The sequence below is a fragment of the Maribellus maritimus genome, assembly GCF_022267315.1.
GTDB lineage: Bacteria > Bacteroidota > Bacteroidia > Bacteroidales > Prolixibacteraceae > Draconibacterium > Draconibacterium maritimum.
On the sequence record NZ_JAIKLE010000044.1, the window covers coordinates 1 to 45,991 of the forward strand.

A 45,991-nucleotide genomic window follows, 5' to 3' on the forward strand; every position below is an offset into this window, starting at 1 on the left:
GTCCCAAAAGTCTGATTATGTATTTGAAGAGTTGAGTATTTGAAAAATTTCTCAGATACCTACCCGAATACAAAATCCTTTTTGGACAGCCTCTTCCGGTATATCATTTAAAGGTTTCAATCAAAACTACTTTCCTTTTCCCCAGGTTAAAACAATTACCAGTCCAATAATAGCCAAAAGAATAGTGTACACAATAACATCAACAAAAACAACCGTTAAATCATACTGAGTTGTCATCGAATACATCATTAAATCCATGGTAAGTCCCATTAAAAAACCAAAAATTGCCCCGGTTTTTATACCATCAGCAATACTCGTTGCCCCTGACCATTTCAAAACCAGTGTTACGAGCAGTCCTAAAACCAGGTTGGATAAAATCATTGCCCACCAAATCATCTGATCGTCAGGTCGGTTCAAACTGGCATCTGAATGAGCAGCCATAAAATCGGCTAATAACATTCCGTAGACAACCCATCCAAGAAAGAAAAAAGCAATCCCGCCAAAAATAGTTCCTCGTAAAATTTTCATATTAATTCCGTTTTAAATTTGTTAAGTAAAAATTACGTCGATTATTTATAAGGTTAACGCATTATCGTAATAAAACTCCTCTATTTAAATTTTTTAAGTTTATGTGAAGCTAATTTTTGAATATTCAATTCTACTTTTTAAAAAATAGTATTTTTAACGATTTGTATAAATTCTCTAAAATGAAGTTCAAAAATTTACTTGTAGCATTTTTTTTAATTCCCTTGGTTTTCACCGGTTTTGCACAAAGCAGCACCGAAACAGAACAAATTCTAAATACTTTTCATTCCATTTCGAGTAACGATATTTTACAATTTGCCGAAGAATTAAGTTCCGATAAATACAAGGGTCGTTTATCGGGTTCTCCTGAATATTTGGAAGCGGCGCAGTGGTGTGCCGGTAAATTTAAAGAATGGGGTGTTCTGCCGGCAAACAACGGAAGTTATTTTCAGTATTTTCCGAATGAATATTCAGAAGTATTCACAAAAGGAAAAGTGACTTATTCTCCTAAAAAAGGTGAAGAAATTCAACTTCAATTTTCGGATGATTATCTCCCTGGATCCAATTCTGCATCGGGAACCGTAAGTGGAAATCTGGTGTATGTAGGCTATGGGATTACCGCACCCGAATTAAATTATGACGATTATAAAAATGTGGATGTAAAAGACAAAATTATCCTGCTCGAATCAGGAATTCCATATGCCAAAAACGACACAACACTAGCCAGTTGGACACCATACGCTTATCACCGGTACAAATTCAGAAATGCAGTTAAACACGGGGCTGCAGGTATGTTGTACATCAGCAAACTGGCCAATCCGAATACCGTAAATCTTGAAAATTTTGTTTATGCACACATCGATCAAAACATTGCAGAACAAATTTTTTCAGATGCAGGGAAAAACTATTCAGAAATAAAAACGGAACTTTCCAAAATGAAAACTCCATCATTTGCTTTGCCTGCAAATCAAACCGTTTCCATTACGGCAAAAACCCAATATTTTCCCGATGCAAAAGCATGTAACGTAATTGGAAAAATAGAAGGTAGTGACCCGGTTCTTAAAAACGAAGCAATTATTATTGGCGGTCACCTCGACGGGCAGGGATATTTGGGTGAAATATTTCCAAGTGCACTTGACAATGCTTCAGGTGTTGCCGATATTTTGGGAGCTGCAAAAGCTTTTGCTGAATCGGAAATAAAACCCAAACGAACAGTACTATTTATTTTACTTGGCGGAGAAGAGTGTGGTTTATACGGAAGTAAATTTTATGCTGAAAATCCGCTTTTCCCAATAGATAAAACGCTTCTGATGATCAATCTTGATATGGTTGGTAATGGTACCGGCTTTCATATTGCCAACGGAAAAAGTTATCCCGAACTATTCGCACATTTTGAAAAAGTAAACACTAAATATTTACATCGGAAAATGGGGGCTTCGGAGTGGAAAAAAAACTACGGACGTCCGCGTTCCGATGCTTCAAACTTTGAAAATGCAGGAATAACCACTTTTTCGCTTTATACTTCGGAAAGTGTTTTCCCGGTACATTATCATCAACCTCTTGACAAAACCGATGTGCTCACTCCTGAGATAATGGAAGATGCCGCAAAATTGCTTTACCTTGGAATACGGGGAATTGCGAATGATGAAAATATTAAAATGAACTAAATCCGAAATAAACAGTTTCAATAAAAAAGTAAAATGCAACTCGAAGGCAACATACGCAAAATGCGAACCCAGCTCGCCTCTCCGGTAAATTATTTTTTCCCGGTTGGTGAAAAAGAAGTTGAAATGAACCAACTGATTGGCCAGAAAATCTTATTGAATTTTACAGGTCAAATTAACTGTATTTCTTGTGGAAAAATAACCAAAACCTCTTTTAACCAAGGATTTTGCTACAACTGTTTGCAAACTGCCCCGGAGGCCAGTGAATCAATTATCCGACCCGAACTTTCAAAATCGCACCTTGGAATTGCACGCGATATGGAATGGGCAAAAAAACATGATCTCATTGACCATTTTGTTTATCTGGCCGTTGCAAACGACATTAAAGTTGGGGTTACTCGAGAGCACCAGATACCAACGCGCTGGATTGATCAGGGAGCAAGTTTCGCTATAAAACTAGCCAAAACACCCAACCGCCATATTGCCGGCATTTTAGAAATTTTCCTAAAAAAACACATTTCCGATAAAACCAACTGGCGGGCAATGCTAAAAAACGAAGTAGCAGAGCATATCGATCTTCTTCTGGAAAAAGAAAAAATAATTCAACTTCTTCCTGCTGAACTTCAAAAATATGTTGAACCAGATAATAAAATCACATCGATTGAATATCCCGTTAACGAATATCCAAAAAAACTAAAAAGCGTTTCGTTTGATAAAGCTCCGAAAATAGAAGGAATGGTTAAAGGTATTAAAGGGCAATACTTAATTTTTGATAATGATACGGTTTTAAACATTCGGAAGCATAATGGTTATTTTTTACAGGTAAATTATTAATCTTTTAGAAAAAACGATTTTCCTATCAAAATGAAAACTAAACCCACTCATTTTCAAAATATTCTAAAATATACCAAATATTAAATAGCTGTAAAACATTTCAATTTTAGCGATTTACGTGACTTTTCTCGCATCACAAAAAAATAAAATTTCTTTAATTTGCTACAGAATTGGTTTAATAACCAAATTCAACTAAAACCGATTTAATAAATACTACAATGGAAAACTTAGACTGGAAAAATCTGGGATTTGGATATCGCGACACCGACTATAATGTACGTTGCTATTTTAAAAACGGAGCATGGGGAGAACTTGAAGTTAGTACTTCTAACCGGATTGATATTCATATGTCGGCAACGGCGTTGCATTACGGGCAGGAAGCTTTTGAAGGACTCAAAGCTTTTAAAGGCAAAGACGGAAAAATCCGGATTTTCAGGATGAATGAAAACGCGAAACGTATGCAAAATTCAAGCGATGGAATCCTGATGGCAAAACTTCCGGTTGAAAAGTTTATGGAAGCAGTTCGCATTGCTGTGAAAAAAAATGAACGTTTTGTTCCGCCATACGAAAGCGGGGCAGCACTTTATATTCGCCCGCTGTTAATTGGTACCGGTCCTCAGATTGGAGTAAAACCTGCAGAAGAATATTTGTTTATGGTATTTGTGATGCCAGTCGGACCTTATTTCCCTGAAGGATTTAAACCCACAGATTTGGTAATTTACCGTGAATACGACCGTGCAGCACCACAGGGAACAGGAAAATACAAAGTTGGTGGAAACTATGCGGCCAGTATGTATGAAGGAAAAAAAGCCAAGGAAAACGGATTTTCGGCAGTATTGTATCTCGACAGCCGCGAAAAAAAATACCTTGACGAATGCGGGCCGGCCAATTTCTTCGGAATTAAAAACAATACCTATGTTACGCCACTATCCGATTCTATTTTACCATCGATAACCAACAAAAGCCTTATGGTTTTAGCGGAAGAAATGGGATTAAACGTAGAACGCCGGAAAGTTCCTTATGAAGAACTGGCTGAGTTTGAAGAAGTGGGTGCATGTGGAACAGCAGCCGTAATTTCGCCTATAAAAGGCGTTTACGACTCGGATAAAGATAAATGGTTTAAATATGGTGAAGAACCAGGAGAATGGAGCACAAAACTGTACAATAAACTCCGGGCCATTCAATATGGTGACCAGCCAGATACTCACGGATGGGTGGAAATTGTGGAATAAAGACCTCTGCCACCCCGGTCAAAGAGAGGAATTATAAGTCGATTCAAAAAAAGAAATATTATATTCAAAGCTTCGGAAATTCCGAGGCTTTTTTATAGTTGCTTTACCAAATATCCTTTGTCTTTCATTTGCTGGAGAACTCCGTCTGGGCCATACAAATGTAGTGCTCCAACAACAACAAATTCCGTATCAGGTGTTTTCAAATAATCTTCAAGTTGTGGAATCCAGTTGTCATTTCTATCCAAAAGCAAAAACTGATAGATTTCGGGAAACGTTTGTTTAAACTCTTTATTCAATTCCTGCATCACTTTTTTATCCCCGGTTTTCCAAGAAGCAATAATCTCATCAAACATCGCATTGTTTTGCTCTATATCTTTCAAAGAATACAAAACAAAATCATCTTCATTAACCTGTGTTAATTGTTTCATAAAACTCAACTGTTCTTCAAATGTTTCGAGATACAAAAATGATTTCCCCTTTTTATTCGCCTCATCACTTAACTGAACATCTACCCCATCTTTTGTGACTCCGTTTTTTAACAATACCATTTGTGTTAAATTCAGAATCACAGTAAAGGGCTTTAATTTTTGAATACCTTCCAACCGAATACCATAATTGGCACAGGCAGAATCGAGCTTGTTGTAAACATTTTCACTAAGAACGGATTTTAATGTTTTATCATCCTGAAATGTCATGATTTCCATTAAATACGGAGCATTTGCCGGATTATTTACTTCGGAAATATCGGTTTCCAGAACAAGAATTTCGGAATTATCCAACGTTTTCAAAAATTCATCCGGAAGAGGAAAGTCCTGTTCGCGAAGCTTGTGAATACTGCCTCCAACAAAGATTTTTGCTCCATTTTTGTCTTCGATAACATAAACCGAAGATTGAGAAAACACCGGAAAAAAAATTACCAGGATAAGAATAGCAGAAATAATTGTACGTTTCATTGCGCTATTTGATTTTGGGTTAAAAAACTTAAAGATACATTTTTAAGCGTAAAATCTTTCTGAATACAGCATTAAGCGATTGCCATTCCATTGGAGTTGTTTAGAGCAAAAAACAATATTCTTACTGTAACAATATAAAAAGTTCTTCGTCTTATTTTTGTAAACAGTGTTGAAAACAAATGACAATAAGCGAATACAATTCCTCTGTTGATCTTTATTCCGATCGGTTATACCGGTTTGTTTTAAAGAGCATTAAGGATGTTCAGCGAGCTGAGGATATTGTACAGGACAGTTACGAAAAGTTGTGGAAAAATGTGGAAAATGTAAACGCCGAAAAAGTGCGTTCATATTTATTTACCACCGCTTACCACACCATGATTGACATTATTCGTAAAGATAAACGTTCATCATTTTCAGAAGACCTGAAACTTACTGAAGAAAGCCATGAAAACAATTATTCTGATTTGAGTGAGGTACTAAAAGAAGCTGTAGAAAAATTACCGGAAATTCAGCGTATGGTGTTACTTCTTCGCGACTATGAAGGGTACTCTTACCAGGAAATCGGTGAAATGGCAAACTTAAGCGAATCGCAGGTGAAAGTATATATTTACCGTGCGAGGGTATTTTTGAAAAAATATATTGGAAACATTGAAGTTGTTGTGTGATGAAGATCAATAAAAATAATTACGAATCGTATTTTGTAGACTATCTTGAAGGTAATCTCAACGAGAAGTTGGTAGATGATTTTATTGAATTTCTTCAGCAAAATCCTGAATTAAAAGAAGAACTCTCTCTCTTTGATTCTGTTTCTGTTGTTCCTGAAAAAATTGAATTTGCACAAAAGAAGAAATTATATAAAGAAAAATACGACGCTGAAAACGCTTTTAACCAGGCAGCCATTGAACGTTTAGAAGGTGAAATTTCGGAAAAAGAAAAGAAAAACTTTGAAAAATATCTCTCAAAACGCCCTGAAAAAAAGAAGGAAGAAGTACTGTTTCGTTACACAAAACTCCAGCCCGACGAGTCGCTTGTATTTAATAAAAAACAAAAATTGTATCATTATTCTGCCGGGAAAACTGTTTTGTTGTGGTCAGCCAGAATAGCAGCAGTATTAGCTTTGGCATTTATGGTTTATCTTCTGACCGATCAGAAAGCAAATAATCTCATTCCTGACAGCCAGGTTGCCTCATTAGAAAAAAATAACACGAAAAAAGATGCTGATCCGGTTACAAAAGAAACCAAAAACATAGAAACTCCTGTTGAACAGGACAAAACAAAAGAAAAAGAACAAAAGGTAAAAAAAGAAATAAAGACCACTGATCCCGTAGTAAAAAAACCTGCACCAAAAGCAAAAGAAACAAAAAGCCTGCGTGAAACGACCAAAGGTAGAATGGGAGGCGAAGACCTTGCTTTGCATAGAATTCCACTCGAGGTACCATCAGAAATGAGTCGCATTACAGCCTCAGTAAAAACAACAATTTCGGATGTTCCTCTTGCTACGATGAAATTAAATAGTATAGAAACACCCGCTTACGAAGAAAGACTTTTGGCAGATGTTGTAAAAGAAAAAACCGGAATTGATAAACTTTCTCTAAATAAAATTAAAAAAGCAGGCTTAAACCTTGTGTCAAACATTACAAAAGACAATTTGAGTTACGAAACCAACAAAAACGGCAAGATCACAGAAATAAATTACGACTCCCGTTTGCTGGCATTTTCTATTCCTACACACGACGAAGACGCCGGAGAATAGCCCTCCGGTTAAAATAGAAAAGATAAACTTTAAAATATTCTACGTTCAACCCTGCTCAGGAGATTTGTTTCACATCTATTTTTATTCTTATTATCGGAAAACAATTTGTAATATTTTTTCCAGACCTATATTTATTTACAAACAGTTTTCCTTCTTCTGTAACTTTTCAGAGCACCTGACCGTCACAGCTACAGAAACAAAAATTTAAAACAAATGAAACAATTAATTACCGTAATTTTGTGCAGCGTAATAGTCATGAACGCTTTTGCACAAAGAGATACAACAGAAGTTAAAATGTTGAAAAAAAATGTTGTTACTGTTGTTGAGAACGAAGATGGAACCAAGGTAAAGGTTGGTAACGACAGAGGAGTTGAAGTTATAACTGATGACTGGGGTGATACAACACACATCCGCATTGGTCGACGCACTTTTGATGTTGTCGACAACTGGAACGGAACTCACATAAATGTAAGTAAAGAACCACGTGAAAAACATTGGTCAGGAAGTTTTAACCCGCACTGGGCGGGTATTGAAGTTGGAATGAATATGTTTTATGATACTGATTATTCACTTTACGGAGGCGATGAATTTTTTGACCTCATTCCCGGAAAATCACTTACCTGGAACTTTAATTTTGCAGAATGGGCATTCAAAAACGAAAGAAATAATTTTGGACTTGTTACCGGGCTTGGCTTTAGTTTTTCGGATTATACATTTGATCGTGCCATTACCATCGAAAAAGAAAATGGAGATGGTATGATTGTTCCTGTTCCGATCGATCCCGACGGCTTAAAAAAATCAAAACTTACAATGTCCTACTTAACAGCTCCTTTAATATTTGAAATAAAAACACCACTTCGTATGGGAGGTTCCCGTTTATACGTTGCCGGAGGTGTAATAGGTGGAATTAACATCGGTTCTCACACAAAATATAAATACCGCAAAGACAAAGAAAAACTAAGAAGTAATTTTAACATCAACACCTTCAAATACGAACTCACGGGAAGAATTGGTTTTGGCGACCTCTGTATATTCGCCAATTATAGCATGACTCCGTTGTTTAGCGACGGAAAAGGTCCAGAACTTTATCCCCTCATGATTGGCATTTCTTTCCCTAATATTTAAAATTTATCAACTAAAAAAAAACACTTTGTTTAAACCTTAAAGCTTTTTTAGAAAAGGCTTTAAGGTTTAAATATATTCCATGAAAACAATCTAAAGTTTGGCTTATAACCAGCCTTCTATTGCTATTTTTTTGTTATGAAAACCAAAACAATCCTTTTAATCCTCTTATACACAAATTTTTACCATACTTATTTAGCTGCTCAAAAATGCACTATAAATGGAAAAATTATAGATAAAATGTCATATGAATCCATCGCATATGCCAATATTGGTCTTTTTTCAGAAAACGATTCAGCACCTTTAACAGGAACGATTTCCAACGAAGAGGGTATATTTTCAATTCAAGACATTAAAACCGGAAAATACCGAATTAAAATAAGTTTTATTGGTTACCAGTCGGTTATTATCGACAATGTTTTATTACAGCCCGGAACCCGTGAACTGGGCAAAATTGCACTTGAAGTTCTTTCAGAAAACCTTGATGAACTAACAATAGTAAGTACAAAACCACCTATGACTTATAAAGTGGACAGAAAAGTAATTGATGCCGGAAGTTTTCCGGGTGCTGATGCAGCAATTGATTTGCTGGAAAATGTTCCGTCCGTCCAGTTGGATCTGGAAGGAAACCTGACCTATCGTGGAGAGGGAACTTTTAAAGTCTATATTAACGGTCATCCTGCTGCCAACGGAACAGAAAAACTTCGCCAGTTACCAGCTTCCCGTATTGACAAAATTGAAGTGATTACCAATCCATCAGCAAAATACGATGCAGAAGGAACCGCCGGAATTATCCAGATTATTCTGAAAAAAAACCGTCTGGAAGGTTACGCCATCAATACCAGTTTGAAAGCTGACACGCGAAGTGCATATCAATGGATGTTTTCGATCGATAACAAAAACGAAAAAAACGGCTGGTATCTCAATACATACTGGTCCGGGGATGTATGGGAAAAATACAATGAAAATTCCCGGCAAACAATTATTGATGATGAAATCACCTATAACACAACTTCTGAAATTAAATCGAAACACGGGCAAACGAACTCAAACATCGAGATGGGCTTTAATTACGATTTAACGAATAAAGATTATATTGATTTTTCCGGCTATGTTAATCCAACAAAAACGAAGCAAAAAAACAGGAAAAAAGGCTGGGTTACCGAACAGATTACAAATAAAAATGGTGAAACCACTGATTCAACTTATTACCTGAACAGCCTTTACAATTGTAATTACCAGTATGTTGGAGGAACACTTACCTACGAACATACATTTAAAAAAGACAGGTCGCATTTATTTTCGGCATATATCGATTATTCAGGATACGTTACTGACTTGTTCGACCGCCAGTACGACCAGCAGATATACGATACCTTTACTAAAAGAGAAGGTTTTATTGGCTCCGAACACCAAGAAACAACGATTGAAGGAAAACTGAACTACAAAATACCGTTGAATAAAAAAATAACGATGGAAACCGGAGCAGAAATAAGCACAGACCATATTCCGGAAATTACTTCGAAAAGTGGTACTTTCGATGCAAATAAAAACATTACCAAATACGACGATGCGCCTATCAACCAAATCGTCGATTTTATTCAGGATGTTTATTCTCCGTATATTTTGTTAAAACGAGAAGGTGAAAAAATGGCCATCCAGGCCGGAATACGTGTAGAATTTACCAACCGGCGCTCTGATTATAGTTTTGAAAATGAAGCTGGCATTCGTGTAACCACACCCACAAGAAACCGGTTTACTGATTTTTTTCCATCAGTACATACTACCTACAATTTTTCAGAAACCCAGCAAATTTTCACAAGCTATTCACGTCGGATTCAACGCCCAAATTATTGGAAACTGGTACCCTTGGAACAATATGAAACTCCGTATTCTTATTACACCGGAAATGACGATGTACTCCCTTCATATACCAACGCCTGGGAAACAGGCTTCAAAAAATCATGGGACAAAAATTTTATTTCAACAGAAATATTTACACGAAAGACCATGAATGTTACTCAAAACTATTCTCATACCAGCGCCGGAAATATGTTGGTAATTTCTCCTGAAAATGTTGGGCAATCATGGAGTACCGGCATTGAGTTAATGGGAGGTGCGTATATTTTCCCATGGTGGAACGCTAATCTGAGTGCCAGTCTTTACTCTTACAAATTGAATATAAATTTTGAAAAAATTCAGAAAACACAAAAGCAGTTCAAAACAGACACGCGATGGAACAACACATTTCTTTTGCCAAAATTATTTACTTTAAAATGGGATTTAAAATACAACAGCCCCTACCAGAGTGCCCAGACCAAACGCGACGCTTTTTTTGTCTCAAACCTGGCACTAAAAAAGGAATTTTGCGAAGGAAAGTGGATTATAACTGTTGTTTACAATGACATATTTTCAAGTGAAAAATACACTACAACTAAAACAGGAGAAGGATTTTTCATAAAAACACAATACAAAGAAGAACCTTATTTCTCGTTCAAACTGGCCTATATCTTTGACAACCAAAAATAAAACATAAAAATACCGGGAATTATAATCCGGTATTTTTCACTTAAAATTATTCGATAATCCTGATTTCGGTTTCCATTTCCATGGCTTTTTTATAAACAGCAGTTACTCCACAATATTTTTCTTCCGATAATTTAACCGCCTTTTCCAGTTTTTCAACAGGTAAATCTTTCCCTTTAAACTGATAAACTACCTTCATTTTTGTATAGTGTTTTGGATGCTCATCGGTTACATCCGCTTCAACAATCACGTTGAAAGCTTCAGGTTCAACTTTCATTTTTTTCAAAATCATAATTACGTCGATACCCGTACAACCGGCCAGGGCAGATAACATCAGCCTTTTGGGTCTGTAGCCTAAATCGCTGCCTCCGCTTTCTTTATCCGCATCAACAACGATTTTGTGCCCATCCATATCTGCTTCAAAGGCCACTTTATCAGTCCACGACATATCTACAACATGTTTCATAATATCTTGTTTTTAAATAGTTTTCACTTAATTTGCATCGCAAATATACAACATCTAACTATCTACATAAATAGTTTTACTAAAATTGCCTGATATTGTATATTTAACGCGTTTTTAAAATTTTGTTTATTTGAATTTAACATTAAACGGAAATGAGAAGTGCAATTAAAAGGCCAACGGAAGAAGAAACAAATTTGAGCGGTTTTCAACTATTTAAAAAACTGACAGAAGAGGAATTTAACCGCTTGAATTATGAAAAAACCTGCTCTCTTTATAAGAAGGGTACGGTTATTTATCGGGAGGGTAGCAGGCTGACCGGATTTTTTTGTGTAACACGTGGAATTATTAAAATATTTAAAACCGGAATCGACGGAAAAGAACAGATAATCAGATTTGCCAAGAGAGGTGAAATAATCGCTTACCGTTCATTACTAAGCCAGGAGTTGGCGTGTACCACCGCAAAAGTTATTGATGAGGCCGTTCTTTGTCATGTTCCGTATCAAACCCTTTTATACCTTATTCAAAGCAACTGGCAATTTTCACATCACATGCTGCAAATTGTTTGTGGCGAATTGCGCGAAGCCAATGATTATATCACCGATATTGCACAAAAAACTGTTCGCGAAAGACTGGCAGAAGTTTTGCTCATTCTAAAAGAGAATTTTGATTTGGACAATCAGAATACACTTCAAATCTCCCTCACACGCGAGGAGTTGGCAAATATGGTCGGAACCGCCACTGAATCCGTAATACGTTTACTATCAGAATTTAAACAGGATAAATTAATTGAATTACAGGGTAGAAAAATAAAATTCTTAGATATACACAGTTTAAGAAGAGTTGCAAATATTTAATATAAACCGGCAAAATGCCGGTTTTTTTGTACCATACTTTTTAGTCCTGTCTAACGTTTACTACAACGTATTGAATTCAATAACAATTAACCATTTAAGATTATGAAATTATTCGGTATCCAAATGAACAGAAGAACATTTGTTCGTTGGAAAATATACATTGACCGCGCGAGAATGTACATCGGTTACATCAGTTTTGTTATGATTGCTTTTATGTTTTTAAATGATTTTGAAAACGAAAGTGTGAGGCATTTTCTCGATGAAAACAAGTTTGTTACCTATCCGGTTATAATGATTTTATTTATGTTTTTCTCGCTCGTTTTGGGCCGTTTGGATACAAAGCTTGGACTGAGGAAAGAAGAAATGAGAAATGCATCTACCGAAAACCCGGTTATGATGGAAATCCTGAATAAGTTAGAAAGTATAGAAACACGACAGAATGTTTCTTCTTCTCAATAATATCTTAAATTTCTATATTGCAAAAAATAAAATTAAAAAATGCAGGAAAGACACACGAATAAAAATAAATATTTTGAAGAACAGGGAATTACCACAGGCAAATATGTAATTCCCTATTTAACTGATTTTATAAAAATCGAAGCAAAAACAGAAGTTCTGGAAATTGGTTGTGCAGAGGCAGGCAATCTCAAACCTTTTTTGGATATTGGTTGTAAGACAACGGGAATAGACATTTCATGCAGGAGAATTGAAACGGCTGAAAAATTTTATGCAGATCACAAAAACCGAAATAACCTCGAGTTAATTTGTGAAGACATTTATAAATACGATTCTTCAGGCAAAAAATACGACTTGATTTTCATGCGCGATGTGATTGAACACATTCCAAATCAAGAAAAATTTATGGGCTTTGTAAAACGTTTTTTAAAACCTGGAGGTAAATTTTTTCTTGCTTTTCCTCCGTGGCAAAATCCTTTTGGCGGACACCAGCAAATTTGCGGAAATAAATTGCTATCCAAACTACCTTATTTTCATTTATTACCCTACGGCATTTATAAATTTATATTAAAAATTTTTGGTGAAAATGAAAAAAGAATAGATGAACTTATCGATATAAAAAATACCGGTATTTCAATTGAAAGATTCGAAAAAATAATCAAACAGGAAAAATATAGCATTGACAAACGAACTTACTATTTTATAAATCCAAATTATGAAACAAAATTTGGCCTGAAACCACGGACACAATCTAAATTAATTTCTTCAATTCCGTGGTTGCGAAATTTTTTTACTACAGCTATGTATTATGTTATTTCACAATCCACTCCTCAGGATTGAGTTTTTGATTTTCACGCCAAATCTGAAACTTAAGAATTGATTTATTTCCGTCTTCCAAATCGGTAAAAACCGTTCCGATGATCTGTTTGGTTGCCACTATATCTCCTTTTTTAACCACTACTTCTCTCAAGTTGGAGTAAACGGTGAGGTAATTACCATGACGAATAATAACAGCTGTATTTCCTCCGGTGATACCAAAAACACGAGTGACTTCTCCGTTAAATATCGCTCGCACTTTTGAACCTGTTTCTGTGGCGATATTGATCCCGTTGTTCCGAATTTGCACATTTTTTAAAACCGGATGAGAATGAATTCCAAAATGTTCAGTAATAACACCTCTTTCAACCGGCCAGGGAAGAAGTCGTTTATTCTGTTCAAAATTGTCACCAACCAGTTTTTGTTCGGGAGTTAAAGCAAATGCCGGCGCTCCGGCGTCAGTATTCTTGCGGGTTTCTTCTTCAATTATCCTCTGAATTTCGTCCTCTAGTTGTTGTTCCACCCGGCGCTGCTGGTTCAACTTTTGCCGCAAACTACGTTGCTGTTTTTGTAACTTCTGAAGCTCTTGATTTTGTTGTTGTTTTTCTGTTGTCAGTTTTTGAGTCTCTTCCCGTGTTTCACCAATCAATTGCTGCCTGGTTACTTTTTGTTCTTCCAGCTTTTTACTGCTCTCTGTTAACACTTCCTGAACGGAATTTATCGTCTCAGCCTGCGTTTTTCTTTGATTGGTGTACTGTTTCAAATACAAATACCTGCGGTAAGCCTGGTTAAAATCTTCGGCCGATAAAAGAAACATAACATTGTCGTTGGCATTTTTATTCCGGTATGCCGAACGAATCATTTCCGCATATTCTTCCTTTAACTTTTGTATATCTTCTTCCAGCATTTTTACTACCAGCGTATTATTATCAATAAATTCCTGATAAACGTTAATCTCCTCTCTTGTATTGTTGATTACAATGTTTCTCTGGTGAATTTGATTATTTAAAAGCCTAAGCTGGCTCAGCGATGTTTTTTCGCTTTTTTCCGCTTCATTTAGCAATTTTGTAGTGTATTCTATTTCGGCAGCGGCTTCCTCTTTTTTCTTCTTAAGATCAGACAATGACTGGGCATAACAAACCGTATGTACAAAAAATAAAACGATACTTGTTACAACCAGAGTTTTCATTACCTTAAAATTTGGTTCTTCTAATGTAAAAGAAACTTATTTAATTTACCCTGATCTCTTCATATTTCTCGGGAATTCTCAAACTAAAAGATTTTACTTTTTCGGCAGAAAAACCACTCATTCTTACTTTCAGGTTCACATCATTTTCGGGCGAATTGAAATTCATATCAATCAGGCCCGGATAATCCTTTTTCTCAAATTCTTCAAAATCGTCGAATGTAAGTAATAACTGCCGTTCGTTTGTTTTATCTTCGATAATTAGCTTTGTTAAAGCGAAATTTACCGGTTCAAAAAACATTTTTTGAAGAATCAAAGCATCCTCATCCAATCGTTTTAACCTGCGATCTGCTTTAGCCGTTTTTCCCTTCTCTTCTATCTTTACCAACTTTCTCTCTTTCTCTGACTGAAGCACGTAATGTCCGTTTTCGATAAACGAATCAAATGTTTTAAAGTCACGGTCTTTCGGATCATTTCTGTAAGAAAACGCATTGTTCGAAATAATAGACTGAATGGTGGCAAAATCAAGGTCAATATTCAATACTTTACTTAAATAGGAATAGTCATCGGTAAAAAAATTTTTATCGATATAATTTACATATTTTACACTGTCGGGAGTAAGCAAAACTCTTCCTACCGGAATATTTAGTTTACTTATTGAAACCAAAATTTTATTGTCGCGGTGTGCTTTAAGGTTTACTTTAAAACTGGCTTTTGAAAAATTATCGGAAAACTGACAGTTAATTCTTTTAATTGAAAAATAACTATAATCAAAAGCATTCTTTTCTACTTGTTTTAGCAGTTTTCCGGTGCTCATAGGTTTTGCCTCGACCATTTCAATATTTCGTGCAGTACGGCAAGAAGAAAATCCTAAAAGCCCGAGTAGAATCATAAAAAACGGAAACTTTATTCCGCCTATCAAACCTACCTTCATTTATTCCTCAATGTATTTTTGTTCCTTTATTTTACGTTCCAAAACCTCGGAAGTACTTCCGCTGTTTTTTGCTTTTTCCCAGAACTGTTTGGCTTCATCCAGTTTTTGAAGCATAAATAGAATATCGCCAAAATGTTCCAGCAATGTGGGGTTATCCTGACCTCCATTATTTATTGCAGATTGCATATAAAATTTTGCGAGAGAATATTCACCTTTTTTAAACAGCACCCAGGCGTGTGTATCCAAATACGTCGGATTATCCGGAAAGCGTTCAACCACTTTCCCACTCATCCTTTCTGCCTTATCCAGGTTCCTTCCTGCAACCGACAGATAGTAAGCATAATTATTAAGTGCAATATAGTTATCAGGGTCAAGTTCAACAGCTTTATCGAAAAATCCAAAAGCCTCCTCCTGGTTTCCCAATTTATAAATTGCTTCTCCTTTTAACATTAAAAACTGACCTTGCAATTGTGGGTTATCAACAACATAATCCAGTCCTTCTTCCACGATAGTTTTGGTTTCCTCAAATTTTTCGAGTTGAATACAGGAAATAGCGTGCAAAAAGTAGGTTTGTGGTTGGTTTGGAAATAATTCAAATGCTTTTTCACTGTGTTTGTACAGTCCTTCCCAATCCTGCAAATCGTTATCAATAAACAAAATACGTTCCCATACCATGTAGTCACTTTGTTCAATTTCCAAAGCTTTCAGCATTTGTTCACGGGCTTTTTCCAGCTCATTCTTTTTCAAAAAATAATCGGCATAAATGGTGCGAACCAAAAACTCATCGGGGTATTGTTCCAATAACAATTGAATAAGCTCCTGTTCTTTTTTATCGGTTATTTTTGATTCTTCACGATTGGAAGTAAGCATCATATACATTTGAAGTTTGGTCTGAATATCCACTTCCTCACTCTTAAATCCTTCTTTAGTCTCTTCAAATGATTTTTCTTCATTCCCGTTTTCCAGGTAAAAATTCGCCAGTGAAAAATGCACAAAACCATTTTCAGGCTCCATATCCTGAATTTTCTTGTAGTACTTTAATGCATTTTCAGAATCTCCCTGGCTTTGATACAAATCGGCGAGTAAACCGTAATACTTTGTTTCTGCCGGATTGTATTCAATAAGTTTTTCTATTTCTTCAAAGGCCTCGTCGACCTTTCCCATGGAAAGATAAATTTGTTGCTTTTCAACAGAAATTTGTTCATTAATTCCTGTCTTTTCTTCCATTGTATCGTAAGCTTTAACAGCCTCTTCAAACTCCTCTGCATTGGCAAGCAAAGCCGCTCTCATATACAAATATTCGAGGTTCTCGGGATCGGTTTTTACCAGTTCGGTGTATATTGCTGCTGCCTCAGAAAATTTTCGTTGTTTCTGATAAATTTGAGCCAACAGCAATTTATACCATTTATTACCTGAATCGATACTGATTGCTTTTTCAAGCAACAAAGAAGCACTTGTAAAATCGTTATTTGCCGCATGAATATTTGCCAGCTCATACATTGCTGATGAAGAGTTTGGATCAATATCAAGACAACTGGACAACAATTGGATTGCCTTTTGCGCATTTCCAAACATCTTTTGTTTTAAAGCCTCAACAAATAAATATTCAAACTCTTTCTGTTTCCGTTCGTCTAATTCCTGTTCTTCTGTAAGAGTAACTTCCGTTTCCTGAACCACTGGTTCTTTCTGTGCAACAGTTTTAACCCCTGAGCAGGAAAACAGCAATGAAGTTAACCCTACAACACTACCCCAAAATATTATTCTTTTCATTGTTTTAATTTTTACCGGTGTGGCCAAAACCACCTGCACCTCTGACTGTTTCTTCCAACACCTCTACCAAATTCCATTCCACAGTTTCATGAGCAGCCACAACCATCTGGCATATCCTTTCTCCATTTTCAATAACAAAATCTTCTTGCGAAAGGTTAATCAGAATAACACCAATTTCCCCTCTGTAATCTGCATCAATGGTTCCGGGTGTGTTTAAAACCGTAATTCCCTTTTTTAATGCCAGTCCGCTTCTTGGTCTTATTTGTGCTTCGTATCCTTTGGGAATTTCAACAAACAAACCTGTTGGAATTAATTTTCTTTCAAGCGGTTTTAGCACCACTGGCTCCTGAAGGTAAGCTCTTAAGTCCATTCCTGCCGACAGCTCAGTACTATAAGCCGGCAAATCATTATTCGATTTATTAACGATTTTAATCTGCATCTGAAACCTGAATTTTAAAAGACCGCTAAGATACTAATTTACCAGAGAATGCCGTGTGAATTAACATTATTTATCAAATACATCTAAATTTTAATTGATTGGATCACAATTAAATAATCATCATATTTGACAAAATGTCATCTGAAATAAAAAGTCCTTTTCGTGTAAAAGTAAAATTTCCATTTTCTTTTTTTATCAATTCTAATCGCAAATAATTTTCTATTTCATTTTGAAAAGAATTTAATACTTGTAAACCAAATATATTCTTAATCTCCTGCTCCGAGACGCCCCACTTTGTTCTCATCCGGGTTAAAATATATTCGTTAAACTTTTCATTTTCAGAAAGAACTTCTTCTTCAAAAAAGGGCAAGTTATTCTCCTGGGCTTTTAAATATCCTTCAAGATGCGCCATATTCCATCGTCGCGATTTTCCGTTGAAAGAGTGAGCCGACGGACCTAGCCCGAGGTATTTTTTGCCTGTCCAGTACGAAGTATTGTGTTTTGAATAGAGTTGATCTTTGGCAAAATTTGAAATTTCGTAATGTTCAAATCCATATCTTTCCGCAGTTTCTATTAAAATCTCAAATTGTTCCACACTTTCCTTTTCGTCCAGCTCTTTTAACGTTCCTTTTTTTAGCCAGGTATAAAAAGGAGTTCCCTGATGATAGGTTAAATGATATGCAGAAAGATGTTGAAAAGGAAGCGAAAAAACCTGTTCTAATGTACTTTTCCACTCTTTTATTGTAAGTTCCGGCAAACCATAAATTAAATCAACACTTAGATTTTGAAAACCTGCTTTTTGGGCATCAGTTACCGAAGCAATTGCCTGTTGAACATCGTGACGACGATTCATTCGTTCTAAGTGCTCATTCTGCAGTGCCTGTAAACCAATACTTAAACGGTTAACTCCTGCCTTATACAATGTTTCTAAATATTTGACAGTTAAATCATCAGGATTGGCTTCAAATGTAACTTCAGCTTCTTTTTCAATTTCAAACTCTTTTCTGAAAAATTGTAAAATTTCTGCCAGTTCGTTCGCGTTTAAAACCGAAGGTGTACCTCCTCCAAAATAAATGGTTTTTATCTTTTCACTGCCAACATAATCTTTTCTTTTCCTGGCTTCCTGCTGAATAGCCTTGATAAATCTTGGTGTTTGCCCGGTATTTACAGTTTTATAAAAATCGCAGTAATAACATTTTTGGCGACAAAATGGGATATGAATATAAATACCTGCCATACTTTTTGTTTATTTGCCTGTAAATATAAACTTCCAATAAGTGAAAATTACATTTTTTATAAAACCTTTTATCTGGCTTGCATTAATATGCTACGGTTTATTTTTGCCTGCAAAAGACCTTCCTGTAAAACCACTGTTACAAATTCCCCACTTTGACAAGATGGTTCATTTTGGTCTTTTTTTTATTTTTAGTCTGTTGTTATTCAGACCATTTAAAAAGCTTGGAACCAGATATTTACTTTGGGCTCCTCTTACTGCTATTTTATTAAGCGGTTTTCTGGAATCAATTCAACGAACGATTTCAGCAACCAGAAGCAGTAATATATATGATTTTATAGCAAATATGTCGGGGATTTTATTCTCGATCGTAGCTTTTCAATTTTTTATTTCCGGGAAAAAGTGGGAAAAATTTTTTTAAAGCCTCACCAAGTCTTCAAATTTGTCGATATCCTTGCTAATAGTTTCCAAAGTAGTTTTTTGATAAAAACTGGAAATTTCTCCTCTTAACTTTTCGTATTGTGCATGAACCGGACACAATGGTTTTGAAGGATCATGGGTTTTACAAGGTTCCAGACTAATTAAACAGTTGGTAAAAAATTCTTCTCCATCAACTTTTATAACAATATCCCAAAGCGTAATTTCATCTGTTTTCTTTGCAATAGCAAATCCTCCGTTTGGCCCTTTAGTTGAAACAAGTAGCTTTTGTTTTACCAGGTTCTGTAAAATCTTTCCTAAAAACGGAGAAGAAAGTCCAAGATCCTCTGAAATCTTTTTAATCCCTATTCGTTTATCATCTTCGGAAAATTTCCCCAAATATATCAATGCCCGGAGTGCATATTTACAAGTATTCGACAACATAACAATATCAGTTTTTAAATTTTGTTTAACTTCTTTAATTTACTAAACGACTGTTTTGCAAACGAGGGTTTTGCTTTTTCTTTTCCTAAAATTTTCGGGTTTAAATGTAATAAACTGTTTTTAACATTCCCATTAACAGTATCAAGGTTTTTACGTTTTTTGAAGGCAAATTCATACATTTTCATCCCAAAATCCCATTTTGAACCACTCTGGCTCATTTCTACACTTGTTTTCCGGTTGTTAAGCAGCAATTCGTGCAAAGGTATCTTTACCGGGCATACTTCGGAACATGCTCCACAAACGGTACATGCAAAACTCAGGTGATCGTAATTTTTGAAACCATTAAAGAAGGGGGAAATAATTGACCCGATTGGTCCGCTGTAAGTAGTATTATAGGTGTAGCCTCCTACATTTCGGTATATGGGGCAGGCATTTAAACATGCTCCGCAACGGATACATTTTAACGCCTGCGACTGTTCGCTGGTTTGAGCTATTTCGGTTCGGTTATTATCCAACAAAACCACAAACATCTTTTCAGGGCCGTTATTTTCGTTAGATTTTTTAGGACCTGTTAAGAGTGAATTATAAACAGTAACCTGCTGACCTGTTCCCAAAGCTGAAAGCAAGGGAAAAAACAACGGAAGATCTTTTACTGAGGGTAAAACTTTTTCAATTCCCGAAATTACAATATGTACTTTCGGAAAGGAAACTGACATCAAACCATTTCCCTCATTTTCAGTCAACGCAATACCACCAACATCAGCAACAAGAAAATTTGCACCGGTTACACCAATTTCGGCCGATGTAAACTGTTTTCTCAACTTATCCCTAACAAAAAGCGTAAGTTCTTCAGGAGTTGAATGCAGCGGTGTATCAAATTTCTCGTTAAAAAGCCGGGCAACATCTTCTTTTGATTTATGCATGGCCGGAGTTAAAATATGGTAGGGCTTTTCATCCGCCACCTGAACAATAAATTCCCCTAAATCTGTTTCAACAGGCTCAACTCCTATTTTCTCCACATTTTCGTTCAACTCTATTTCTTCCGAAATCATGGATTTACTTTTAACCAGTAAGTTTGCACCATTTTCCTTTAAAATCTGGTTTATCTCACCAATAGCTTCCTTACTGTCCCGAGCCCATAAAACTTCTATCCCATTATTTTCAGCATTCCTTTCAAATTCTTCAAGATATGTTGCCAAATTTTTTACTACATCCGACTTTATATAAGACGCCCTTTGTTTTGCCAGTTCCATATTTTTATAGCGTAGTTTTCCTTTGGCAACGGCAGCATTATATCTCGAAATATTAAAATTTATCGTCTTCCGATGTTTTTTGTCGAAAGAAATGGAGGATTCTTTCAGAAATATTTTTTTGTTTTCCGACATATTACTTTACAGGAATTTTTTTTATTCTTCTGGCATGACGCCCGCCTTCAAATTCGGCAGATAAATATGCTTCTACTATATTAATCGTTTCTTTTTCATTAACAAATCTACCGGGAATAGCACAAATATTCGCATCGTTGTGTTGTTTTGAAAGCACTGCAATTTCAACATTCCAGCACAAAGCCGAGCGAACATTCTGATATTTATTTGCTGTAATACTAATACCCTGCCCACTTCCACAAAAAGTTATACCTGTTTCATATTCGCCATTATCTATAGCTTTTCCTATTTTATGGGCAAAATCAGGATAATCACAGCTTCCGTCAGAAAAACATCCAAAATCTTTGTAGGATATTCCCTTTTCCTGCAAATATCTTATTGTTACCTGTTTTTTATCAAAACCGGCATGATCGCTTGCCAGGGCAATTGCTTTGCCTCCTAAATCTTTCATGCTGACAAATTTAATAGTTTTTGGTATTTATTTCTTTTTACTGAATTTAAATAAGGATCTAATTCTCCTTTTTTCCAGAATATAGAATGAATAAATAAAAAATATTACAAACAGTGTGTGAATCGGAAACTTTATTTTCCCGGGAAGATTGTGTGTAAAAAATGAAAGGAAAAAGATAACACCCGCAATTAAAAAGTAAAATCCTATCCGCTTTAAATTATATGGAATTGGATAATACTTCTGCCCTAAAAAATACGAAATCACCATCATTGTAAAAAAACATACAAGAACAGTAAATGCGGAGCCTTTGTAACCGTATGCGGGAATTAAAATTACATTTAAAACAATGGTTGTTACCGCACCAAAAATAGCCATATAAGCCCCAAAACGTGTTAAATCAGTAAGCTTATACCACATGGAAAGGGCAAAATAAATTCCAAAAAATAAGTTGGCCAACAGTATAAGCGGAACAACCGAAAAACCTTCTTCATAAGTAACAGGAATAATTAACTTTATGACATCTATATAAAGTGTCATTCCCAAAAAAATAAGCAAACCAAACACTACAAAATACTTCATAATGTCGGCATGAATATTTTTATCGTCTTTGCTTTCGGCCTGCGAAAAGAAAAAAGGCTCAAAAGCATACCTGAACGCCTGGATAAACATGTTCATTAAAACAGCAATTTTAACGGCTGCACCGTAAATTCCAAGCTGCTCCATCGGATTTTTACTTTCAGGCAACAAAAAGGGAATCAAAATTTTATCAATATTCTGATTTACCATACCTGCCAAACCAACAATTAAAATGGGAAAAGAATAACTCAGCATTTTCAACAAAAGTTTCCTGCTAAAATGAAAGTTAATCTTAATAATTTCGGGAAACAATAATAAAAGTGTAACCAAAGATGAAAGTAAATTCGATATAAAAACATAGCCCACTCCTATTTCGGGCGAATAAAAAATATTTAAAAATGAATCAGAATTATTTTCCAACACTTTTGGACATAACAAAAGAAAAAATAAATTAAAGGCAATGCTAAAACCAATGTTTACCAGTTTAATAGATGCAAATTTTAAAGGTCGGTTATTCAATCTGAGTCGGGCAAAAGGAATTGCGGTAAAAGCATCTATAGAAAGAATTACAGCAAACCATAAAATATATTCCGAATGATTCGGATATTGAATTAAAGCTGCAATTGTATCTTTAAATCCTACTACTAAAAGTAAAAACAATAATGAGGTAAAAAATAACGAAATAAGTGAGGTGGAATATACCTTTTCCGGTTCACTGTTTTTTGAGGCAAAACGAAAATACCCGGTTTCCATTCCGTAGGTAAGCAACACCATAAAAAATGCCACATAAGAATACAGATTGGTTACAACGCCATACTCTTCAGGTGTAAAAAGCGAAACATAAAGCGGCATCAGCCACCAGTTCAGAAACCGGCCAACAATGCTACTCATTCCGTAAATTACGGTGTCACCTGCAAGTTTTTTAAATGGATTCAAATCCTTCAAATTTTCAAACAAAGATAGTATTCATATCTATTGAAAGAAGGAAATTACTCGAACGTTTCCTTTTATATTTTATCTTTGAAAAGATTAAAATAAAAGATACAGCACATGAAAAAATCGGTTTTTCCCTTGGTACTTGTATTTAGTTTATTTGTAACCTTTTTTTCCTGCTCAAATAAACCAAAACGTTCGCGCAAGCCGGTTAGCACTATTGTTGTTCAGCCGTCAAAAAAAAATTATGTTTTTGGCGAAAAAGTATCCGTTGAAGTAAAAACAAAAGTAAAAAACGGAGAAATAGAAAATATTCAGTTATTTTATGATAATCAGTTAATTAAAGAAAGTTCAGAACTTGAATTTACTGTTCCGGGTGTTGAACTAAACGCTATGGGAAACAATAATTTCAGGGTAGTCGCCACAAAAACCGATGGTGTTAATAATTCCAGGGTAAAAAGCATTCCGGTTATTTCAGACGTTGTTCCGAAAAAATACAGTTACCAGATTATAAACAACTATCCCCATTTAAAATCTTCGTTTACTGAAGGATTGGAATTTTACAAGGGATTTTTGTATGAAGGTACAGGAAATAACGGAGAATCACATTTAATGAAAATTAATCTGGCAAACGGAAATGTGGTTCAAACTCATTCGCTTGATGAAATATATTTTGGTGAAGGAATTACAATTCTTAATGACAAAATTTATCAGCTTACCTACAAAGCGCAAAAAGGTTTTGTATATAATCTTTCCGATTTTGCACTTATCGACAGTTTTCAGTACAGTTCGCGCGAAGGATGGGGTTTAACCAACGACGGAACCAATCTTATTATGGGTAACGGCACTCATACTTTAACCTGGCTTAACCCTGAAAATTTTTCGGTGGTAAAAACTCTACAGGTTTCTGACGATAAAGGACTGGTAAATTTTATTAATGAACTGGAATACATCGACGGTAAAATTCTGGCCAATATTTATACAACCAACCGTATAATTGAAATTGACGCTGAAACAGGCAAAGTTATTCGGGAAATAAATTTAGATGGAATTATAAATATGTATACAAATCCCTCGGATACAATAGATTATATGAACGGTATTGCTTACGACAAAACAAATGACAGGTTATTTGTAACCGGAAAATACTGGCCCCGTCTTTTCGAAATAAAATTAATAGAATCAGAATAAAGTTGGTGAATCGCCGTATTTTATTCTTCCCAAATGTTTATATGCCAGTTCTGTTGCTTCCCGCCCACGGGGAGTTCTTTTTATAAATCCCTCTTTTATAAGAAAGGGTTCGTATACTTCCTCAATGGTTCCGGCATCTTCGCCCACAGCAGTTGCAATGGTAGTAATACCAACGGGTCCACCTTTAAATTTATCAATAATACTATACAAAATACGGTTATCCATTTCATCCAAACCATACTCATCGATATTTAAGGCCGATAATGCGTGTTTGGTTATCGACATATCAATTTCACCGGTTCCTTTTACCTGTGCAAAATCACGAACTCTTCGTAACAGTGAATTAACAATACGGGGAGTCCCGCGGCTTCGTGAGGCAATTTCTTTGGCAGCATCTTCTGAAATAGTAACATTTAAAATTCGGGCCGAACGTTTTACAATTTCTGTTAAAATCACAGAATCATAATATTCAAGATGTGAGTTTATCCCAAAACGGGCTCGCAACGGCGATGTCAACAAACCCGACCGTGTTGTGGCTCCAATAAGTGTAAAAGGATTCAATTCCAGCTGAATGGAACGTGCACTTGGTCCTTTATCAATCATTATATCAATCCTGAAATCTTCCATCGCAGAATATAAATACTCTTCCACAATAGGAGAAAGGCGATGAATCTCGTCTATAAAAAGCACATCTTTATCTTCGAGGTTGGTAAGTAATCCGGCCAAATCTCCGGGTTTATCCAACACTGGTCCCGATGTAATTTTAATACCTACGCCAAGTTCGTTGGCAATAATATTTGATAATGTTGTCTTTCCCAGTCCCGGCGGCCCATGTAAAAGCACATGATCCAAAGATTCATCACGCATTTTAGCCGCTTCCACAAATATTTTGAGGTTTTCAACAATTTTATTTTGTCCACTAAAATCATAAAACTGAAGCGGCCGCAATTTTTTATCCAGCTCTTTCTCACTTTCTGAAAAGTTCCCTCCCCTAATGTCAATATTTTCCTCCATTAATTTTACTGTCGCGGAAAAAATTTGTCAATAACTCCGATTAATTCATCTGACGTAAAAGGTTTCGACAAGTATTCATTCATTCCGGCATTATAACATTTGTCCCGGTCATTATCCAAAGCATTTGCCGTTAATGCTATAATTGGAATTTGTGGATTTATGCGCTCCTCTTTTTCATATTTTCTAATTGCTTTTGTTATTTCAAATCCGTCCATTTCAGGTAACATGATGTCCATTAAAATAAGATCGAATTTTTTTTCTTTTATCAGTTTTATTGCTTCACGTCCATACATTACCGCAGTTACATGATAATTATATTTTCGTAAATTAAATGTGACTACTTTTTGATTTAACAGGTTGTCTTCAACAAGAAGGATTTCCATTTCTCTGTATTTATATTAGAATAAAACAAATATAAAGATATATGTAATTAATAATATCCTGTTCACACTTGTTAATTTCTATTTTCTATTTTTTATTCTCGGAACTGTAAACTGGTTTTAATATGTTTTTAACAACCTGTTATAGGGTTAAATTGTTATACCACAAGAATATGGTTTTATTTTTTAACAAGTGTTAATTACTGTTGTTTCTGTTTTTTACCTGAAATGAACAGTTAATATTTTGTGAAAAGATTGATGCTAAAAAATAGTTAAATAAAAAGGTCGTTTTGATTAATAGATTGTATAGATAAATTTTGAAACAATACAAATATAATTTTAAAAGTTTATTTTTGTTTTTCAAATTTTTAACGTGTAGTTATTAACATTGCGGATTTTTGTAAATATTTGTGGCCAAATATTTTATATTTTATGACAGAAAATTTTAACATACTTGTTAATAAACTAAATGCTTTTAAACTGCGGTATTACTCTTACCAAATTTTAAAGGGGTTGTTTCTTGTATTGTTTATACTACTTATACTCTATGTTGTTTTTTCGATAATTGAATATAACGTTTATTTACCGGTCGAATACAGGAAAATCCTTTTTTATGGATATACGATTTTTGGTGGATTGTTGATAGTTCAGTTTGTTGGAATCCCGCTTCTGAAATTATTACACATATTAAAACCAATCGATACAAAATCTGCTTCAGTTCTTATTCAAAATAGTTTTGCTGATATTAAAGATAAGCTTCTGAATGTTATTGAGTTGGCTTCTATTTCTGACAAGCAATATTCAAATGAAATTGTTTTGGCAAGTATTGATCAGAAAATCAATGAATTAAAAATTTTTGATTTTAACGATGCTGTTCAATTTAAAAAACTACGGTTTATATTATTGTATTTTGGTGTGAGTATAATTGTTACGGCCGGAATATTTTTGGCAAACCGAAGTATATTTACAGAGTCTACGAAAAGAATAATACATTATAACACCCAGTATGTAAAACCGGCTCCCTATACTTTTCATTTATCGAATACAAGTTTACAGGCAAAAAAAGGCGATGCGTTTACGATTGCTGTCAATTGTAAAGGAGATGAATTACCTCAGCTGGTATATATCAATATAGATGGAAACAATTATCTGATGAAAAATACTGCTGCCGGTTATTTCGAATTTGAAATGGCATCGGTAATAAATCCGGTAACATTTTATTTTACGGATTTAAAATACAGTTCTGAAAAATACAATTTACAGCTTCTTCCAAAACCAGGTATTACCAGTTTTAATGTTCAAATTACTCCTCCTTCTTATACATTATTACAAAATCAGTCTTTTGATAATATTGGCGATATACAGATTCCTTCCGGTACAAATGTAGAGTGGAATTTTTCCGGTATTGATGTTGATTCGTTGTATATGGTTTTTAATGATTCGTTGAAAGTTGCAGGTAGTCGACAAAACAATTCGTTTGTTATTGAATCTAAATTTTATAAATCGACAAATTATAGTGTATTAATTAAAAATAGAATAACAGAAGCAGAGCTTGCCTTAACTTATTCAATTGATGTAATTCCGGATCTTTTTCCGGAAATAGATGTTGCACAAGTAAAAGATTCCTTTCAGGTAACCCGGTTTTTCTTTAAGGGAATAATTGGAGATGATTATGGTTTTTCTGATTTAAAGTTTCACTATAATATCGAAAATACAGATTCAGCTTTTTCTATCCCTTTTGTCCGGTCGTTAAGTGATCAGGAATTTTATTACAGTTTCGATTTTAGTACTTTAGGTGAAAAGTCGGGTATAGTGTCCTATTATTTTTCAGTAACAGATAATGATGTTTTAAACAATTATAAAACAACTACTTCCAGTAGTTTTATATTTCAATATCCAAATCAGGAAGAGATTGCTAAAACTGAAAAAGAACAATTTCTGAAATTGGAGGATATGCTGAAACAAAGTATAGAAATGGCCGGAGAAATTCAGGATGATTTGGAAAACCTGCGTTTAAAAAATATGGAAGCAAACACTTCGGATTGGGAAAAATCTCAAATGGTGAATGATATTATTTCAAAGCAAAACCGGTTGGAGCAGATGTACGATCAGATAAAGGAGAATAATGAAAATTTAAATAATTATTTGAATTCTTTTAATAAACAAAGCGACGAAATAATAGAAAAACAAAAACAAATAGAGGAATTGCTTGAAGAAGTTTTTACTGATGAACTCAAAGAATTAATGAAGGAGTTTAATAAATTGGCTGAAGAGTTTGATAGTAAGAAGCTAAATCAACTTTGGCAGCAGATGGATCTTAGTTTTGAAGATCTTCAAAAACAGATGGATAGAAACCTTGAAATGTTGCGGAAGATGAAGATAGAAGAAAAATTGCAGAAGGTAATTGATGATGTAAACCAAATGGCTGGAGAAGAGCGTCAAGTTGGTAAAGACATTTTAGAAGAAAAGAATTATGAAAGAGCGCTTGAAGAAGTAACAGAACACCAGCAGGAATTTAACCGAATAGAAAACGAGGTAAAAGATGCACTTGATTTAAATAATGAATTAACAGAGCCACTAAATTTTGATGATTTTAGCGAAGAGTTTGAAGATATTAAGCAGAGTTTTGATGAAAATAAGAATGAACTTAATAAAAGAAATAGGAAAAAATCAGGCGAAAGTTTAAAAAATACTTCTGAGAAGCTTCAGAATATGGCTTTTGGGATGCAGCAAATGCTTGCTCAGAATACCATGCAACAGAACATGGAGAATATTGAAAATTTAAAACAAATACTTAGTAACTTAATCGTTTTATCGTTTTCGCAGGAAGAGGTTTTTGATGGTTTGTCAGGAATTGATGCAAATGATCCTCGTTTGGTGGAACTAAACCATGAACAAAAAAGAATATTTGATCAAAGTAAAATCGTACGGGATTCATTGTATGCACTTGCGATGAGAACGCCGCAGATCAACAGTATGGTGAATAATGAATTACTTTCAATGGAATTAAATCTTGAAAAATCAACCAGCCAGATGGAAGAAGGTTTGTTTCCAAATGCAAAAGTAAATCAGTTGTTTGTTATTACCTCTGTAAATAACCTTGCGTTAATGCTTAATGAGGCTTTGGAAAACTTGGAGGAACAAATGGCCAATGCAATGCCTGGAGATCAACAGAATGAAAATCCTGCACAAGGTAAACCCGGAATGAATATGTTGAAGAATGCTTCCGAAAACTTAAAGCAACAGTTGGAACGTATGATAGAGCAAATGAAAAACGGAAATAAGGGAGAAATGAGTCAGCAGTTAGGCGAATCTTTGATGCAACATGAAATGATGCAACAGATGTTACGGGAACTCATGAATAATGGAAAAGTAGGAAGCGGCGCTAAGGATCAGCTTCAACAAATAGACCAACTTTTAGAGCAAAACAAAAAGGAGTTGATGAATAAAAATATAAATGCTCAAACTATTGCGAGGCAAAATCTTATAACAACACGTTTACTGGAGGCTGAAAGGGCTGAATTGGAAAGAGAATATGAGGATAAACGGGAGTCGGAAACAGCTGATGATTTTTATAGTAACCCAGCTAAGTTTTTTGAGTATAAAGAAAAAGAAAACTATTCAATAGAGTATTTGTATAAGAATTCGCATAAACTAAATAATTTCTATAATAATAAATACAAACAGTATTTAAATAATATAGACAAATAAGTGCTGACTGAAACAAACAAAATATTAGTAATAAAATCAGATAAAGACGAACTTTTTAAAGTAGAAAGGTTTATAGAACAAGTATTCGAAGAATATGAGCTCAATAAAGCGCTTTATAACCGCGTTTTATTGTGCGTGTCTGAGGCTGTAATAAATTCTATTGAGCATGGTAATAAAAACGATTCAAGAAAACCGGTAACAATTAGAATAGATTGCGACTTTAATCATATTTCAGTTAAAGTAAAGGATGAAGGGCAGGGGTTCAATTTGGATGAAGTTAAAAATCCTATTTTAACAAAGAATTTAAAAAAGGAGTCAGGTAGGGGGATTCATATTATTCGGTCACTTTCCGATTCTTTACGCTACAACAGTAAAGGAAATAGTGTTCATTTAAAAATGAAATGTAGGTGAGTAGCATACAATTTTTTTTCGAGGATGTTGATCCGGTAGAGCTAAAAAGAAGTCAATTAAAAGAATATGTTAATTCGCTTATATTGGGTGAATTAAAGAGTTTAGGAGATATTTCTGTTATTTTTTGTTCTGATAGCTATTTATTGGAGATTAATAAAAAATATTTAAATCACGACTATTATACAGATATTGTAACATTTGATTATGTAGAAGATTCTGTAATTTCGGGGGATTTATTTATCAGTTTGGATCGTGTGAAGGAAAATGCCGAAACTTTTCACAATAAATTTGTTGTAGAATTGTACAGAGTTGTTTTTCACGGTGTTTTGCATTTAGTTGGTTACAATGATAAAACAAAGGCTGAACAGTTTGAAATGAGGCAAAAGGAAAATTTTTATTTAAGTGAAGTTGATTTTAGTGGGATTGAGTTATGATACCAGAATATGATGTAATTGTTGTAGGAGGAGGACATGCTGGTTGTGAGGCAGCAGCAGCAGCAGCAAATTTGGGTTCAAAAACATTGTTAATAACAATGGACATGACAAAGTATGGTCAGATGTCCTGTAATCCTGCAATGGGAGGAATAGCAAAAGGGCAAATTGTTCGTGAAATAGATGCTTTGGGCGGTTATTCAGGAATTATTGCTGACAAATCAACCATACAGTTCAGGATGTTAAATCAATCAAAAGGTCCGGCAATGTGGAGTCCACGCTCTCAAAACGATAGGTTTAGGTTTGCTGAGTTGTGGCGTGAAACTCTTGAGTCAGTTGAAAATCTCGATTTATGGCAGGACGCAGTTGTTGGACTATTAATTAGTAATAATAAAGTTGTTGAAGGAGTTGTAACTAAAATAGGTATTAAGTTTAACGCAAAGACTGTTATACTTACCAATGGCACTTTTCTTAACGGTTTAATGCATATTGGCTCGGCTCAGATGAAAGGCGGAAGAATAGGTGAAGCAGCTTCTTATAATATTTCTGAACAACTTTTTGATGTAGGTTTTAAAACCGGGAGGTTAAAAACGGGTACACCTGTACGTATAGACGGAAGGACAATTGACTTTACAAATTTGATTGAACAGAAGGGAGATGTAAGTCATTATAAATTTTCTTATTTACCTGGTACAGAGTCGACTTTGAATCAAAGGTCTTGTTGGATTACTTACACAAACCCGGTGGTACATAGTGAGTTGGAGTTAGGCTTTGAGTTTTCACCAATGTTTGATGGTACAATACAAGGAGCAGGTCCAAGATATTGTCCAAGCATAGAATCAAAATTGGTAACCTTTTCTGAAAAAGAAAAACATCAGCTTTTTTTAGAACCTGAAGGAGAACGAACAATAGAATATTATTTAAATGGTTTTTCGTCGTCCTTACCTTGGGAAGTTCAATATAGAGCTTTACGTAAAATTTCGGGATTAGAAAAAGCAAAAATCTTTCGTCCGGGTTATGCTATCGAATATGATTATTTTGAACCTACACAATTGCATCACACGCTTGAAACCAAATTGGTGGATAATTTGTTTTTTGCTGGTCAGATAAATGGAACAACCGGTTATGAGGAAGCAGGTGCTCAGGGAATCATTGCCGGTATAAATGCTCATTTAAAATCGCATCAAAAGGGAGAAGAATTTGTTCTCAAGCGAAATGAAGCATATATTGGTGTTCTTATCGATGATTTAGTTACAAAAGGGGTGGATGAGCCCTACAGGATGTTTACCAGCCGGGCAGAGTTCAGAATTTTGCTTCGTCAGGATAATGCTGACATTCGGTTAACCGAAAAATCATATAAATTAGGATTAGCTTCTCTGGATCGGAAGAATTTGTTGGATCGAAAATTGAGCATAATTTCACAAATTATAGACTACACTAAACAATTTAGTGTTAAGCCGGTGTTTGTAAATCAGTTACTTAAGAAAAAAGGTACTACAGAATTAAAACAAGGAGTAAAATTAATTGACATAATTTTGCGTCCTCAGATTTCAATATTTGATTTGATTGAATACATTGGTCCGTTTAAAGAGTTTCTCAAAAGGGTTCCGGAGGATAGAAGACATGAAATTATAGAAGCAGCAGAAATTGCAATTAAGTATGAAGGTTACATCAACCGGGAAAAGTTGCTTGCTGAAAAATTAGATAAATTTGAAAATATAAATATTGAGGATAAATTTAATTATAGTAAATTGAAATCTATCTCAACTGAAGGTAGACAAAAATTAGAAAGAATTAATCCAAAAACTATTGGTCAGGCAAAACGTATTTCGGGAGTTTCTCCTGCTGATATAAACGTTTTACTTATTATGCTTGGTCGTTAATGTTCCACGTGAAACAAAAATCAAAATGAACCTTAAAAAAGAAATTCGAGAGATTCCAGATTTTCCAAAAGAGGGAATTAGTTTTAAAGATATTACTACACTTTTAAAAAATAAGGATGCGTTTAATACGGTTGTTGATTCGATAGTAGATGAATTTAAAGATAAGAGTATAACCAAGGTTGTAGGTTTGGAATCAAGAGGTTTTATTTTTGGTGGCGCTGTCGCTAGTAAATTGAATGCTGGTTTTGTTCCTATTCGAAAGAAAGGTAAACTTCCTGCAAAAGTTATATCTGAAACTTATGAGTTGGAATATGGTGAAGATAGTGTAGAAATACATGAAGATGCTTTGGGAATGCAAGATATTATTTTGATTCATGATGATTTGCTTGCAACAGGAGGTACAGCTTATGCTGCTTTAAACCTCGCGAAAAAAATGGGAGTTAGAAGAACTTACTTTAGTTTTGTTTGTGATTTGGAATTTATAGACACTCCAAAGAAAAAGGAAATTAAAAGTTTTGATCCGCAGATTTTGATTAAGTATTGAAATATAAAACATCAAATACGAATATTGACTATCTGAAATCCTTAATAGCGGTTTTACCTAATCGGCCCGGGATATATCAGTTTCTTGATAATGCAAATAAGATTATTTACATAGGAAAAGCAAAAAATCTTAAAAAAAGAGTATCTTCTTATTTTTCCAAAAGTCACGACCACAGAAAAACTATTTTGTTGGTTAGGAATATCGTCGATATAAAACACATGGTTGTAGAAACAGAACAGGATGCTTTACTTTTAGAAAATAATCTTATTAAAAAATATCAGCCCAGATATAATATTCGGCTTAAAGATGATAAAAGTTACCCTTGGATTTGCGTAAAAAACGAGCCATTTCCGCGGGTATTTAAAACCAGAAATTTGGTTAAGAATGGTTCTAAATATTTTGGTCCTTATACTTCAATATATACGGTTAGAACTCTTTTGGATCTTTTTAAGTCAGAATATAAATTAAGAACTTGCAATTACCAATTGAGTCAGGATAATATTAAAAATGGAAAGTTTAAAGTTTGTCTCGAATACCATATTGGTAACTGTTATGGGCCCTGCGAGGGATTTTACCCAGAAAAGAAGTATAGTGAAGGTATAAACGACATAATCAATATTTTGAAAGGAAATGTTTCCGGTGTTGTTTCCCATTTAGAAGGAATGATGGAAAAAATGTCGGAAAAATTGGATTTTGAAGAAGCTTTAAAAATTAAGGAAAAATATGAATCGTTAAAGCGTTATCAGAGCCGCTCTACTGTCGTGTCGCCTAATATTACTGATGTTGATGTGTTTTCGATTGAGGAGGATGAAAAATTTGCTTTTATCAATTATTTAAAGATTATCAAGGGGGCAATAATTCAAACTTTTACACTTGAGATAAAAAAAGGCCTGGATGAATCTTCTAAAGATCTGTTATTAGCTGGAATTGTAGATATTAGGCAAAAAATATTCAGTAATGCCAGAGAAATTTTAGTTCCATATAAGCTGAATGATATTCTGGATGACGTGAAATTTGTTATACCAAAAAGGGGGGAGAAAAAGAGTTTGTTGGAATTGTCTCAACGCAATGCAAAATATTATCGATTAGAGAAGGATAAACAAACATTTTTAAAAAATCCTAAGGTACGGGAAGAACGTATTTTGACTACGATACAGAAGGATTTGCAATTATCAGAGCTTCCGAAAAGGATAGAATGCTTTGATAATAGTAATTTACTGGGATCCTACCCAGTAGCCGCTTGCGTGGTTTTTGTAAATGCAAAACCGTATAAAAAGGATTATCGGCATTTCAATATAAAAACAGTGGAAGGGCCAAATGATTTTGCATCCATGGAGGAGGTCGTTTACAGAAGGTATAAAAGACAAATAGAAGAAGGGAATGAATTACCGCAGTTGGTTGTTATAGACGGAGGTAAAGGTCAGTTGAGCTCGGCTGTTTTGGCACTTGATAAGCTGCATTTAAGAGGAAAAATTACAATTATTGGTATTGCTAAACGACTGGAAGAAATTTATTTTCCCGGTGATTCAGTACCTATTTATATCAATAAAAATTCTGAAACATTAAAGGTTATTCAATATTTGCGTGATGAAGCTCACAGGTTTGGAATTACATTTCATAGAAATAAGAGATCAAGTGATTTTATTACATCCGAGTTAAATTCAATTGTTGGAATAGGCGAAAAAACAGCTCGAAAATTACTAAAAGATTTTAAATCTGTTAAGCATATAAAAAAATTGGAAAAGAGACAGTTGGAAGAGTCCGTCGGGAAAGCAAAAGCAGCAATTATTTATCATCATTTTAACAAATGAGTAAGGGACGCGTGTTATTAGGGATGAGCGGTGGTGTGGATAGCTCTGTTGCAGCTATGATGTTGCAGAAAGATGGTTATGAAGTAGTTGGTTTGACATTTATTTTTTCAGAATTGAAAGAACAAAATGAATTTGCCGTTAAGGAAGCGCAGAAACTTGCCCAAGAAATTGGAATAGAACATTTTGTTTGTGACCTTCGATCCGAATTTACAAAACTGATTGTCAATTATTTTACTCAGGAATATCAGAAGGGTAGAACTCCTTTTCCCTGTGCAATATGTAATCCTGAACTTAAGTTTAAGAATTTGTTGAAGAATGCTGAAATCTACCACTGTAATTATATCGCGACCGGACACTACGCAAGAATAAAAAAACATAAGGGAAAACAATATATTTTTGAGGGTACAGATACTGAAAAAGATCAGTCTTTCTTTTTGTGGGGACTTGATAAAGAAGTTTTAAATAAGCTTATTTTACCGCTTGGCGCTCTCAATAAAATGCAAACCAGAGAGTATGCAAATACGCTGGGATTTAGTTGTTTATCACAAAAGAAGGATAGTTTAGGCATCTGTTTTATAGAAGAAAACAATTATAGAAAATTTTTGAAGTCAAAATGCATCGAGTTCAAACGTGGTTATTTTGTCGACAAAGAAGGAAGAGTATTGGGGAGGCACTCCGGGATATTAAATTATACAATAGGGCAGCGAAGAGGACTTGGTATTAGTGCGAATAAGCCTATGTTTGTTTCTGGTATTTCGGCCACCACTAATGAAATTGTTCTTTCTGATTATGAAGATTTGTACAAAAACAAGATACTTGTAAGTAATATGAAATGCGTTGATATTCAGGAGTTTGACAAGGATAAAGTTTTCATTGTAAGAATTAGGTATAGGCTGCAGAATACTCCGTGTAAGATAAACATTCTTCATAAAGACCAGGCAATAGTTTATTTGTTGGAGCCGGTTGCAATGGTGGCAAACGGACAGACTGCGGTATTTTATGATGGAAATAGACTGGTTGGAGGCGGTTTTATTGAAAGTTCCGAGTAGTTAAAAAGCAGGACGATATTTGTCGTCTGATTCCAATAGTCCTAAATAGCTTATAAATCTTGAAGACGCAACTTCACCCTGTTCTACTGCTTGCTTAACAACACATCCAGGTTCGTGCGTGTGAGAGCAGTTGTTATATTGGCACTTTTCTGATAATTTAAATATCTCAGGGAAATAGTGTGATATTTCCCACGGCTCCATATCAAGCATACCAAATCCTTTAATTCCTGGAGTATCAATGATGTATCCTCCAAAAGCTAATTTGTAGAGGGTGGAGTATGTAGTAGTGTGTTTGCCGGTTTTGTGAACATCGGAAATTTGCTTTGTTTTTATATTTAAATCCGGCTGAATAAGGTTTATTAATGTTGATTTACCTACACCACTATGGCCATTAATTACATTGGTTTTATTTGCGATTGCTAGTTTTAATTCATCAATTCCTACCCTATTTTGAGCTGACGTTGCCAAACACTTATAGCCAATATTTTCGTAGATTCTTATATATTCCTTTAACTCTGTAGTCTGTTTTTCATCATATCTGTCTGTTTTGTTAAAAACAAGGAGTACAGGAATTCGGTAAGCTTCTGCCGACGCCAAATATCTGTCGATGAAGGTAGTGGTTGTTACCGGGTAATTTATAGTAACAATTAGAATGGCCTGATCTATATTGGCCGCAATAATATGCGATTGTTTGGAGAGGTTTGGAGATCGGCGAACAATGTAATTTTTTCGCTCGGAAATCGCAGTTATTAAACCAATATTTTTTGCATTATTTTCTGATGAGTTTGGAAGAATCTTAAAATCAACAAAATCTCCAACGGCAACAGGATTGGTACTTTTTATTCCTTTGATACGAAAATTTCCTTTGATTTTACAATCGAAAAGTTCACCACTTTTCGATTCTACTGTATACCAGCTTCCTGTTGATTTTATTACTAATCCTTTCTCCAAAATCTCAATATATTTATTAATACAAAATTAGCCATATTCGTTAAAAACGGAAATGAGGACAAATTTTGTTTTCACGTGGAACAATTTAGTTATTCCCAGTTTAAAATGATTTTTCCACAACTCCCCTCTTCCATTATGTTAAATGCTTTTTGAAAATCATCTGCTGAAAAGCGATGTGTAATAACGGGCGAAATGTCAAGTCCGGTAGTTAGCATCATTTCCATATGGTACCAGGTTTCGTACATCTCCCTACCATAAATTCCTTTTAGAGTTAATCCTTTGAAAATGAGTTTACTCCAGTTTATTTGAGTGCTTTGTGGAAGTAATCCGAGCAAACTTATTTTTCCTCCGTTATACATATGGTTAACCATATCGTTAAAAGCTGCCGGGGAGCCGGAACACTCTAGTCCTATATCAAAACCTGCTACCATATCGTGTTTTTCCATGGCTTCCCTGATACTTTCCTTTGTAGGGTCAATCACACGGGTAGCTCCCATTTTGCGAGCCAAATCGCGACGAAATTTGCTTAAATCAGTGCCTATAATATTTCTGGCTCCCGCAAATTTGCATATAGCTGTGGCCATCGCACCAATTGGGCCGCCAATACCGGTTATTAATACATCTTCACCAAGCAATGGGAATGAAAGTGCTGTATGTGTGGCATTTCCCATCGGATCCATAATTGCCATGATTTCGTCAGGAATCCGCTTATCTATATGTAAAACATTTTTTGCTGGAACAGAAATGTATTCTGCAAAGCCGCCGTCCTGATGTACACCAATCCCAATGGTGTTATCACAGATATGTTGTCTTCCACGCCGGCAATTGCGACAAAATCCGCAGGAAATGTGTCCTTCAACTGTTACACGTTCACCAACTTTTACCCGGTTAACTTCCGACCCAACTTCAATAACAGTTCCCATATATTCATGACCAATAACAACGGGTGTTTTTATGGTTTGTTGTGCCCACTCATCCCATTTGTAAATGTGTAAATCGGTTCCGCAAACAGCGGAATATTTTACTTTTAACAATACATCGTTCGGTCCAACTTTTGGAATTGGAACTTCTTCCATCCAGATACCTTTTTCAGGTTTACTTTTTACCAGAGCTTTCATTTATTATAGAAATTTTATGTTTGCAAGATAAAACAAAAAACACCGCAAAATGATAACTAAAATCAGATTTATAAAAATATAATTTAATATTAATTTTCTGTTTTTTAGTTAGTTATGAGTCGGATCGTAATAAATATTTATTGGAAATAAATTTGACGGGAAACAGTGGAGCCAAAAATCCGATAAGCAAAACTACGCCAAAAATAAGAACAACATCGGTTGAAATAACACGAACCGGGTAAGCAGAGATTACAAAAGAACCATTTTGCGGTAGTTTCATAAAGCCAAATTCTATTTGTAACCAACAGATAAAAAGCCCTAAAACAGTACCAATTACTGCACCTAAAACTGAAATCAACCATCCTTCAAACAGGAAAATCCGGCGTATTGTCTTTGAAGTAGCACCCATACTTTTGAGAATGGCAATATCATCTTTTTTGTCGATAATCAGCATAGAAAGACTGCTGAGCACATTAAAAGAAGCAATGATAAGAATAAATACAAGGATTAAATAAACAACAGCTTTTTCGGATCTCATTGTTTTGTTCAGGGAATCATGTTGCTGGTATTTGTTTTTCACGTGGAACTTTTCTCCAAGGGTATTCTGAATCTTCTTCTGTATATCTCCTACCCTTACATTTTTGTCTATTCCAAGTTCAATGGATGAAATATTTGAGCCACTTTCAAACAAATTTTTTGCAAAATCAAAAGGAACCAGAACATATTTGGAGTCTACTTCTTCCAGAACTGCGAAAATTCCGGATGGAAAAATAGAGTTGTAATTGATAGCACGGGCAGAATTTATTTTTATCTGACGTCCTTTTTTAGGAACCATTATCCGGATAGGATCGATAAATGTAAGTCCAATACCAAGGTTGTATGCAACTCCCTGCCCAACAACAGCATATTCTGTCCCCTTGTCATTCAGGATAAATTCACCATCAACAATTAAACTATCGATGTTTGTATAGCTTGCATAGTTTTGAGGTATACCTTTTATGGTAGCGAAATATTGCTGGCTGCCATATTTTAACATGGCTGATTCTTCAATAATCTCGGCATAATGCAAAACCCCGGGGATATTTTTAATTGCATCAGCATCAATTTCCGAGGAGTCGAACATTTTTCCTTCCACCGGAGTAATTTTTAAATCAGCATCAAAACTGCTAAAAAAGTAATTTATCAGGCTACTAAAACCATTCATTACAGAAAGAACGATTATTAAAGCCATGGTTCCTACAATAATACCGCTTATTGATATCCCTGATATTATGTTAATTATATTCTGTTTCTTTTTTGAAACCAGATAACGTTTTGCTATATAAAGCGGAAGATTCAATATGGATATTTTTTATTTAACGAGTAATAAATGAAAATATTTGAAAACCTACGATTTTAGTAATTTATCAATGTTATCAATATAATCGAGGCTGTCGTCAATATAAAATTCAAGTTCAGGAATCACCCGCAAACTTTTACCCACTTTCCGACCCAATTCTCCTCGTATTTGTTTACCCTGCAGTTTCAGGTCTGAAAGAATTTCGTCCCCAAATTCGGAAGGAAAGATACTAAGGTAAATGCGCGCAATACCCAGATCTTTTGTAACTCTTACAACAGTTACCGTAATTAGTTTTCCTGTGTATTTCGATTTGTTTATTTTTAGAAGTATTTCTGCCATTTCGCGCTGAACCAACCTTGAGATCTTATTCTGACGTGTGCTAAATTGTTCCATAAACGGATATAAAATTAATTTGTTTCAAAACATTGACCGGGTCAAAATTACAGAAAATTGTTAGAACAAGCAGAAAAGATTAAAGTTAGAAGAAGAAACCTGGAAAAAACGTTTAGTTGTTTGATGTTATGGTTTTTATAGCATTTATTAGATTTTCGTCGGGTTTAATAATGTTGTAGTTTTCCCAGAATTTTTCATCATATTCATTAATAAGCTCAACAAAAATATCGCTTTGATTTATAGATTCATCTCTTGTAAACCTTTTGACTTCAGTTTTATTTATATCGGTAACCAGCAGATCAGAAACACTGTGATATTCTGAATTTACATTATCGCGTTTACTTTTCACTTTGATTTTGACCGAGGCTTTTGCGTTAGCCAAATGCCATTTTCCCCTGTATTGCTGATAATTTACTTCGTATTTTACATCGGTTGGTTTAGCTTTCACCCGGCGCGGTTTTTTTTTAATCATTACACTTTCAGCGGTTTTGAGTCCTTCTTTATCTAATTGAAACCTGGCGTGTAAGATGGCAAATGTTTCACGATGAACATATATCTCGCCTACAAATAGCGGAAAGATTTGGTTGGATGTTGGCTTAAATTCCAGTACATAAACCGGATAATCGTTGTACCAAACTACCTTTTTTATATTGTATTTGTATAAATGCTCGAACTCTTCGTCAATAAAAGACTCCATGTTTTTGATTATATCAAGTTTTGTGATTGTAAAAGGTCCTCCCTGCAATTTAAAGTTTAGCCATTGAAACGGTTGCACGTCAGGGCTTCTTCTTCCTTTTAAAAGCCGGACCAAATCGTCGCGAAAAAGATTTGTATAAGAAGCTTTTAAAATTTCAACAATAGCTTCAGATATATTAACATAATTTTTATTTTGCTTTATTGTTTCGCGATAAAAAGCGGTCATCAGGCGGTTCTCGTCGCTGTAATTTTTTGAAATATTGTTTCTTACATTTTTAAGCAGCTTATCCGCTGTTATTGCTGTGACTTTAACTTCACGAATCCTAATCGAAACGGGAGTCATAACAAATAAATCTTCGTCGAGTAGTTCAAAAGCAGGAAGTTCTATTTGTTCATAACCCATGCATGAAATGATAACTGTGTCGTTGATATTACCCGGATGGACTTTTAAAAGAAATTCTCCATCAATATTGGTAATGGTGCCAATTGGTTTATTAGATAATGAAATAGACGCGTAAGGAATTGGTTCTTCCTTTTTGTCTTCAATTATTTTTCCCGACAGAAAAAAAAATTTTACCGGAATCGAATCTTGTTTTTCCTCTAGGCTTTTATAATCAGTATTTTCAGAAATAATGATTTGATTTTCGCGTTCAGAAAACCGAAATTTTTTTGTGCCAAAAAGTTCGCTTAAAACAGTAAACAGGGATTTGTTTGCTGCTTCGATGTTGTATTTCTTTTCAGCGTCGATAACTGATGCGTCATATGAAAAAAAAACACCGGCCTGCCAGCTTAATTGGTTTAATATATTTGAGAGCGTTTGGTTGTTTTGGACGATGGTAACGCGTTTTTCTAAAACAGAACCATCCTGTTGTCCGTAAATAGAGCCGGAAAACAGGATGGCCAGTAATATGCTAATTTTAACTTTGAGCATTAAAACATTCTTTTCAATTCAAAAGAAGTTTTAAATTCCTCTCCGTCTCTCAAAACTTTCACCTTGATTTTTTTATTTTCTCTGCTTTGCAACAATAAGTTGATATCGTTTAATTCCAGCGATTGATGGTTGCTGCTGTTTATTGATAAAATCTGGTCGTTTTCCTTTAATCCGGCATAAAATGCAGGTGAATTTTCCCGGATATTTGTAATGGTAAAAATGGGTAATCCGGGCATTGGATTAATGATTTCCATTCCACTCATATTGTAATTGAAATCATCTTTTACCTTATGAGTTGGGCGTAAAGTCAGGCGGCTGTTCCTGTAATCGATAGTAACCCTGAAACGACGCAAAATTTCAGCACCTATTGTTCCATTCCTGTCATTCGAAGAAATCAGTTGGTCGATTAATTCTGAGTTCGGAAAAGCTACTATCGGTTTGGGCAACACCAGCGGACCAACCCAAATTCCGTCAATTCTTCCTTTTACTCCGTACAAATCGCCGTTTAATCCTCTTCCTAAAAATGTTTCAATGTGGTTTTGCGGCAAGCCAATGCGTGAATCCGATTTTTCAGACAACCAGATAGCATCGCTCGCTCCGGTGTCAACCAGCAGTTTTACAGGAACTTCTTTTAGTTCGTCGGTAACAATACTGGTTCTAACAAAAGGTTTGTTTCCATCAAACATAAGCGGGAGAACAATGTCTTTTCTTCTGTCTCGGTATTTGTAATATTCCGGCCTGTTTAGCGTAATTTGTTCATTTAAGTAGTCAATTTCAACCACATAATCTTTGAATAAATTGAAACCGATAAGACCATGAACAGGAATTCCAAGCATATGTGAAATCTGGAAGTTTTCGTCTATAATCATCTGAACTTCCTGATTTCGTGCAGTGAGCCCGTCAATACTAAGGGAATTGTTTCCAGAGCGGTATGCCGTCAATTCCTCCCCTTCTCCCAATCCTTTGATTTGGATTGGCATCATATAATTCAGGTTCAATTTATTTACAAAGGGCAACTCTGTAATAATCGGGTGGCGAACACCTGTATCGAGAATAAAATTTAACGTGTCTGAATCATTGATATTTACCGGGATGATGATGAGATTACTGGCAGATTTAAATTTTACGGTGATCGATTTTTTTCGTGGATCATCAAATAAAAATCCCCTGTTGTTTCCAAAAAATTGTTGCGAACTTTCTTCAAAATCAATACTTTGTTCCAGTGGAACATAATCGCGAACAACCAGTATGTTATCTTCAATTTCGAAAAGAAGATAAAAGTCTTTCATCAATTTGTCGAGAACAAATTTTATGGGTTTGTTTGATACGTTTAAGCTTATTTTTTTGTCTTCAACAATACTTGAATTATAGGAATAATCGAGATTGAGATAATCACATATTTTCTCAATCACGTCAGCCAAAGGCTCGTCTTCTGCATAAATACTGATATTTTGATCCAGAGCCTGTGTTTTGGTTTCTTGTGCAAGCAGTGTTTTGGGAATAAAAGCCATTATTGCAATCGCAAATATGGTTGTTATACCTATTTTTTTTATTAGAGTTTTCATGTCTTTAAGGCTTTATCTGTTTTATTTACGGTCAGATAGGACAAACTGTTCATTTTCTTCCGATAAATTTAAATTAAAAGTGAGCCGTATCACATCTAAAACAAAATTAATCGGTTTTTGGTCGAAATGACCAGTATATACGAGATTATTCAATTCAGGTTCCATTAACTGAATATCAGCGTGATATACTTTTTCTAAATTCAGAATAACTTCATTTAACGGAACTTTGTCGAATATCAGATCTAGCGTTTTCCAGGCAACAAAATTGGGATTTGTGTTTACCGATTTTTCCAAAAGGTTACTTTGGTTAAAAAGCGTACCTTTTTCGCCAGGAACAAGGATCACTTCATTGATTGCGGTTTGCGTATCCGGTTTTTTCCGAATCACCCGGACTTTTCCGGTTTTTACCACAACTTCAACGGTTTCGGTTTCAGGATATGCACTAACGTTAAAAGAGGTACCTAAAACTTTTACCTGTGCATTGCCGGCATTAATTACAAAAGGTTTTTTGGCATTTGGTTTTACGTCGAAAAATGCTTCTCCCCTGATGGTTACTTCCCGAATGCTGTCGTTAAAATTTTTAGGAAACTCAAGTTGCGAGTTCCAGTTTAATGTAACCACCGATCCATCGGGTAAAACATATTCGTTTAAAACCTGGTTTTCGGCCATAACAATTTGATTTTCATGAACCGGATTTTGATAAACGAAACCAATATAATATCCAATTGATCCTAAAAGTAAAACAACAAAAACTATGGCAGCATATTTATAAAATTTGCGAATAGCCTCCTTTCTGATGTTTTTAAGCTGAACAGTTTTTGTTTTTTCAGGATAAATCTTCGATTGTACATTTTTCCATGCATTATGAGAATCAAAATTTTTTAAAGAGTAGAAATCGTCAATTTTTCCGAGCATTTTTTGGGTTGTTTCCAACTCTGTTCGGATTTCTTGCGATTTGTTCAACAAGGATTTTGCTTCTTCCCTATCTTTGCTTCCGGTTTCGTTTGTAGCCAACTTCACCAGAAGCTCCCACTCCACTTTTCCTATGTTTTTCTTTTTTCCCATGTTACCTAAATGACAATGCACATTCAGTTTACCCTTAATTTGTCCTTTTAAACAAAATGAAAAAGAGCATCAGAAAGTGTTTATAATCTTTTAATTTTTCGCGTAAATTTTTGATTGCCAGACTCATTTGTGCTTCAACCGTTTTAATAGAAATATTTAGTTTTTCAGCAATCTCCCGGTATTTTAAACCTTCTTCCCTGCTTAACCGAAATATTTCGCGTCGTTTTTCTGGAAGAGAATTGATACTTTCTTCAATTTTTTGTACCAGGTCAACCTCTATAAAGTGTTCTTCAAAATCAATATTTGACTGTATATCATTTTCGCTGTTCTTTATATAGTTTTCTTTCACATCATTATGTTTAATATGGTTTAAACATAAATTTCTTATTGAACGGAAAACATAATTTTTTATGGATGTATCGATATTGATTTGTTCTCTTTTTCCCCAAAATTTTACAAAAAAGTCCTGAACCACTTCCTCTGCAGCTTCATTATTGTTTAAAATTTTTGTTGCATATAAACAGAGGTTGCCGTAATATTTGTGAAATAGCATTTCAAAAGCTTTCTGATCGCCTGTTTGAATCTTTTTCATCCATGCTTTTTCTTCAGGTGGGTTCATAGTTTTGGTTATTTTACCGGAGAAGCTAAGGTAAAAAAAAGTTACTCCTTTCAAAAACCTTTTAAAAGACGATTTTCACAGCGATATGTCATTTTGCAATATCGATTATGCTGCTATTTTTGCGTGTTAATTATAATAATAAGGGATATAGTGGAAAAAAAAGAAACCTGGAACTTCCCAAAGGCATTTTGGGTAGCCAATACCGTAGAGTTATTTGAAAGGGCGGCATATTACGGAGTTTTTATTGTTATCACCTTGTATTTATCGCGAATTTTAGGATTTGGTGATATTCAAGCAGCTACTATTGCAGGTGTTTTTCAGGCATTGCTGTATTTGTTACCCACTTTTGCAGGTGCTTATGCTGATAAAATAGGATTCCGGAAATCACTGATACTGGCTTTTGGGCTTTTGACTCTTGGTTATGCCGGAATGGGTGTTTTGCCGACGATGTTTGAATCGGCCGGACTGGTTGATTATGGCTCTACAACCGTTTTTAAAGGTCTTGATACTTCGGCGCAAAGATATGCCATTCTCCCCGTAATGTTGTTGATTATTTTGGGTGGGTCATTTATTAAATCGGTAATTACAGGTACCGTAGCCAAAGAAACGACCAAAGAAAACAGAGCCCGGGGATACAGTATTTTTTATGCCATGGTAAACATCGGGGCCTTTTCAGGAAAAACTGTTGTTAAGCCGCTTCGCGAGATGATGGGGAATACCGGGTTAATATGGATAAGTTATTTTTCTGCAGTGATGACACTGTTGGGATTGATTGTAGTTTTTCTTTGGTACAAAAGCCGTCAGACAGCAGGCGAAGGAAAAACTCTTAGTGAAATTTTGGAAGGGCTTTTTAAAGTGCTCTCAAACTTTCGCCTTATTGTTTTAATACTAATCATTACCGGTTTTTGGATGGTACAACACCAAATGTATGCAACCATGCCTAAATATGTGTTGCGTCTGGCCGGCGAGGGAGCTTCACCTTCGTGGTATGCCAATGTAAATCCCTTGGTCGTATTTTTAACTGTTGGTTTGGTAACACACATAATGCGGAAACGAACTGCTCTTTTTAGTATGACTGTTGGAATGTTTATTATGCCGGTTTCCGCGCTTTTTATGGCCTCGGGTAATTTAATGGACGGAAATATTTTGGGAATGCACCCTGTTGCGTTTATGATGGTAGTGGGGATTGCCTTCCAGGGATTTGCCGAAACATTTATATCTCCGCGTTTTTTGGAATATTTTTCATTGCAGGCTCCTAAAGGCGAGGAAGGACTTTATCTTGGATTTAGCCATCTGCACTCTTTTTTATCGTCTATTTTCGGTTTTATCATGTCAGGTGTGTTACTGGACCGTTTTTGTCCTGATCCGCGCTTATTTCCTTCGAGAGAGGCTTGGGAAGAGACTGCGACACATGCACATTATATTTGGTACTTTTTTGTAGGAATAGCCTTAATCTCTGCAATTGCATTAATTATTTACGGACAAGTAGTAAAAAGAATTGACCGTAGAAATCAAAATGCAAATTAATATTTTGTCAATTCGAACGAAATACTTAGTTTTGCACACCATTTTTCCGCAAAGGGAGAAGCCCGGGTGGCGGAATTGGTAGACGCGCTGGATTCAAAATCCAGTTCTGGCAACAGAGTGCGGGTTCGATTCCCGCCCCGGGTACCGAGGAGTTGAAAAGTAAGAATTAAAGTTCTGAAATTCAGCTCCTTTATTTTTTTCTCACATCTCAAAAGTACAAATTAGAGCCCGTCATCTCGGAAGCAGGTGGATTTATAATTCTTTTAAACAAATTTTTCAACACTATAATCAAAAGTAATACCAATTTGAGTATATAGTGCCGCTTTATTATCTTTGAAGCATGGGAAGACAAAGCAAATTCAATATAAAAGAGGATTTAAAAGAACTTGAGA

The 45,991-nt window shown here is 35.0% G+C and carries 42 protein-coding genes and 1 tRNA gene; 21 read left to right on the top strand and 22 right to left on the bottom strand.

Annotated elements, in window-relative coordinates:
- Positions 1–126: 126 nt before the first annotated feature.
- Positions 127–528 (bottom strand): DUF1761 family protein, encoded by a 402-nt coding sequence (locus tag K5G00_RS25045; RefSeq protein WP_238769252.1) that lies wholly within the window; start codon positions 526–528, stop codon positions 127–129.
- A gap of 179 nt (positions 529–707) precedes the next feature.
- On the opposite strand from K5G00_RS25045, the gene K5G00_RS25050 reads away from it, so the two are divergent.
- The 3 genes from K5G00_RS25050 to K5G00_RS25060 all read left to right on the top strand — a co-directional run bounded on the left by K5G00_RS25050 (position 708) and on the right by K5G00_RS25060 (position 4,255).
- The gene (locus K5G00_RS25050) at positions 708–2,192 is read left to right on the top strand and encodes a M28 family peptidase (RefSeq protein WP_238769253.1); all 1,485 of its coding nucleotides are present in this window, start codon (positions 708–710) and stop codon (positions 2,190–2,192) included.
- Positions 2,193–2,225: 33 nt separating this feature from the next.
- Positions 2,226–3,023: a DUF2797 domain-containing protein gene (locus K5G00_RS25055; RefSeq protein WP_238769254.1), complete on the top strand. Its 798-nt coding sequence runs from the start codon at positions 2,226–2,228 to the stop codon at positions 3,021–3,023.
- Positions 3,024–3,229: 206 nt separating this feature from the next.
- The gene (locus tag K5G00_RS25060) at positions 3,230–4,255 is read left to right on the top strand and encodes a branched-chain amino acid aminotransferase (protein ID WP_317235568.1); all 1,026 of its coding nucleotides are present in this window, start codon (positions 3,230–3,232) and stop codon (positions 4,253–4,255) included.
- A 92-nt stretch (positions 4,256–4,347) separates the two neighbouring features.
- On the opposite strand, the gene K5G00_RS25065 is transcribed toward K5G00_RS25060, so the two are convergent.
- The gene (locus K5G00_RS25065; protein WP_238769256.1) at positions 4,348–5,208 is read right to left on the bottom strand and encodes a TraB/GumN family protein; all 861 of its coding nucleotides are present in this window, start codon (positions 5,206–5,208) and stop codon (positions 4,348–4,350) included.
- Between the two features lie 179 nt (positions 5,209–5,387).
- Here K5G00_RS25065 and K5G00_RS25070 point away from each other — a divergent pair, with 179 nt between their 5' ends.
- The 4 genes from K5G00_RS25070 (at position 5,388) to K5G00_RS25085 (ending at position 10,612) form a co-directional block, all read left to right on the top strand.
- Positions 5,388–5,873 carry an RNA polymerase sigma factor gene (locus K5G00_RS25070; protein WP_238769257.1) on the top strand — a complete coding sequence of 162 codons (486 nt, stop codon included), beginning with the start codon at positions 5,388–5,390 and terminating at the stop codon, positions 5,871–5,873.
- Positions 5,873–6,961: a hypothetical protein gene (locus K5G00_RS25075; RefSeq protein WP_238769258.1), complete on the top strand. Its 1,089-nt coding sequence runs from the start codon at positions 5,873–5,875 to the stop codon at positions 6,959–6,961. The genes K5G00_RS25070 and K5G00_RS25075 overlap by 1 nt, the downstream gene beginning before the upstream one ends.
- Positions 6,962–7,174: 213 nt before the next feature.
- Positions 7,175–8,086: an outer membrane beta-barrel protein gene (locus K5G00_RS25080; RefSeq protein WP_238769259.1), complete on the top strand. Its 912-nt coding sequence runs from the start codon at positions 7,175–7,177 to the stop codon at positions 8,084–8,086.
- A 135-nt stretch (positions 8,087–8,221) separates the two neighbouring features.
- On the top strand, positions 8,222–10,612 hold the full coding sequence (locus tag K5G00_RS25085; RefSeq protein ID WP_262921442.1) for an outer membrane beta-barrel family protein: 2,391 nt from the start codon (positions 8,222–8,224) through the stop codon (positions 10,610–10,612).
- 46 nt (positions 10,613–10,658) lie between these two features.
- Here the strand turns inward: K5G00_RS25085 and K5G00_RS25090 are convergent, their stop codons facing one another.
- On the bottom strand, positions 10,659–11,075 hold the full coding sequence (locus K5G00_RS25090; protein WP_238769261.1) for an OsmC family protein: 417 nt from the start codon (positions 11,073–11,075) through the stop codon (positions 10,659–10,661).
- Between the two features lie 152 nt (positions 11,076–11,227).
- Between K5G00_RS25090 and K5G00_RS25095 the strand changes: the two genes are divergently transcribed.
- From K5G00_RS25095 to K5G00_RS25105, 3 genes are all read left to right on the top strand, one after another.
- Positions 11,228–11,929 (top strand): Crp/Fnr family transcriptional regulator, encoded by a 702-nt coding sequence (locus K5G00_RS25095; protein WP_158866103.1) that lies wholly within the window; start codon positions 11,228–11,230, stop codon positions 11,927–11,929.
- Positions 11,930–12,052: 123 nt separating this feature from the next.
- Positions 12,053–12,388, top strand: a complete 336-nt coding sequence (locus K5G00_RS25100) for a hypothetical protein (protein ID WP_238769262.1) — start codon at positions 12,053–12,055, stop codon at positions 12,386–12,388.
- A 39-nt stretch (positions 12,389–12,427) separates the two neighbouring features.
- Entirely contained in the window at positions 12,428–13,225 is a 798-nt protein-coding gene (locus tag K5G00_RS25105) for a class I SAM-dependent methyltransferase (RefSeq protein ID WP_238769263.1), read from the top strand.
- On the opposite strand, the gene K5G00_RS25110 is transcribed toward K5G00_RS25105, so the two are convergent.
- The 5 genes from K5G00_RS25110 to hemW all read right to left on the bottom strand — a co-directional run bounded on the left by K5G00_RS25110 (position 13,197) and on the right by hemW (position 18,767).
- Complete coding sequence (locus tag K5G00_RS25110; protein WP_238769264.1) at positions 13,197–14,390, bottom strand: murein hydrolase activator EnvC family protein; 1,194 nt, start codon at positions 14,388–14,390, stop codon at positions 13,197–13,199. The genes K5G00_RS25105 and K5G00_RS25110 overlap by 29 nt on opposite strands.
- Before the next feature lie 40 nt (positions 14,391–14,430).
- Positions 14,431–15,321: a DUF4292 domain-containing protein gene (locus K5G00_RS25115; protein ID WP_238769265.1), complete on the bottom strand. Its 891-nt coding sequence runs from the start codon at positions 15,319–15,321 to the stop codon at positions 14,431–14,433.
- The gene (locus K5G00_RS25120; RefSeq protein WP_238769266.1) at positions 15,322–17,091 is read right to left on the bottom strand and encodes a tetratricopeptide repeat protein; all 1,770 of its coding nucleotides are present in this window, start codon (positions 17,089–17,091) and stop codon (positions 15,322–15,324) included.
- A gap of 4 nt (positions 17,092–17,095) precedes the next feature.
- Positions 17,096–17,530 (bottom strand): dUTP diphosphatase, encoded by a 435-nt coding sequence (gene dut / locus K5G00_RS25125; RefSeq protein WP_158866114.1) that lies wholly within the window; start codon positions 17,528–17,530, stop codon positions 17,096–17,098.
- Between the two features lie 109 nt (positions 17,531–17,639).
- Positions 17,640–18,767, bottom strand: a complete 1,128-nt coding sequence (gene hemW, locus K5G00_RS25130; protein ID WP_238769267.1) for a radical SAM family heme chaperone HemW — start codon at positions 18,765–18,767, stop codon at positions 17,640–17,642.
- 40 nt (positions 18,768–18,807) lie between these two features.
- On the opposite strand from hemW, the gene K5G00_RS25135 reads away from it, so the two are divergent.
- Positions 18,808–19,185: a VanZ family protein gene (locus tag K5G00_RS25135; RefSeq protein ID WP_238769268.1), complete on the top strand. Its 378-nt coding sequence runs from the start codon at positions 18,808–18,810 to the stop codon at positions 19,183–19,185.
- Here K5G00_RS25135 and K5G00_RS25140 read toward each other — a convergent pair.
- From K5G00_RS25140 to K5G00_RS25155, 4 genes are read right to left on the bottom strand one after another with little or no spacing between them, the layout of a single operon-like run.
- Positions 19,182–19,625: an RrF2 family transcriptional regulator gene (locus K5G00_RS25140; protein ID WP_238769269.1), complete on the bottom strand. Its 444-nt coding sequence runs from the start codon at positions 19,623–19,625 to the stop codon at positions 19,182–19,184. The genes K5G00_RS25135 and K5G00_RS25140 overlap by 4 nt on opposite strands.
- 14 nt (positions 19,626–19,639) lie before the next feature.
- Complete coding sequence (locus tag K5G00_RS25145) at positions 19,640–21,010, bottom strand: lactate utilization protein B (protein ID WP_238769270.1); 1,371 nt, start codon at positions 21,008–21,010, stop codon at positions 19,640–19,642.
- Position 21,011: 1 nt separating this feature from the next.
- Positions 21,012–21,461, bottom strand: a complete 450-nt coding sequence (locus K5G00_RS25150) for an RpiB/LacA/LacB family sugar-phosphate isomerase (protein ID WP_238769271.1) — start codon at positions 21,459–21,461, stop codon at positions 21,012–21,014.
- 27 nt (positions 21,462–21,488) lie between these two features.
- Positions 21,489–22,973, bottom strand: coding sequence for a lipopolysaccharide biosynthesis protein (locus tag K5G00_RS25155; RefSeq protein ID WP_238769272.1), 1,485 nt, complete (start codon positions 22,971–22,973; stop codon positions 21,489–21,491).
- Between the two features lie 114 nt (positions 22,974–23,087).
- On the opposite strand from K5G00_RS25155, the gene K5G00_RS25160 reads away from it, so the two are divergent.
- Positions 23,088–24,161, top strand: coding sequence for a glutaminyl-peptide cyclotransferase (locus K5G00_RS25160; RefSeq protein ID WP_238769273.1), 1,074 nt, complete (start codon positions 23,088–23,090; stop codon positions 24,159–24,161).
- On the opposite strand, the gene ruvB is transcribed toward K5G00_RS25160, so the two are convergent.
- Both ruvB and K5G00_RS25170 read right to left on the bottom strand, forming a co-directional pair.
- On the bottom strand, positions 24,153–25,175 hold the full coding sequence (gene ruvB / locus K5G00_RS25165) for a Holliday junction branch migration DNA helicase RuvB (RefSeq protein WP_238769274.1): 1,023 nt from the start codon (positions 25,173–25,175) through the stop codon (positions 24,153–24,155). The two genes, K5G00_RS25160 and ruvB, sit on opposite strands and share 9 nt — an antisense overlap.
- Before the next feature lie 5 nt (positions 25,176–25,180).
- A complete protein-coding gene (locus tag K5G00_RS25170) occupies positions 25,181–25,558 on the bottom strand; it encodes a response regulator (protein ID WP_238769275.1) in 378 nt (125 codons plus the stop codon).
- A 429-nt stretch (positions 25,559–25,987) separates the two neighbouring features.
- Here K5G00_RS25170 and K5G00_RS25175 point away from each other — a divergent pair, with 429 nt between their 5' ends.
- The 7 genes from K5G00_RS25175 to mnmA are packed head-to-tail and all read left to right on the top strand — an operon-like array spanning position 25,988 to position 35,395.
- Positions 25,988–29,266: a DUF4175 family protein gene (locus K5G00_RS25175; RefSeq protein ID WP_238769276.1), complete on the top strand. Its 3,279-nt coding sequence runs from the start codon at positions 25,988–25,990 to the stop codon at positions 29,264–29,266.
- Positions 29,267–29,677 carry an ATP-binding protein gene (locus tag K5G00_RS25180; protein WP_238769277.1) on the top strand — a complete coding sequence of 137 codons (411 nt, stop codon included), beginning with the start codon at positions 29,267–29,269 and terminating at the stop codon, positions 29,675–29,677.
- A complete protein-coding gene (ybeY, locus tag K5G00_RS25185; protein WP_238769278.1) occupies positions 29,674–30,111 on the top strand; it encodes an rRNA maturation RNase YbeY in 438 nt (145 codons plus the stop codon). The genes K5G00_RS25180 and ybeY overlap by 4 nt, the downstream gene beginning before the upstream one ends.
- Positions 30,108–31,991 carry a tRNA uridine-5-carboxymethylaminomethyl(34) synthesis enzyme MnmG gene (gene mnmG / locus K5G00_RS25190; protein ID WP_238769279.1) on the top strand — a complete coding sequence of 628 codons (1,884 nt, stop codon included), beginning with the start codon at positions 30,108–30,110 and terminating at the stop codon, positions 31,989–31,991. The genes ybeY and mnmG overlap by 4 nt, the downstream gene beginning before the upstream one ends.
- A gap of 25 nt (positions 31,992–32,016) precedes the next feature.
- A complete protein-coding gene (locus tag K5G00_RS25195) occupies positions 32,017–32,535 on the top strand; it encodes an adenine phosphoribosyltransferase (protein ID WP_238769280.1) in 519 nt (172 codons plus the stop codon).
- The gene (uvrC, locus tag K5G00_RS25200) at positions 32,532–34,346 is read left to right on the top strand and encodes an excinuclease ABC subunit UvrC (protein WP_238769281.1); all 1,815 of its coding nucleotides are present in this window, start codon (positions 32,532–32,534) and stop codon (positions 34,344–34,346) included. Before K5G00_RS25195 ends, uvrC begins: the two co-directional genes overlap by 4 nt.
- Positions 34,343–35,395: a tRNA 2-thiouridine(34) synthase MnmA gene (mnmA, locus tag K5G00_RS25205; protein WP_238769282.1), complete on the top strand. Its 1,053-nt coding sequence runs from the start codon at positions 34,343–34,345 to the stop codon at positions 35,393–35,395. The genes uvrC and mnmA overlap by 4 nt, the downstream gene beginning before the upstream one ends.
- Here the strand turns inward: mnmA and rsgA are convergent, their stop codons facing one another.
- From rsgA to K5G00_RS25245, 8 genes are all read right to left on the bottom strand, one after another.
- On the bottom strand, positions 35,396–36,346 hold the full coding sequence (gene rsgA / locus K5G00_RS25210; protein WP_238769283.1) for a ribosome small subunit-dependent GTPase A: 951 nt from the start codon (positions 36,344–36,346) through the stop codon (positions 35,396–35,398). It abuts the gene before it with no gap.
- A gap of 89 nt (positions 36,347–36,435) precedes the next feature.
- Entirely contained in the window at positions 36,436–37,464 is a 1,029-nt protein-coding gene (tdh, locus tag K5G00_RS25215; protein ID WP_238769284.1) for an L-threonine 3-dehydrogenase, read from the bottom strand.
- Positions 37,465–37,576: 112 nt separating this feature from the next.
- Positions 37,577–38,803 (bottom strand): FtsX-like permease family protein, encoded by a 1,227-nt coding sequence (locus tag K5G00_RS25220; RefSeq protein ID WP_238769285.1) that lies wholly within the window; start codon positions 38,801–38,803, stop codon positions 37,577–37,579.
- A 48-nt stretch (positions 38,804–38,851) separates the two neighbouring features.
- Positions 38,852–39,196 (bottom strand): 30S ribosome-binding factor RbfA, encoded by a 345-nt coding sequence (rbfA, locus tag K5G00_RS25225; RefSeq protein ID WP_158866152.1) that lies wholly within the window; start codon positions 39,194–39,196, stop codon positions 38,852–38,854.
- A 112-nt stretch (positions 39,197–39,308) separates the two neighbouring features.
- Positions 39,309–40,823 carry a carboxypeptidase-like regulatory domain-containing protein gene (locus K5G00_RS25230; protein ID WP_238769286.1) on the bottom strand — a complete coding sequence of 505 codons (1,515 nt, stop codon included), beginning with the start codon at positions 40,821–40,823 and terminating at the stop codon, positions 39,309–39,311.
- Entirely contained in the window at positions 40,823–42,388 is a 1,566-nt protein-coding gene (locus K5G00_RS25235) for an aspartyl protease family protein (RefSeq protein ID WP_238769287.1), read from the bottom strand. The genes K5G00_RS25230 and K5G00_RS25235 overlap by 1 nt, the downstream gene beginning before the upstream one ends.
- Before the next feature lie 21 nt (positions 42,389–42,409).
- A complete protein-coding gene (locus K5G00_RS25240) occupies positions 42,410–43,453 on the bottom strand; it encodes a FecR family protein (protein WP_238769288.1) in 1,044 nt (347 codons plus the stop codon).
- Positions 43,454–43,487: 34 nt separating this feature from the next.
- Positions 43,488–44,072 (bottom strand): RNA polymerase sigma-70 factor, encoded by a 585-nt coding sequence (locus K5G00_RS25245; RefSeq protein ID WP_238769289.1) that lies wholly within the window; start codon positions 44,070–44,072, stop codon positions 43,488–43,490.
- Between the two features lie 150 nt (positions 44,073–44,222).
- Here K5G00_RS25245 and K5G00_RS30095 point away from each other — a divergent pair, with 150 nt between their 5' ends.
- Entirely contained in the window at positions 44,223–45,599 is a 1,377-nt protein-coding gene (locus K5G00_RS30095; protein ID WP_238769290.1) for an MFS transporter, read from the top strand.
- Positions 45,600–45,659: 60 nt separating this feature from the next.
- Positions 45,660–45,743 (top strand) — tRNA-Leu (locus K5G00_RS25255).
- The last annotated feature ends 248 nt before the right edge of the window (positions 45,744–45,991 follow it).

Excerpts from the sequence above, each read along its gene's own strand:
- K5G00_RS25045 (WP_238769252.1), bottom strand. The coding sequence starts at position 528 with ATGAAAATTTTACGAGGAACTATTTTTGGCGGGATTGCTTTTTTCTTT.
- K5G00_RS25050 (WP_238769253.1), top strand. The coding sequence starts at position 708 with ATGAAGTTCAAAAATTTACTTGTAGCATTTTTTTTAATTCCCTTGGTT.
- K5G00_RS25055 (WP_238769254.1), top strand. The coding sequence starts at position 2,226 with ATGCAACTCGAAGGCAACATACGCAAAATGCGAACCCAGCTCGCCTCT.
- K5G00_RS25065 (WP_238769256.1), bottom strand. The coding sequence starts at position 5,208 with ATGAAACGTACAATTATTTCTGCTATTCTTATCCTGGTAATTTTTTTT.
- K5G00_RS25070 (WP_238769257.1), top strand. The coding sequence starts at position 5,388 with ATGACAATAAGCGAATACAATTCCTCTGTTGATCTTTATTCCGATCGG.
- K5G00_RS25075 (WP_238769258.1), top strand. The coding sequence starts at position 5,873 with ATGAAGATCAATAAAAATAATTACGAATCGTATTTTGTAGACTATCTT.
- K5G00_RS25080 (WP_238769259.1), top strand. The coding sequence starts at position 7,175 with ATGAAACAATTAATTACCGTAATTTTGTGCAGCGTAATAGTCATGAAC.
- K5G00_RS25085 (WP_262921442.1), top strand. The coding sequence starts at position 8,222 with ATGAAAACCAAAACAATCCTTTTAATCCTCTTATACACAAATTTTTAC.
- K5G00_RS25090 (WP_238769261.1), bottom strand. The coding sequence starts at position 11,075 with ATGAAACATGTTGTAGATATGTCGTGGACTGATAAAGTGGCCTTTGAA.
- K5G00_RS25095 (WP_158866103.1), top strand. The coding sequence starts at position 11,228 with ATGAGAAGTGCAATTAAAAGGCCAACGGAAGAAGAAACAAATTTGAGC.
- K5G00_RS25100 (WP_238769262.1), top strand. The coding sequence starts at position 12,053 with ATGAACAGAAGAACATTTGTTCGTTGGAAAATATACATTGACCGCGCG.
- K5G00_RS25105 (WP_238769263.1), top strand. The coding sequence starts at position 12,428 with ATGCAGGAAAGACACACGAATAAAAATAAATATTTTGAAGAACAGGGA.
- K5G00_RS25110 (WP_238769264.1), bottom strand. The coding sequence starts at position 14,390 with ATGAAAACTCTGGTTGTAACAAGTATCGTTTTATTTTTTGTACATACG.
- K5G00_RS25115 (WP_238769265.1), bottom strand. The coding sequence starts at position 15,321 with ATGAAGGTAGGTTTGATAGGCGGAATAAAGTTTCCGTTTTTTATGATT.
- K5G00_RS25120 (WP_238769266.1), bottom strand. The coding sequence starts at position 17,091 with ATGAAAAGAATAATATTTTGGGGTAGTGTTGTAGGGTTAACTTCATTG.
- dut (WP_158866114.1), bottom strand. The coding sequence starts at position 17,530 with ATGCAGATTAAAATCGTTAATAAATCGAATAATGATTTGCCGGCTTAT.
- hemW (WP_238769267.1), bottom strand. The coding sequence starts at position 18,767 with ATGGCAGGTATTTATATTCATATCCCATTTTGTCGCCAAAAATGTTAT.
- K5G00_RS25140 (WP_238769269.1), bottom strand. The coding sequence starts at position 19,625 with ATGTTGTCGAATACTTGTAAATATGCACTCCGGGCATTGATATATTTG.
- K5G00_RS25145 (WP_238769270.1), bottom strand. The coding sequence starts at position 21,010 with ATGTCGGAAAACAAAAAAATATTTCTGAAAGAATCCTCCATTTCTTTC.
- K5G00_RS25150 (WP_238769271.1), bottom strand. The coding sequence starts at position 21,461 with ATGAAAGATTTAGGAGGCAAAGCAATTGCCCTGGCAAGCGATCATGCC.
- K5G00_RS25160 (WP_238769273.1), top strand. The coding sequence starts at position 23,088 with ATGAAAAAATCGGTTTTTCCCTTGGTACTTGTATTTAGTTTATTTGTA.
- ruvB (WP_238769274.1), bottom strand. The coding sequence starts at position 25,175 with ATGGAGGAAAATATTGACATTAGGGGAGGGAACTTTTCAGAAAGTGAG.
- K5G00_RS25170 (WP_238769275.1), bottom strand. The coding sequence starts at position 25,558 with ATGGAAATCCTTCTTGTTGAAGACAACCTGTTAAATCAAAAAGTAGTC.
- K5G00_RS25175 (WP_238769276.1), top strand. The coding sequence starts at position 25,988 with ATGACAGAAAATTTTAACATACTTGTTAATAAACTAAATGCTTTTAAA.
- mnmG (WP_238769279.1), top strand. The coding sequence starts at position 30,108 with ATGATACCAGAATATGATGTAATTGTTGTAGGAGGAGGACATGCTGGT.
- K5G00_RS25195 (WP_238769280.1), top strand. The coding sequence starts at position 32,017 with ATGAACCTTAAAAAAGAAATTCGAGAGATTCCAGATTTTCCAAAAGAG.
- mnmA (WP_238769282.1), top strand. The coding sequence starts at position 34,343 with ATGAGTAAGGGACGCGTGTTATTAGGGATGAGCGGTGGTGTGGATAGC.
- tdh (WP_238769284.1), bottom strand. The coding sequence starts at position 37,464 with ATGAAAGCTCTGGTAAAAAGTAAACCTGAAAAAGGTATCTGGATGGAA.
- rbfA (WP_158866152.1), bottom strand. The coding sequence starts at position 39,196 with ATGGAACAATTTAGCACACGTCAGAATAAGATCTCAAGGTTGGTTCAG.
- K5G00_RS25230 (WP_238769286.1), bottom strand. The coding sequence starts at position 40,823 with ATGCTCAAAGTTAAAATTAGCATATTACTGGCCATCCTGTTTTCCGGC.
- K5G00_RS25235 (WP_238769287.1), bottom strand. The coding sequence starts at position 42,388 with ATGAAAACTCTAATAAAAAAAATAGGTATAACAACCATATTTGCGATT.
- K5G00_RS25240 (WP_238769288.1), bottom strand. The coding sequence starts at position 43,453 with ATGGGAAAAAAGAAAAACATAGGAAAAGTGGAGTGGGAGCTTCTGGTG.
- K5G00_RS25245 (WP_238769289.1), bottom strand. The coding sequence starts at position 44,072 with ATGAACCCACCTGAAGAAAAAGCATGGATGAAAAAGATTCAAACAGGC.